General features: G+C 72.0%; 52 protein-coding genes and 1 other RNA gene (1 of these 53 running past the window's edge). 16 read left to right on the top strand and 37 right to left on the bottom strand.

All coding sequences use genetic code 11. The features are described from left to right. Positions 1–90, bottom strand: the start of a protein-coding gene (locus AC07FN_RS31575) for a helix-turn-helix transcriptional regulator (RefSeq protein WP_478398895.1). 864 nt of this gene lie to the left of the window's left edge; the window shows 90 of its 954 coding nt (coding positions 1–90); its start codon is at positions 88–90; its stop codon lies beyond the left edge, outside the window. 64 nt (positions 91–154) lie between these two features. Here AC07FN_RS31575 and AC07FN_RS31570 point away from each other — a divergent pair, with 64 nt between their 5' ends. After that, positions 155–1,039: an NmrA family NAD(P)-binding protein gene (locus tag AC07FN_RS31570; RefSeq protein WP_478398894.1), complete on the top strand. Its 885-nt coding sequence runs from the start codon at positions 155–157 to the stop codon at positions 1,037–1,039. A 49-nt stretch (positions 1,040–1,088) separates the two neighbouring features. Here the strand turns inward: AC07FN_RS31570 and AC07FN_RS31565 are convergent, their stop codons facing one another. Beyond that, positions 1,089–2,066: a glutathione S-transferase family protein gene (locus AC07FN_RS31565; protein ID WP_478398893.1), complete on the bottom strand. Its 978-nt coding sequence runs from the start codon at positions 2,064–2,066 to the stop codon at positions 1,089–1,091. A gap of 174 nt (positions 2,067–2,240) precedes the next feature. On the opposite strand from AC07FN_RS31565, the gene AC07FN_RS31560 reads away from it, so the two are divergent. Next, on the top strand, positions 2,241–2,987 hold the full coding sequence (locus tag AC07FN_RS31560; RefSeq protein WP_478398892.1) for an SDR family NAD(P)-dependent oxidoreductase: 747 nt from the start codon (positions 2,241–2,243) through the stop codon (positions 2,985–2,987). A gap of 111 nt (positions 2,988–3,098) precedes the next feature. On the opposite strand, the gene AC07FN_RS31555 is transcribed toward AC07FN_RS31560, so the two are convergent. From AC07FN_RS31555 to AC07FN_RS31500, 12 genes are all read right to left on the bottom strand, one after another. Further along, a complete protein-coding gene (locus tag AC07FN_RS31555) occupies positions 3,099–3,485 on the bottom strand; it encodes a DUF4326 domain-containing protein (RefSeq protein WP_452612220.1) in 387 nt (128 codons plus the stop codon). 163 nt (positions 3,486–3,648) lie between these two features. Continuing rightward, positions 3,649–4,314 carry an NADPH-dependent F420 reductase gene (npdG, locus tag AC07FN_RS31550; RefSeq protein WP_478398891.1) on the bottom strand — a complete coding sequence of 222 codons (666 nt, stop codon included), beginning with the start codon at positions 4,312–4,314 and terminating at the stop codon, positions 3,649–3,651. A gap of 78 nt (positions 4,315–4,392) precedes the next feature. Continuing rightward, a complete protein-coding gene (locus tag AC07FN_RS31545) occupies positions 4,393–5,856 on the bottom strand; it encodes an RNB domain-containing ribonuclease (protein WP_478398890.1) in 1,464 nt (487 codons plus the stop codon). 4 nt (positions 5,857–5,860) lie between these two features. Continuing rightward, on the bottom strand, positions 5,861–6,046 hold the full coding sequence (locus AC07FN_RS31540; protein WP_093272913.1) for a hypothetical protein: 186 nt from the start codon (positions 6,044–6,046) through the stop codon (positions 5,861–5,863). A gap of 70 nt (positions 6,047–6,116) precedes the next feature. Then, on the bottom strand, positions 6,117–6,575 hold the full coding sequence (locus AC07FN_RS31535; RefSeq protein WP_397526294.1) for a hypothetical protein: 459 nt from the start codon (positions 6,573–6,575) through the stop codon (positions 6,117–6,119). 43 nt (positions 6,576–6,618) lie between these two features. Next, positions 6,619–7,704: a C40 family peptidase gene (locus AC07FN_RS31530; RefSeq protein ID WP_478398889.1), complete on the bottom strand. Its 1,086-nt coding sequence runs from the start codon at positions 7,702–7,704 to the stop codon at positions 6,619–6,621. A gap of 1 nt (position 7,705) precedes the next feature. Continuing rightward, the gene (locus tag AC07FN_RS31525; protein WP_478398888.1) at positions 7,706–8,284 is read right to left on the bottom strand and encodes a hypothetical protein; all 579 of its coding nucleotides are present in this window, start codon (positions 8,282–8,284) and stop codon (positions 7,706–7,708) included. A gap of 103 nt (positions 8,285–8,387) precedes the next feature. Continuing rightward, positions 8,388–10,319, bottom strand: coding sequence for a hypothetical protein (locus tag AC07FN_RS31520; protein ID WP_478398887.1), 1,932 nt, complete (start codon positions 10,317–10,319; stop codon positions 8,388–8,390). Next, on the bottom strand, positions 10,316–13,201 hold the full coding sequence (locus AC07FN_RS31515; protein ID WP_478398886.1) for an ATP-binding protein: 2,886 nt from the start codon (positions 13,199–13,201) through the stop codon (positions 10,316–10,318). Before AC07FN_RS31515 ends, AC07FN_RS31520 begins: the two co-directional genes overlap by 4 nt. Next, positions 13,176–13,685, bottom strand: a complete 510-nt coding sequence (locus AC07FN_RS31510; RefSeq protein ID WP_478398885.1) for a hypothetical protein — start codon at positions 13,683–13,685, stop codon at positions 13,176–13,178. The genes AC07FN_RS31515 and AC07FN_RS31510 overlap by 26 nt, the downstream gene beginning before the upstream one ends. A 6-nt stretch (positions 13,686–13,691) precedes the next feature. Further along, on the bottom strand, positions 13,692–13,985 hold the full coding sequence (locus AC07FN_RS31505) for a hypothetical protein (RefSeq protein WP_132488124.1): 294 nt from the start codon (positions 13,983–13,985) through the stop codon (positions 13,692–13,694). A 547-nt stretch (positions 13,986–14,532) separates the two neighbouring features. After that, the gene (locus AC07FN_RS31500; RefSeq protein WP_478398884.1) at positions 14,533–16,749 is read right to left on the bottom strand and encodes an ArnT family glycosyltransferase; all 2,217 of its coding nucleotides are present in this window, start codon (positions 16,747–16,749) and stop codon (positions 14,533–14,535) included. Between the two features lie 344 nt (positions 16,750–17,093). Here AC07FN_RS31500 and rnpB point away from each other — a divergent pair. Then, positions 17,094–17,488: RNase P RNA component class A (rnpB, locus tag AC07FN_RS31495), an RNA gene on the top strand. Positions 17,489–17,832: 344 nt separating this feature from the next. Here the strand turns inward: rnpB and AC07FN_RS31490 are convergent. The 10 genes from AC07FN_RS31490 to cobC all read right to left on the bottom strand — a co-directional run bounded on the left by AC07FN_RS31490 (position 17,833) and on the right by cobC (position 28,694). After that, entirely contained in the window at positions 17,833–18,828 is a 996-nt protein-coding gene (locus AC07FN_RS31490; protein ID WP_478398883.1) for an N-acetylglucosamine kinase, read from the bottom strand. Beyond that, positions 18,825–20,078, bottom strand: coding sequence for a 6-phospho-beta-glucosidase (locus tag AC07FN_RS31485; protein ID WP_478398882.1), 1,254 nt, complete (start codon positions 20,076–20,078; stop codon positions 18,825–18,827). Before AC07FN_RS31485 ends, AC07FN_RS31490 begins: the two co-directional genes overlap by 4 nt. Before the next feature lie 6 nt (positions 20,079–20,084). Then, entirely contained in the window at positions 20,085–20,909 is an 825-nt protein-coding gene (locus AC07FN_RS31480) for a carbohydrate ABC transporter permease (protein WP_478398881.1), read from the bottom strand. Then, positions 20,909–21,886: a carbohydrate ABC transporter permease gene (locus AC07FN_RS31475; protein ID WP_478398880.1), complete on the bottom strand. Its 978-nt coding sequence runs from the start codon at positions 21,884–21,886 to the stop codon at positions 20,909–20,911. The genes AC07FN_RS31480 and AC07FN_RS31475 overlap by 1 nt, the downstream gene beginning before the upstream one ends. Before the next feature lie 4 nt (positions 21,887–21,890). Next, on the bottom strand, positions 21,891–23,264 hold the full coding sequence (locus AC07FN_RS31470; protein ID WP_478398879.1) for an ABC transporter substrate-binding protein: 1,374 nt from the start codon (positions 23,262–23,264) through the stop codon (positions 21,891–21,893). Beyond that, the gene (locus AC07FN_RS31465; RefSeq protein WP_478398878.1) at positions 23,261–24,496 is read right to left on the bottom strand and encodes an ROK family transcriptional regulator; all 1,236 of its coding nucleotides are present in this window, start codon (positions 24,494–24,496) and stop codon (positions 23,261–23,263) included. Before AC07FN_RS31465 ends, AC07FN_RS31470 begins: the two co-directional genes overlap by 4 nt. A 428-nt stretch (positions 24,497–24,924) precedes the next feature. After that, positions 24,925–26,058 (bottom strand): bifunctional RNase H/acid phosphatase, encoded by a 1,134-nt coding sequence (locus AC07FN_RS31460; protein ID WP_478398877.1) that lies wholly within the window; start codon positions 26,056–26,058, stop codon positions 24,925–24,927. Next, complete coding sequence (locus tag AC07FN_RS31455) at positions 26,055–26,786, bottom strand: zinc ribbon domain-containing protein (protein WP_478398876.1); 732 nt, start codon at positions 26,784–26,786, stop codon at positions 26,055–26,057. The genes AC07FN_RS31460 and AC07FN_RS31455 overlap by 4 nt, the downstream gene beginning before the upstream one ends. Continuing rightward, positions 26,783–27,637: a Nif3-like dinuclear metal center hexameric protein gene (locus tag AC07FN_RS31450; protein ID WP_478398875.1), complete on the bottom strand. Its 855-nt coding sequence runs from the start codon at positions 27,635–27,637 to the stop codon at positions 26,783–26,785. The genes AC07FN_RS31455 and AC07FN_RS31450 overlap by 4 nt, the downstream gene beginning before the upstream one ends. 7 nt (positions 27,638–27,644) lie before the next feature. Continuing rightward, the gene (gene cobC, locus AC07FN_RS31445; protein ID WP_478398874.1) at positions 27,645–28,694 is read right to left on the bottom strand and encodes an Rv2231c family pyridoxal phosphate-dependent protein CobC; all 1,050 of its coding nucleotides are present in this window, start codon (positions 28,692–28,694) and stop codon (positions 27,645–27,647) included. A gap of 212 nt (positions 28,695–28,906) precedes the next feature. On the opposite strand from cobC, the gene AC07FN_RS31440 reads away from it, so the two are divergent. The 3 genes from AC07FN_RS31440 (at position 28,907) to AC07FN_RS31430 (ending at position 31,370) form a co-directional block, all read left to right on the top strand. Beyond that, a complete protein-coding gene (locus AC07FN_RS31440) occupies positions 28,907–29,365 on the top strand; it encodes a low molecular weight protein-tyrosine-phosphatase (RefSeq protein ID WP_452611768.1) in 459 nt (152 codons plus the stop codon). A gap of 5 nt (positions 29,366–29,370) precedes the next feature. Then, positions 29,371–30,240, top strand: coding sequence for a fructosamine kinase family protein (locus tag AC07FN_RS31435; protein ID WP_478398873.1), 870 nt, complete (start codon positions 29,371–29,373; stop codon positions 30,238–30,240). A gap of 200 nt (positions 30,241–30,440) precedes the next feature. Beyond that, entirely contained in the window at positions 30,441–31,370 is a 930-nt protein-coding gene (locus AC07FN_RS31430; RefSeq protein ID WP_478398872.1) for an SURF1 family cytochrome oxidase biogenesis protein, read from the top strand. A 161-nt stretch (positions 31,371–31,531) separates the two neighbouring features. On the opposite strand, the gene AC07FN_RS31425 is transcribed toward AC07FN_RS31430, so the two are convergent. After that, the gene (locus tag AC07FN_RS31425; RefSeq protein ID WP_452611771.1) at positions 31,532–32,488 is read right to left on the bottom strand and encodes a cobalamin biosynthesis protein; all 957 of its coding nucleotides are present in this window, start codon (positions 32,486–32,488) and stop codon (positions 31,532–31,534) included. Between the two features lie 277 nt (positions 32,489–32,765). Here AC07FN_RS31425 and AC07FN_RS31420 point away from each other — a divergent pair, with 277 nt between their 5' ends. The 4 genes from AC07FN_RS31420 (at position 32,766) to AC07FN_RS31405 (ending at position 41,270) form a co-directional block, all read left to right on the top strand. Continuing rightward, entirely contained in the window at positions 32,766–34,418 is a 1,653-nt protein-coding gene (locus AC07FN_RS31420; protein ID WP_478398871.1) for a DUF2397 domain-containing protein, read from the top strand. Beyond that, positions 34,415–35,632, top strand: a complete 1,218-nt coding sequence (locus AC07FN_RS31415) for a TIGR02678 family protein (RefSeq protein ID WP_478398870.1) — start codon at positions 34,415–34,417, stop codon at positions 35,630–35,632. Before AC07FN_RS31420 ends, AC07FN_RS31415 begins: the two co-directional genes overlap by 4 nt. 20 nt (positions 35,633–35,652) lie before the next feature. Further along, complete coding sequence (locus tag AC07FN_RS31410) at positions 35,653–39,732, top strand: TIGR02680 family protein (RefSeq protein ID WP_478398869.1); 4,080 nt, start codon at positions 35,653–35,655, stop codon at positions 39,730–39,732. A 269-nt stretch (positions 39,733–40,001) separates the two neighbouring features. Continuing rightward, positions 40,002–41,270: a TIGR02679 family protein gene (locus tag AC07FN_RS31405; protein WP_478398868.1), complete on the top strand. Its 1,269-nt coding sequence runs from the start codon at positions 40,002–40,004 to the stop codon at positions 41,268–41,270. A 101-nt stretch (positions 41,271–41,371) separates the two neighbouring features. Here the strand turns inward: AC07FN_RS31405 and AC07FN_RS31400 are convergent, their stop codons facing one another. Next, entirely contained in the window at positions 41,372–41,857 is a 486-nt protein-coding gene (locus AC07FN_RS31400) for an N-acetyltransferase family protein (RefSeq protein ID WP_478398867.1), read from the bottom strand. A 96-nt stretch (positions 41,858–41,953) separates the two neighbouring features. On the opposite strand from AC07FN_RS31400, the gene AC07FN_RS31395 reads away from it, so the two are divergent. Then, on the top strand, positions 41,954–42,514 hold the full coding sequence (locus AC07FN_RS31395; protein WP_478398866.1) for a VOC family protein: 561 nt from the start codon (positions 41,954–41,956) through the stop codon (positions 42,512–42,514). Positions 42,515–42,544: 30 nt separating this feature from the next. Here the strand turns inward: AC07FN_RS31395 and AC07FN_RS31390 are convergent, their stop codons facing one another. Both AC07FN_RS31390 and AC07FN_RS31385 read right to left on the bottom strand, forming a co-directional pair. Continuing rightward, the gene (locus AC07FN_RS31390) at positions 42,545–43,618 is read right to left on the bottom strand and encodes a saccharopine dehydrogenase family protein (protein ID WP_478398865.1); all 1,074 of its coding nucleotides are present in this window, start codon (positions 43,616–43,618) and stop codon (positions 42,545–42,547) included. 92 nt (positions 43,619–43,710) lie between these two features. Beyond that, entirely contained in the window at positions 43,711–44,457 is a 747-nt protein-coding gene (locus AC07FN_RS31385) for an IclR family transcriptional regulator (RefSeq protein ID WP_478398864.1), read from the bottom strand. Positions 44,458–44,787: 330 nt separating this feature from the next. Here AC07FN_RS31385 and AC07FN_RS31380 point away from each other — a divergent pair, with 330 nt between their 5' ends. Beyond that, positions 44,788–45,174 carry a hypothetical protein gene (locus AC07FN_RS31380; protein WP_478398863.1) on the top strand — a complete coding sequence of 129 codons (387 nt, stop codon included), beginning with the start codon at positions 44,788–44,790 and terminating at the stop codon, positions 45,172–45,174. Positions 45,175–45,533: 359 nt separating this feature from the next. On the opposite strand, the gene AC07FN_RS31375 is transcribed toward AC07FN_RS31380, so the two are convergent. The 8 genes from AC07FN_RS31375 to AC07FN_RS31340 form a co-directional block, all read right to left on the bottom strand. Further along, entirely contained in the window at positions 45,534–46,001 is a 468-nt protein-coding gene (locus AC07FN_RS31375; RefSeq protein WP_478398862.1) for a hypothetical protein, read from the bottom strand. A 598-nt stretch (positions 46,002–46,599) separates the two neighbouring features. Further along, a complete protein-coding gene (locus AC07FN_RS31370; protein WP_478398861.1) occupies positions 46,600–47,034 on the bottom strand; it encodes an alpha/beta hydrolase in 435 nt (144 codons plus the stop codon). After that, entirely contained in the window at positions 47,010–47,333 is a 324-nt protein-coding gene (locus AC07FN_RS31365; protein ID WP_478398860.1) for a hypothetical protein, read from the bottom strand. Before AC07FN_RS31365 ends, AC07FN_RS31370 begins: the two co-directional genes overlap by 25 nt. A 192-nt stretch (positions 47,334–47,525) precedes the next feature. After that, on the bottom strand, positions 47,526–48,308 hold the full coding sequence (locus tag AC07FN_RS31360) for a putative hydro-lyase (protein WP_478398859.1): 783 nt from the start codon (positions 48,306–48,308) through the stop codon (positions 47,526–47,528). A gap of 162 nt (positions 48,309–48,470) precedes the next feature. Then, the gene (locus AC07FN_RS31355; RefSeq protein WP_478398858.1) at positions 48,471–49,346 is read right to left on the bottom strand and encodes a 5-oxoprolinase subunit C family protein; all 876 of its coding nucleotides are present in this window, start codon (positions 49,344–49,346) and stop codon (positions 48,471–48,473) included. Next, positions 49,343–49,954 carry a 5-oxoprolinase subunit PxpB gene (gene pxpB, locus AC07FN_RS31350; RefSeq protein WP_478398857.1) on the bottom strand — a complete coding sequence of 204 codons (612 nt, stop codon included), beginning with the start codon at positions 49,952–49,954 and terminating at the stop codon, positions 49,343–49,345. The genes AC07FN_RS31355 and pxpB overlap by 4 nt, the downstream gene beginning before the upstream one ends. Beyond that, positions 49,954–50,715 (bottom strand): LamB/YcsF family protein, encoded by a 762-nt coding sequence (locus tag AC07FN_RS31345; protein ID WP_478398856.1) that lies wholly within the window; start codon positions 50,713–50,715, stop codon positions 49,954–49,956. Before AC07FN_RS31345 ends, pxpB begins: the two co-directional genes overlap by 1 nt. Before the next feature lie 7 nt (positions 50,716–50,722). Beyond that, positions 50,723–51,943 carry an NRAMP family divalent metal transporter gene (locus AC07FN_RS31340; protein WP_478398855.1) on the bottom strand — a complete coding sequence of 407 codons (1,221 nt, stop codon included), beginning with the start codon at positions 51,941–51,943 and terminating at the stop codon, positions 50,723–50,725. A 177-nt stretch (positions 51,944–52,120) separates the two neighbouring features. On the opposite strand from AC07FN_RS31340, the gene AC07FN_RS31335 reads away from it, so the two are divergent. Together AC07FN_RS31335 and AC07FN_RS31330 are read left to right on the top strand one after the other, a co-directional pair. Beyond that, positions 52,121–52,822 (top strand): GntR family transcriptional regulator, encoded by a 702-nt coding sequence (locus tag AC07FN_RS31335; protein ID WP_478398854.1) that lies wholly within the window; start codon positions 52,121–52,123, stop codon positions 52,820–52,822. A gap of 41 nt (positions 52,823–52,863) precedes the next feature. Continuing rightward, on the top strand, positions 52,864–53,580 hold the full coding sequence (locus AC07FN_RS31330; protein ID WP_478398905.1) for a maleylpyruvate isomerase family mycothiol-dependent enzyme: 717 nt from the start codon (positions 52,864–52,866) through the stop codon (positions 53,578–53,580). A gap of 240 nt (positions 53,581–53,820) precedes the next feature. Here the strand turns inward: AC07FN_RS31330 and mshB are convergent, their stop codons facing one another. Continuing rightward, on the bottom strand, positions 53,821–54,645 hold the full coding sequence (mshB, locus tag AC07FN_RS31325; RefSeq protein ID WP_478398904.1) for an N-acetyl-1-D-myo-inositol-2-amino-2-deoxy-alpha-D-glucopyranoside deacetylase: 825 nt from the start codon (positions 54,643–54,645) through the stop codon (positions 53,821–53,823). 175 nt (positions 54,646–54,820) lie between these two features. Between mshB and AC07FN_RS31320 the strand changes: the two genes are divergently transcribed. Continuing rightward, complete coding sequence (locus AC07FN_RS31320; RefSeq protein WP_478398853.1) at positions 54,821–55,738, top strand: endonuclease/exonuclease/phosphatase family protein; 918 nt, start codon at positions 54,821–54,823, stop codon at positions 55,736–55,738. A gap of 125 nt (positions 55,739–55,863) precedes the next feature. Further along, positions 55,864–56,859, top strand: a complete 996-nt coding sequence (locus tag AC07FN_RS31315) for a WD40 repeat domain-containing protein (protein ID WP_478398852.1) — start codon at positions 55,864–55,866, stop codon at positions 56,857–56,859. Positions 56,860–57,002: the final 143 nt, after the last annotated feature.

The following is a 57,002-nucleotide window of genomic DNA, read 5'->3' as shown; positions in this document are numbered from 1 at the left end:
CAGCCTCGCGGCCAGTTCAGCCCCGGCCCAGCTCCGGCCGCTCTGCAGCAGCGAGAGCAACTCCAACAGCCGTGTGCTCGGATCCGTCATCGCACTCGAACCTAACCGGAATTGTGGCCAGGATTCGACCACAACCGACCGTAGCGTCCCGGACATGGCACATGAACCCGAGAAGATCGTCGTCACCACACCCACCGGACACGTGGGATCCCGAGTCGTGCAACTGCTCGTGCAGGCGGGCGTGCGCCCGACATTGCTGATGCGCGAACCCGCCAAGCTCGACGCGGCGACGCGCGACCGGGTCGACGTCGTGCAGGGCGACCAGGGTGATGCCGATTTCGTCCTCCTCGCGACGAAGGACGCTGACCGCCTCTTCTGGGTGGACCCGCCCACGCCGGACGACGACCCGGCCGCCGGCTACGCCCGCATGGGCGCCAACGCGGCGCGCGCGGTGCGGGAGAACGGCATCGCCCGCACCGTGTTCCTCAGCAGCGTCGGCGCGGAGAAGCGCCACGGAGCCGGCGAGATCGATGGCCTGGCCCGGACCGAGGAGCAGCTGGATGCCACCGGCGCCGACGTGCTGCACCTGCGCTGCGGGTACTTCTTCACCAACCTGTTCATGGAGCTCGACGGCTTGCGAGAGGGCGTGCTCCGCACCACGTGGCCCCTCGACTTCTCGATGCCCTGGGTCGATCCCCGCGACATCGGCGAAGTGGTGGCCGCGCGGCTGCTCTCGGACGGTTGGTCGGGACGCCACGTGCAGGCCGTGCACGGGCCCGAAGACCTGACGTTCCCGCAGGTGGCCGAAATCCTGAGCCGCGCGGTGGGACGCGAGGTGCGCGCCGAGCGGATCTCCGATGACGAGTTCCGCGCTTCGCTGCGATCAGCAGGCTTGACCAACGGACAGGTCGAGGGCATCGTCGGCATGTCGATCGGGCAGCGCGAGAACTTCGTCCCCGAGGACGAGCGCAGCATCCTCACCACGACGCCGACCGCTCTCGCCGCCTGGGCCCACGCGCACCTCCGGCCCCTGCTCTGATCCGCGTGTGTGCAGGGGCTGTGCGCACTGCCCCTGCACGCCTGCGGCTCTAGGCGGGCGGAGTGCCGGTGCCGAAGGGCTTGCCGCCCAAGGCTTCCCGGCCGTGCGGCGTGCCCCAGCCGGACAGGTCCGGGCCCGCCGGGACGATGCCGGTCGGGTTGATCTGGTGGTGCGTCGCGTAGTAGTGGCGCTTGATGTGGTCGAAGTCGACCGTGTCGCCGAAGCCCGGCGTCTGGAACAGATCCCGGGCGTACGCCCACAGGACCGGCATCTCCGCGAGCTTCTGGCGGTTGCACTTGAAGTGCCCGTGGTAGACGGCGTCGAAGCGCACCAGCGTGGTGAACAGCCGGACGTCGGCCTCGGTGATCGCGTCGCCGACCAGGTAGCGGCGATCCGCCAGGCGCTCGGAAAGCCGGTCCAGGCGCGCGAAAAGCCGCTCGAAGGCCTGCTCGTAAGCCTGCTGCGAGGTGGCGAAGCCGCAGCGGTAGACGCCGTTGTTCACGTCGGCGTAGACGCCCGCGTTGACCTCGTCGATCTCCGCGCGCAGGTGCTCCGGGTACAGCTGCGGCGCGCCCTCGCGGTGGTGCGCGGCCCATTCCGTGGACAGGTCGAGCGTCAGCTGCGGGTAGTCGTTGGTGACCACCTTGCGCTCCGCGACGTCCAGGACCGCGGGAACCGTGTAGCGGCCGGCGAACTCGGGATCGGCGGTCAGGTACGCCTCGGAGAGGAAGGCGATCCCGGTCGCCGGGTCCTTCTCCCCCGGATCGAGGGTGAAGCGCCAGCCGCGCTCGTCGCGGATCGGGTCGACGATCCCCAGCGACAGCACGTCCTCCAGCCCGAGCAGGCGGCGCACGATCACCGACCGGTGCGCCCACGGGCACGCCAGGCTCACCACCAGCCGGTACCGGCCCGGCTCCACCGGCCACCGGGACGAGCCGTCCGCGGTGATCCGCTCGGTGAACCGGTTCGCCTGCCGCACCCACTCGCCCCGAGTCGAGGTCTCCGCCGCGAACTGCGCTTCAGCCATGCACCCACCCTAGGCCCGGCGCGGACCCGGTTTCGGTTGAAACAGGTGTTTCCCAGCAAGTGGACGCGCCCGTCGGGGTTCCGGCGCAGTTTCAATTGAAACCGCGGGTCACCGAGCCCGGTTCCGGATGGTGGAAGATTTCGGGTTCCGGCGGTGCGGATTAGGGTGCCGGGCATGGATCTCGATCTCTCCGGCCGCTGCTTCCTCGTCACCGGCGCCAGCAAGGGGCTCGGCTTCGCCACCGCCCGCGCGCTCGTCGACGAGGGCGCGAACGTCGTCGTGTCGTCCTCGTCCGAGGACAACACCGCTGCCGCAGTCGACGCGCTCGGCGACCGCGCTCGCGGGCTCGCCGCCGACCTCACCGACCCCGCCGCTCCGCGCCGCCTGATCGACTACGCGCGGGAGCAGTTCGGGCGGCTGGACGGCCTGTTCGTCAGCCACGGCGGCCCGCCCGCCGGGCTGCCCAGCGGGCTCGACGACGACGCGCTGCGCCGCGGCCTGGAGATCGCCACCATCGCCCCGATCCGGATCGCCCGCGAGGTCGCCGCCGAACTCGGCGACGGCGGTTCGATCGTGGTCCTGACCTCCACCTCCGGTGCGGAGCCGCTGACCGGGCTGGCCAGCTCGAACGTCGCCCGGCCCGCGACGCAGGGCTTCGTGAAGGACCTCGCCAACGAGGTGGGGCCGCGCGGGATCCGGGTCAACGCGCTGCTGCCCGGCCGCTTCGAGACCGAACGAGCCCGCGAACTGGCCACGCAGAACCCGAAAGCCCAGGAGCAGGCCGAGCAGGCGGCGGCGCTGCGCCGGTCCGGCGACCCGGCGGAACTGGCCGCGGTCGCCGCATTCCTGTTGTCCCCCAAGGCTTCCTACGTCACCGGCGCGGCCTGGACGGTGGACGGCGGGCGACGCGCCGAGATGTGATCAGACGACGCCGTGCTCGTCGAGCCCGGACTCCGGCGGGGCCGTGCGCCTTGCGGCGATTTCGCGCGAAATCGCCGCCCAGCCGAGGCGGGTATGCGCGGGACCGCCCGGTCAGCCCGCGCGTTTGGCGAGCACGTCGGCGTGGCACGGCTTGGGCGCGCACCAGCAGCCCAGCGCGCGGCCGTTCAGCACGCCCTCGCGGAGCTCCGCGAGCAGTTTCGGCTGCTCGTCCAGCCACTGCTCGTAGTGCCGGACCATCGCCTCGCGATCGATCTTCGCCTCCTTGAGGAACGGGCTGGCGAACTCCGACTCCGGCCAGTGGTGCCGCGGTCCGGCGTGCCCCACGTAGGTCAGCAGGCCCTGCTCCTCCAGCCACGGCACCAGGTGCTTGTGCGGACCGTCCTTGCGCACGTTGACCACGATGGTGTGCCCGTCGAGCAGGGCGTCCGCCCGCTCCCGCTCGTCGTCGTTCCAACTGCTCGCCTCGTCCGGCAGCACCACGAACCACCTCCGCCGCTCAGGGTGCCGTGCCCGGCAGCGGGGGACAATTTCGCGCCGCACGACGCCGATCACCCGGAGCCGGCGCGACTCCCCGGGGAATCGCGCCGGCTCCGGGTGATCGAGGCCGATAGTAGTGACGCGCGGTGGGCGCGTCGCCCGATCAGACGTCGGTGATGCGGAGGCCCGCGTGCGCCTTGTAGCGGCGGTTGATCGCGATCAGGTTCGCCGTGAGCGCCTCCACCTGGTGGGCGTTGCGCAGGCGCCCGCCGTAGATGCCGCGCACGCCCGGGATCACGTCGGCCAGCTCGCGGACCACGTCGGTGGCCTCGCGGTCGTCGCCGAGCACCAGAACGTCCAGGTCCACGTGGGTGACCGCGAGATCGGCCAGGGTCACCGCGGAAACGTGGTGGAACGCCGCCGTCACCCGGGACTCCGGCAGCAGTTGCTCGGCCTGCTCCGCCGCGCTGCCCTCCGGCACCGGCAGCGCGTACGGACCCTTCTTGTCGAAGCCGAGCGGGTTGACGCAGTCGATCACGATCTTGCCGGCGAGCTCCGCCTGCAACGACTTCAGCGTCTCCGCGTGGCCCTCCCACGGCAGCGCGGCCAGCACGATGTCCGATGCCGCCGCACAACCCGCGTTGTCCTGGCCGGAGACGTCGCCGCCCGCGATCTCGACGATCTCGGCCGCCGCCTGCTGGGCGCGCTCGGCGTTGCGCGAGCCGATCACGACCTTCAGGCCCGCCTTCGCCCACCGGATCGCCAGCCCCCGGCCCTGCGCACCGGTGCCGCCCAGCACTCCGACCGTCATCTCCCGCACCTCAGCCACCCTCGGCCCCTTTCGTCGCCATCGACCGTGCTCAATCCACGATCGACCCGAGGAGAGCAATTCGCCACGGGGTGTGGGTCAGGCCACTTCGAACGCGACGTCGCGGCGCACCGGATCGGCCTCCACGAGCCGCACCCGGACCTGCTGGCCCTCACCGAGGCCGGTGCCGCTGCACCGCGCGATGACCGGCGGATCGGCCACGAACACCTCGCCTGCCGTGCCGTTGGGCACCCGCAGCACCGTCGCGGCGAACTCCTCGCCTACCCGCGACGCCAGCGACCAGGCCTGCGCCTGCGCGATGCAGGCCCGCTCCACCTGCCCGGCCACCCGGTCGGAGCTGCCCATCGCCGAAGGCAGCCCGGCCAGCGCCTCGTGCACCCACTCCGGTACTTCCCGGTCCGATGCCACCGCCAGGCAGACCTCGGCGCTGTAGCGATCGACCAGTCGCCGCAGCGGGGCCGTGACGTGCGCGTACGAGGCTCCGATGCCCGCGTGGTTGGCCTTCGCCGGCGCCCCGTCGCCGAAGGCGGTGTAGCCGGCGCCGCGAAGCAGGCGGGTCGCCGCCACGTGCACGGCCAGCGCCTCCGGGCGGATCGGGTCGAGCCCGGCGAGCGCGGCCGCGGGCGGCGTGTCCACCGGCCAGTGCACGCCGAGCCTGGTCGCCGACCGGCGCAGCCCGGCCACCGTCTCCGGCTCCGGATCGGGCACCGTGCGCAGCACGCCGATCCCGGCCGACAGCATCATCTCCGCCGCGCACATGCCGGTGAGCAGCGAGATCTCGGCGTTCCACGCCTCGACCACCAGCCGCGGCCGCAGCACCAGCCGCCACCCACCGCCCCCGTCGGATTCCACCTGCTGCTCGGGCAGGCCGAGTTCGATCGCGCCGCGCAGCACCGCCTGCTCCCGGCGCAGCCGCCCGACCTCCGGCAGCAGCTCGATGGACGGATGCGGGACGCCGAGCCGCAGCGAGCGCTGCACCCCGTCGTAGTCCAGCTGCGCGACCGACCGCACCAGCGCCCGCCGGACGTCCACGCGCACCGGCAGACCGTCGGAATCCAGGTCGATCGTCCACAGCACCGCCGCTCGCACCTGATCAGGCAGCAGGCTCGCGGCGTCTTCGGACAGCCGCGTCGGGTGCAGCGGGATGTTGCCGTCCGGCAGGTAGAGCGTCTGCCCGCGCCGCCGCGCCTCCACGTCCAGCGCGCCGCCGGGCACCACGAACGCGGCCACGTCGGCGATCGCGTAGTGGATCTGGTAGCCGTCGCGCCGCCGCCGGACCAGCACCGCCTGGTCGAGGTCCTTCGCGCCGGGCGGATCGACCGTCACCAGCGGGAGGTCGGTGGCGTCCACCCGTGCGCCGGTCGGCACCTGCTGCGCGACGGTCTGCTCCACCTCGGCCAGCGCGGCGGTCGGGTAGTCGACGGGCAACCCCAGCTCGGCGCGGATCGCCGAGAAGTCCAAGCCCAGTTCCGGCCGGCTTCGGCCGGTCGGTAAGGCGGCGGCAACTCCGGTGCCACCCGGTGAGGTCCCCGCCGCCGCCACGAGCTCAGTCCTCGCTGTTCCAGCGCTGGTCGGCCTCGTCGGCCGCCTTGGTCCGCTCCTCGGCTATCTCGAGCGCGCGGGCCGCGGTCTCCCGGTCCGGGTACGGCCCCAGGCGCTCCGCAGCCCGGCAGCCCGCCTTCGGCTCGACCTGCCGATGCGTCAAACAGAAGTACCAGCTTCCGCGCCCCATGCATCGAGCCTCGCACGACGGCGCGCACCTGTCACGCGCCAGGCGGCGACACGACCGGTATGTCCCAACCTCACCAAGCCGGCGGTGGCGGCGCCGCCGGGGTCGGCTGCGAGCCGCCGGGAGTCTGGCGCGGGATCGGGTCCAGGCAGGACACCAGCACCTGGTGCGTCTCCGGGTTGTCGATGCGGCGCCCGTCCCGCATCCGGTACTCCAGCTCGCCGTTGTCGTCGACCTCGACGGTGCACCCGACCTCGGCGAGCTGGTCGTCGTCGAGGTCCACCAGCCGCTCGTAGCGGGACGGGACCACCCGGTACACAGGCCACTGCAGGTGCCCGAACGCCTGGTGGAACTCCGCCAGCAGGTTGCTCATCTGGTGCTGCCACGGCAGCGGCATCGCCTCGGCCAGCGATCGCGGCAGCACCGCGTACCCGGCGTCCACGCCGGGCAGGGGCCGGGCCAGGTAGTCCCCGAGCGGAGTGCTCGACGCAGGCGGACCGGACGGCCGCGGAATCGGGTCTGGTGTGAACATGGTCAACCCTTTCCGAAGGTCAGCAGGCCGTCGCCATTCTTACCTACCGCGCACCCCCAGCGGCTGGAGCTTGCACGCCCGTCGACGGCGTGTCGGCGGGCGCGTCGGCAGGCGGAACCGGCGCGGTCGACGGCGGCGCGGTCTCGGCCGCCGGCGGTGGATCGGTGGCCGGGCGCACCACCGTGGGCAGCAGCTGACCGCCGTCCCACAGCTTCGTCACCTCGACCGATTCGCCGGGCTGCGGCGCGTGCAGGACCTCGTTGTCGCCCAGGTAGAGCGCCACGTGGTGGATGCCCTTCGGGTCCCGGCCGTAGCCCCAGAACACCAGGTCACCGGGCTGCGCCTGGGCCAGCGGGACGTGCACGCCGCCCTGGAAGTACTGCGTCTGCGAGTACTTCGGGATCTCCACCCCGGCCGCCTTCCACGCCTGCTGCGTCAGGCCCGAGCAGTCGAAGGAGTCCGGCCCCGCCGCGCCCCACACGTACGGCTTGCCGAGCTGGGTCTGGGCGTACTTGATGGCCTGATCGGCGAGCACGCCCGCGCTGGGCAGGTCCTCGCAGCCGCTGATGCCCTCGACGTCGCCCTCCACGCTCACCAGGTGCGCCGCCATCGGCTCCCACTTGTGGTAGCGCAGCGGAAACGCCGAGCGCTCCACCCGCTGGGCGGCCTCGCCGGGCCGCATCTCCTCCCAGCCGGGCACCTTGAGCAGCACGTCGTAGAACTTGTTGATCTGGTAGTCCACGTCGGTGACCTGCTGGACCGTGCCCCAGCCCATGGACGGCCGCATCTGGAAGATGCCCAGCGAGTCCCGGTCGCCGTGGAACAGGTTCGCCAGGTTCGACTCGGTCTTGCCCGCCTGGATGGCGATCTGCCAGGCCCGCGGCGGCAGGCCGCGCTGCTTGCCGATCTCGATGATGCGCTGGGCGATGCCGACCGACTCGTCGGTGAGCGTCGAGGCGTCCCGCTCCCCGCGCCCCTCGCCGTCGCCCCACGGCCCCAGGTCGGCGCTGCAATTCGACCAGCCGGCGCCGCGACCACCGCTGCCGACCAGCAGCGCGGTCACCGCGCCGACGCCGATCAGACCTGCGAAACCCGCGAGCACGACGACCGCAACCACGAGCTTCCGCATGTCAGCCTTCCTTGTCGTACTGGGCGACTCGCCAACCGGCCGGCGTCTTGTTCACGGTCACCGCCAGCGCGCCGATGTCGGTCGGCAGCCGCACCACCATCGAGCCCGAGGTGGAGCTGACCGCGCTGGCCGCGCCGGTGATCACGTTGCCCGCGTTGCTCGGGTCCACCGACGACATCTCGGTGAGGAACTCGTCGGTGGTGTACGGGCGGAGCTTGGCCAGCCACTGCTGGCGGTCGGCGCCGACGGGGTGGTCCACCCACGCCTTGCCCCACTGCTCGACGACGACCAGCCCGGCCGGGTCCGGGGCGACGGGCGTCGGGGCGGCCTGCGGCACCGAGATCGTCGGCGGCGCCTTCGCCCGGGTCGGCGGCGGCACGACCGCCGAGTGCTGGGCGGCCCTGGTGCGGGAGGCGGCCATGTTCGTGCTCGGCGCCGGCTCGGGCAGCAGGTAGCCGACGACCGTGGCCACCGCGGCGAGCGCGACCACCGCGCCCACCAGGTGCTTCGGGGAGCGCAGCGGCCAGCCCCACAACCTGCGGTACACCGCGGCCCGCCCGCGGTGCGTGCGGATCGGCATCAGCTCCCCCTCCTGCGCCAGGTGCCACCTTCGAAGCGGCGCAGCCGCTTGGCCCGCCTACGCAACTCGCACCGCCACGCAAGACGAGCCCGTCGACAATTCCTCAGCCATCTGCGACCTCCAGGCCTCGGGACGGCCGGTAGACCACGTAGACCGGACGTCCGGCCACGACCTCCATCTCCGCTCGGCGCGGTCCCGGCGGCTCCGCCGCTGGGCCGGGCACCGGGGAGCCCGCCGTGCGCGACGGGATCAGCACCGGATCTTCGTCGATCCCATCCCATTTGGCATCCGCCACCGGGTTGGTGTCGACGACTCGGCTCGTGCTCCGCGCCTCCGGCAGCGCCGCCGCACCACCCGGTCGGCGCACCGCGCCTCCGATGGGCAGAGCGGCGCTCGCGCCCGACGCGACCGCCGACGGCGCGTCGCGGTCCAACCGCTGCGCGGTCGCGACCGACATGTGCTGCGCCTCCGGCCGGCTCCGCCAGCGGCCGCGCTGCGGCGTCCCGGACTCCTCGTCGGGGTCCATGCCGCGGACCTGCTCCCAGAAGTTGCCGTCCTCTTCGTCCTGCTTGGGGCGCCCGCGGAACCGCGAGAACAACCCCTGCGGGGCGCGCGGCACGGCGCGGCTGACGGTGCCCACCGACAGCTGGACCATCTGGCCGATCCGCCGCACGGGCTTGGCGACCAGCAGGAACACGATCGTCACCAGCGCGGCGAGCAGGATCTGGGTCAGCACGGAGAAGTTGCGCAGCGGATCGAAGACCCAGGTCAGGATGAGGGTATGCAACCCGGCCAGCGCCGAGATCATGACCACGTTGAGCACCGCCGCGCCGGCCACCCGGCCGATCGTGCGCAGCACTTGGTGGTAGATCAGCGCCACCAGGCCGATCAGCGGCCCCGCCAGGATCAGCACCCGCAGCAGCACTTGGGCGAGCAGGATCGTCGCCTTGGCCAGCAGCTGGAACGCCGCGTAGGAGAAACCCTGCACCAGCGCCAGAACACCGGCGCCGACCCGGCTGCCGTCGACGCCCTGGAAGTAACCGTAGGAGCTGCCCATCTTCCCGGCGACGTCCTCGAACGCCTGCTTCTTCGGCTCCGGCGAACCGGCGTCGGCCCCGGCGTTGACCTCCTGCTTGGTCCACGCCTGGGCGCGCAGCAGTTCTCGGCCGAGTTCCTGGGCCTGCGGCGAATCGGGAGAGCCGAACTCCCCGCGCAACCAGTTGCGGTAGATGACCTGGTCGTGCAGGAGCGTGGGCAGGGCGTTGCTCTCGTCGACGCCGACCTCCCGCAGGAACCCGGCCTGCACCGCCGATGTCCCGGTGATCACCACGTCGTCCAGCGCGTGCGTGTAGACCAGCGGCGTCAGGTAGGTCGCGGAGGCGAACCACAGCCCGGCCAGCGCCCACATGCCGCGCTTGCCGATGGAGGCCAGGTCGCCCGACCAGATGTAGCGGAACAGCACTATCGCCAGTACCAGCGCGACCAGCCCGAACCACGGGGTGAACACGCTGTCGTAGAGCGCGACGGTGCCGGTGGCGATGACGTCGTCCAGCGGGTCCATCAGGTCGCCGTTGAGCAGCGCGTAGTGCAGGCCGTTGGTCGCGCCGACGAGGTTCTTGGCGATGTTGAACATCTCGTTGCCGAGCCACGTGTCGACCAGCGCGTTCGGGTTGGTCACGCCCTGCGGGCCGCAGCCCAGGTCGTAGGTGTGCCAGACCAGCCCCGCATAGCCGACCTCGTCGTAGGCGCTGCCCGGGTTCCCGACGCCCATCGGCGCGGGGTCCAGCGCGCCGACCATGCCCGAGCCGGGGCGCTCCGGGTTCGGTGCTTCCTTGCAGTCCAGGCCCTGCCCCCAGGCCGGGGCCCCGACCAGCGCCTGGATGGCGATCAGCCCGGCGACGAGCGCGAACGCGCGGCGCTTCGGAGCTCCCGCGGCGAGCCGCTCACGCCGCTTCCGGTGGCGGCGGAAGAGCATCGCGACCACCAGCGCGAACAGCGCGGTCGCGAGCGCAGCGCCGCTGATCTGGCCGTTCACCGCGCGTCTTCCCCACCCCGCTCGCCCGGCCGGCCGGTCGAGCGCTCGCTGCCGTCCTCGGCGTAGCCGATGCCGACCGTTTCGAGCTCGAACTCGTCGAACGATTCGTAGTCGTCCGGGTATTCGTCGCCCGACCCCAGCGCTGGGACGCCGGAGTCGGAGTTCGCCCCGTCGGCGGCGGGCGCCAGGGACCGGTGCTCGGCGTAGTCCTCGGCGGCCGGCGTGGTGTCCAGCGCGTCGCGCAGGTGCTCCAGGTGGGGGCCGGAGAAGTCGATGCGGATCTTCTCCACGCCGCCGGCTCCGTCACCGAAGATGAACTGGCGCGGCGAGCGGTCGCGTTCGGTGGCGTTGCGGGCCGGGCCCGGCCGGCGGCCGAGCGCCGCCACCACCTGCTCGTACCCGGCGCCGACCGGCACCTTGAGCAGCCGCAGCGCGTCGGCTTGCGCCTGCTCGTCGTCCAGCCGGCCGATGAACACCGAGTCCAGCAGGGACACGAAGCCCTGGATGCGCAGGAAGTCGGCCGGGATCTGGCTGGACAGCAGGACCCGGACGTTCCACTTCCGGGAGTCGCGGGCGAACCGGTTCATCAGCACGCGGCCGGTCGGCACCTCGGAGAGGAAGAACGCCTCGTCGATCCACACGCCCTTGCGCTCGTTCTTGGGCCGCTCGTAGATCGACCGCTGCGTCAGCCAGGCTGCCAGGTTGAGCATCTCGACGCCGAGCGCCTCCGCGTCGGTCCAGTGCTCCCGGCCGACGCCGTCCTTCGGCAGCGTCAGGCCGGCCATGGTCAGCACCGTGAGCCGGTCCTCGCGCCGCTCCGAGTACGGGTCGGCGTTGACCTCGGGGATCAGCAGCGACATCCGTTCCCGGATCTCGTCGAGGAAGTCGGCCACCACCACCGCGTGCTCGTGGTGCTCGCTCGCGTCGCGGCGAAGCGCCTCGAAGACCATGCCCGGGTGGGCGTCCGGCCGCCCGCCGACGGCGCGGACCGCGCGCAGCAGCACGATCCGGGTCTGCGGCAGCCTCGCCACCTCGTACGGCAGCAGGCCGGTCAGCACGTCGAGCACCAGGCGGCGCCGGGTGGCCGCGGCCAGCGCGCGTTCGCGGCGCCAGCTGCGCTCCGGATCCTCCTCGTCGACGAAGTGCTCCAGGTCCGGTTCGGCCACCACCCGGTACGGGTTGAGGATGCCGGGCTGGGCGTTGAGCAGGTTGATCGGCCGGGCATAGGGCCTCAGCTCGGGCAGCGTGCACAGCTCCGCGAGCGGGCCGGACGGGTCCAGCAGCGTCCAGTGCGCGCCGGAGCGCAGCGTCTTGTAGACGATTCCGCCGCCCAGGAAGGACTTCCCGCCGCCGAGCCCGGCGACCATCGCGGTCAGGCCGGAGGCATCGCGGATCTCCTGCGCCATCCACGGATCCCAGGCCACCGGACGCCGGGTCGCGGTGCAGGTCTCGCCGAGCAGCGCGCCGCGCCGGTCGCCGACCTCCGCGGTCGCCTGCGGCACCGCGGACGCCGCCCAGACCACCGAGCCGCGGCGCAGGTAGGCGCTGTTGGCCAGCGGCTCGCCCGGGATGAATTCGCGCGCCATCGCGTACTGCGCTTCGGGGTGCTCTATGCCGATCTTGGGCTTGTAGAGATCGAGTATCTGCTGCGCCAGCCGCAGCGCGTCCCGCTCGGTGGGGCCGGACACCGCCAGCCGCCACCAGGACTTGACGCGGGTGGCCAGCGCGGTGAAGCCGGAGGTCATCTCGTCGTCGACTTCGAGCACCCGGCCCGCCTGCCGGGCCAGCGAGGTCGGCGGCTCCAGGCCGTGCTCCTCGGTGTAGTGCCGGACCTGGGAGCGCACCTTGTTCATCTGCCGCTGCAACTCGCCGCCGACGTCCTCGGGGCGGCGCACGTAGATGCGCGCGGACCACTCGACCGGCGCGGGCAGCCGGTCGGAGTGCTGCACCCACGGGTCGTCGATCTCCGGGATCTGCAGGCCGTGCGTCTGCCCGACGGTGAGCACCGCTAGGTGGCGGGTGACGCCCGCGTTCGAGCCGGTGCGGCCGCGCACAGTCACCGTCGGCGCGTACGGGTCCTGGTGCATGTCGGAGGCGTCGGTGAAGGACGCGAGGTCTTCGGGTTCCCACGGCGCGCCGGGCACCGCGGGCAGGTTGCGGGGCGCGGGCAGTCCCAGCGAGCACGAGCGGTGCATCAGCCAGGAGATCTCCTCGGCGGTCACCGGGCGCCCGTCCAGCCCGGCCGAGCCGATCACCTGGTCCAGGTGCTCGACCTCGCTGTCCAGCGCGACGAGTTCGGCGTCCACCGCCTCCGGGAACAACCGGCGCAGCAGCGGCGCGGCGCGCTCCACCGCGCGGTCCACCACGTTGCGGGTCTGCACCTGGACGCCCAGGTAGACCTCTTTCTCCGCCATCGAGCGGCCCATCAGCTGCTGCTGCTCGCCGACCATGTAGTCGTCGAAGGACAGCGCGCCGGGCGTGTCCGGCAGCGGGTAGCGCGAGTTGTGCACGTGCGCCTCGGCCCACATCCGGATCGGGTACGGCCGGTTGGTCACGCGCAGGTGCATCCAGCGGCCCTGCAGCTCGGCGTACTGGCCGGCGATCGCCGCGATCAGGTCCTGGCGCTGCGAGTCGGAGCGGAAGGACCAGCGCTGCGGGGAGAGCCGGTACCAGGCGAACACGTCCTGACCGGTGCGCAGCAGGTGGCCGTCGATGGACCGCGCGGCGATCGACGGCGTGTAGTTCGGGATCGACTGCTCGTCGCCGGGCCCGCGGCCGCGTTTGCCCGGCTTGGCCTTCGCGCTGCGGACCTTGCCGTTCGAGCCGCGGGGACCCGGAACCTGGTGCGTGTTGCGCTCACGGCCTGGCCGGCGACCGAACACCGCGAACCTCCTTGCTACGCGTGCGCCTGCTGGGAACCGTGCTGCGGGCGGCCGGCTGCTGCCTGGGCCGGGCGGGCCGCTGCTGCGGCGGCACCGGGCGTCCCCGCTTGGACTTCTTGGGCCGAGGCCGTTGCGCCCGCACCTTGATCCGGGCGGCGCTGGCGGCGCCGCCGGTGCCGGACGTCTTCTCCCGGGGTGCGGTGAGTTCGCGCAGCCACATCACCAGCACCGCGCCCAGCGGTCGTTCGTGCCCGATCCGGGAGCAGATGATCCGGGTCACGACGATCGTGATGATCACGGCCCACGCGGTGGAGAAGAAGTCGAAGCCGATGTTCATCCGGCGTTCCACGGCGAGCACGAGCAGGAACACCACGAGGCCCACGCCCCAGGCGACGTAGCGGGCGCGCCACGGGAAGGTCGCCTTGGGCGGGCCGAGCCAGACCGCGTCGACCCGGTAGATCTCGTCGTCGGTCCGTATTCGCACGCCGGATCACCCGCCGGTGGTGCTGAACAGGCCCGCGATGAACGTGCCGATGTTCACGCCCGCCCCGTTCACCGCCAGGCCGATGATCGCGAGCGCGACGATCACCCCGCCGACGCGGCGCATGACGCCCGCGTTGTCGCCCTTGCCGCCGCCCAGCCAAAGCAGCAGGACCGCGACGGTGAGCAGCAGGAGCGGCAGCAGGTTCTCGAGGATCCAGCTCTGAATGCCTCCGGTGCCCACCTGCGTCTGCTGTGCCAGTACGTCCAGTTGCGCCAGTGTTTCCAGCGGCATGGCGGTCATCTCTTTACCCCTGATTGCGCGGAGTGTCGTCGGGTCGGTACCTCAGCCCGCCGGGCCCGGCCCGGCACGCAGGTACGAGTAGAACATGACATGGTCACCAGAAGTAGTGGTTGCGAGTTCCGGTGTGGCGGAAACGGTGTCGCGGAGTCCTCGCCGTCACGCCGCGAATAGGCCGTTCGGGCAGGCCGCTTTCGGCAGATCACCGGGAAAAGGACGCCCACCAGGCCGGTTCTGGTCTGGATTCGTGTGGCTGTTCACCCGCTTGCGAGCCCCTTCGTAACACACCGTGCATGACTTCGGTGAGCCAGTGGATTTCCGCACATCGCGTCATGATGCACCCGACCGGATCACGCGAATGTGAAGCCGCGGAGCCGGATCGAAGCAAGGTGATCTTGACGCGCCAACTCAGGGTAGCGGTTCGGGTACAGCGCCCGACGGGCAGGGCGGCCGCTGCGACCGGCAGGATTGTACACAGTGGACGCTCCACTGGCCGGAATGCCGAAACGCCCCAGCCACGACGGCCGGGGCGTTGGCATCCGCGAGTCCGCTACTGGGTCACCCAGTAGGCGTAGGACTGGTAATCCGGGTAGGGGCCGAGGAAATCCTGCAACGGGCCCAGTTCGACGGTCAGCGTCGAGTCGGTGACCAGCTCGGCCGGGATCTCGAAGGTGCTCTCGACCCAGCCGCGCGGGTCGGCGTCGAAGTTCCAGACGCCCGCGACCTCCCCGTGCACCGAGACCTGGACGGCGCGGGAGCCGGTCGGTTCGGCCCCGAGCGGCTCGGTCGCGTCGACGCGGCCGATGATCGTCACCGCGCGGCCGGGGATCAGGTCGTGGAAGGCGAAGGTCTCGCCGCCGACGACGTGCCGCCCGCTGTCGACGACGTCGCTGCCGTCGGGCCCGGTGACCGTCTTGACGTGGGTGCGCGGCTGGAAGCCCTGGTGCGCCGGGACGACCTGATAGTCGTGCCGCTCCTCGTCGCGCAGGTCGGCGACGTTGAGCCGGTCGCGGATCTGCCCGTCAGCGGCCAGCAGCGGCTGGTCGCCGGAGCCCAGCGCGTTCCAGTCGGCCTGGTAGATGGTCACCTTGGTGCAGGTCCGCGCGGCCTGGCAGGCCGACATCCCGCCGAGCGTGGTGTGCGAGAACGTCGGCGACTTCAGCTCGAAGGTGATCAGCTCGCGGCCGAACAGGCCGGCCTCGCCGAGGCCGTGCACGCTCCACGAGTCGAAGATGGCGAAGTAGTCCGGTCGCCGGTCCTCCGGCAGGTACCGCAGTTCCTCGTAGAGGCTGCCGGCGCCGTGCAGGTTCGGGGTGGCGAACCCGGTGGTGGCCAGCCCGATCAGGTCGACCACGTAGCGGTCCGACAAGTAGGTGATGGCACCGACGTCGTTGACCGCGACGTTCGCCCCGCGCGGCAGGTGTCCCTTGATCCAGTGGGCGATGCTCACCTGCTGGTCCCGGATGCCGGCCGCCTGCTGGGCCTGCCGCAGGCTCCACGCGGGCAGCTGGGAGACCGTGAACAGCAGCGCCAGCACGACACCGCCGGCGAGCACGGAACGCAGGGCGCCGCCGGTGAACAGCTGGGCCGCGGTGTGGATGCCGACGACGGCGAACAGCAGCAGGATCGGCATCAGCGGCTGCACGTAGCGCATGTGGTGGACGTCGGCGAACTCCAGCGTCGACACCGAGGCCAACACCAGCACGACGCCGATCCCGGCGGCCAGCGCCAGGCCGCGCCACTGCGGGGACCGCCGGAAAAGGCCGATCACGCCGATCACCGCGAGCAGCAGCGCACCGGGGAAGACGTAGTCCTGAGTGGACAGTCCGGAGAAGGCGGTCAGGAAGGTGCGGAAGTTGCTGAGCACCTTGTCCGCGACTTCCAGCGGGTACACCGCGGGCATGTGCAGCAGCGACTTGGCGAGCACGCCGTTCTGCTCCGCCGAACCCGTCACCGCCCAGTAGAACGCGTAGAGCCCGGCGGCGGCGTAGACCGGCAGGCCGATCCAGGCGATCCGCCCGATCACGCGCGGCCAGGCGGCGCGGGTGCCGCGGGCGTGCGCGATCACGTGCCAGATCATCGCCAGGCTGAGCACGCCGGCGAACAGCAGCGCCTCGGTCCGGGTCAGCGCGGCCACCACCGCGACCAGCGGCGTCCACCGGAACCGGTTCGTCGCGCGCTCGGCGGTGAACACCAGCAGCAGCGCGACGAGCAGGAGGGCGACGAACGCGATCTCCATGCCGCTGGTGGCGCCCCAGGCGAGCGGGCCGCTCAGCGCGACGAGCAGCCCGGCCCAGATGCCGACCTGGCAGCCGGCCAGCCGGGTGCCGAGCCGGTAGGTGAGCGCGGCGGTCAGCGCCATGCACAGCGCGCCGAACAGCATCGCGAACGGCAGGAAGGCCCCGCCCGGCAAGCCCAGCGCGTAGGCACCGCCGAGGATCAGCACGTAGAGCAGGCTGCTCGCGCCGGTGCTGATCGGATCTCCGGTGTTGTACTGCAGGAAGTGCCCGGTGCCGATCTGCCGCGCGTACTGCAGGTGGATGTACGCGTCGTCGACGGGCGGGATGAAGTGCCACTGGTTGTAGGCCAGGTTGACCACCAGGAACAGCGCGGTGACGAGTAACGACAGCCCGCCGATGAGCCACACGGCGGCGTCCCGCAAGGGCCGGCCGGCCGGTCGAGTGGTCGTCCCGGCCGCGGCTTCGGCGGGTGACCCGGCCGGTATCTCGTCGTGTTCGTCGGCGCTGGGCGCCACGAATCTCGTCATGCTCGCTCCGAACGGTGGATCAGCGCGTTCCGATTTCGACGCGCGAGAAGAAAGGAGGACGCCGGCTGGCGGCGCGAAGCGCGGCGCGGCGACTGCGGACTCCCGAGGAACCGACGCCGGACCGGCACCGATTCGCCCCGACCTCAAGAACCCAACGCCGTCACCCTCCGCAACTGAACGCACACGCTGGGGAACTTCGCAAAACGCCCATCCGCGTGCACGCAGAGATTAGCCCTCCCGGGGGTTCCGCCGATTGCCGGGTCGATCTTGTGCGGCGGCGCCCGGCCCCGCGTCGACCACCTGCGCGGAAAGCCCTCCGGACCCTCTAGACTCGAACGCGCGGATGAGTCGGCCGGGTGACCGCGGCGGGAGCGATCTCGTCGAGGAAAGTCCGGACTCCACAGAGCAGGGTGGTTGCTAACGGCAACCCGGGGCGACCCGCGGGACAGTGCCACAGAGAACAGACCGCCCGGCGTTTTCGCCGGGTAAGGGTGAAACGGTGGTGTAAGAGACCACCAGCACCCCGGGTGACCGGGGTGGCTCGGTAAACCCCACCCGGAGCAAGGTCAAGAGGACGCCTTCGCGGCGTCTGCGCGGACGTTCGAGGGCTGCTCGCCCGATGTTCGCGGGTAGGCCGCACCGAGCCTGCCGGCGACGGCAGGCCCAGATGGATGGTCACCGACCGGGCCGGCCGCAAGGCTCCCGGGAACAGAATCCGGCTTACAGGCCGGCTCATCCGCCACAACCCGTCCGAGGGCCGTCTTCCGCGGCATCCGATGGTCCGCAGTTTCAATTGAGGTTTTTCCAACCTCGTTTTGCGTGGCGGTGCGGGTAGCGGAACCTCAGAGGCTCCCTGGACTGTGGGGCCCCTCCTGATGTATGCCCAATACACGACGGAGGGGCCGTCCTCGCCGAGGGAACCCCGGAGGGGTGGGCACCGTGAACCCGCGGCGGTGCAGGTGTCGTAGGTGGGCTATGCGCCTGCGGCGCATGCGACAGCCCATCGACGTGCAGCTTCGCGACCCGCGGCTGCGGGCCGACCAGGATGAAAAACGCTCATTGAAACTGCGGACCCACCGGTGCTCAGGTGCCTTGGTCGACGGGCCGGGGTTCTGCCCGGGCCAGCCTGTGCAGGGCGGCCGGGTCGGCGCCGATCCGGTCGAGGCCGAGCAATCCCGCGCCGATCACCGGCGGCACCTCGACGACGCGGACCTCCACCTCCGGCGAGACCTTCGCACAGCGCCGCGTGATGTCCGGCAGCAGCCGCCGCCCGGCCCCGGCGAGCACCCCGCCGCCGAGGACCACCACCGCGGGCCCGTCGAGCAGTCCGAGGCGACGCAGCGTCACGGTGGCGAGCAGCCCGATCTCCTCGGCGAGCCGGTCGACCAGCTCGCAGGCGATCGCGTCGCCGCCCTCGGCGACCTCGAACAGCACCGGGCACAGCCCGTGCAGCGCGGTCGCGGGCAGTTCGTCGAAGTGCAGCGCCTCGACGACCTCCGCCGCGGTGCGCGCCCCGAAGTGGGCCAGCACCGCGGGCAGCAGCTCGGTCGGTGCGCCGCGACCGTCTTCGGCGCGCACCGCCCACCACAGCGCCTCCTGCCCGAGGAACGCACCGCCGCCCCAGTCGCCGGAGATCCGGCCGATCGCCGGGAACCGGGAGGTCCGGCCGTCGGGCGCGACCCCGACGGCGTTGATCCCGGCGCCGCAGACCACCGCGACGCCGACGCCGTCGTCGGTACCCGCGCGCAGCAGCGCGAAGGTGTCGTTGTCCACCGTCGCCGAGTCGGACCAGCCGCGTTCTTCGATCGCCCGGCGGAGCTCGGCCTCCTCCCGGGGCAGATCGGCCCCGGCCAGGCATGCCGCGGTGTGCACCGCGAACGGCTCCGCGGCCGGCACCCCGGCCAGGGCGACGGCCTGTCGCGCCAGGTCCGCGAGGCTGTCCAGGCACCGCCGCACGCCGACGTGCTGGGGCGATGCGCCGGGCCCGCGCACGGCGGCCAGCACCGAACCGTCGGCGGCGACGAGCAGCACGTCTGTCTTGCTGTTGCCGCCGTCGATGGCCAGCACTGCGGGCTTCATCGGGCCCACGGCAGGAACAGTGCGTTGCGCCGGACGAGTTCGTCCGCCAGCTGGTCGGCGACGGCGTGCTGGCCGATCAGCGGATGTGCGAGCAGCGCGTCGGCGACCCGGTCGCGGCCGCCGCGCAACGCGGCGTCCAGGGCGAGCTGCTCGTACCCGGCGACGTGGCCGATCAGGCCCGCCAGCGCGGGCTCCACCGGCCGCACCGGCATTGGTCCGGCCCCAGTGGAGTCCACAGTGGAGTTCGTTTCGACGACCATGTCGTCCGGCAGGAACGGCAGCGCGCCGTCGTTGCGCACGTTCACCACGTGTTCCGCCGGGCCGCCCGCGGTCAGGGCGTGCACCAGCTGCACCGCGGCCTCCGAGTAGTAGGCCCCGCCGCGCTTCGTCAGCTCCTCCGGCTTCCGCGTCACCGACGGGTCCGTGTACCGCTTGAGGAGGTCGCGTTCGACGTCGGCGACCACCGCCGCGCGGGGCGGGGATTTGCGTTGCTGCGCCAGCACTTCGTCGTGGGCGTAGAAGTACTTCAGGTAGTAGGACGGCACCATGCCGAGCCGCCGCATCAGGCCGGGCGGCAGGCCGATGTGCCCGGCCAGCGCGTCGGCGTGCTCGGCCAGCAGCTCCGGTAGGACGTCGCGGCCGTCGACGCGGACCCCGCGCACCCAGGTGAGGTGGTTCAGGCCGGTGTGCTCCAGCCGGACGGCGTCGGGCGTGACGTCGAGCAGCTGCGCGATCCAGCGGCTGAAGGTGATCGCGACGTTGCACAGCCCGACCGCGCGATGCCCCTCCGCCAGCAGGGCGCGGGTGACGATGCCGACCGGGTTGGTGAAGTTGACGATCCAGGCGTCCGGCGCGACGGCCCGCACGTGCTCGGCGATGTCCAGCACCACCGGGACGGTCCGCAGCGCTTTCGCGAGGCCGCCCGCCCCGGTGGTCTCCTGCCCGATGCAGCCGCAGTCCAGCGGGAACGTCTCGTCCCCGAAGCGCGCTTCCTGGCCGCCGACGCGCAGCTGCAACAGCACGGCCGACGCCCCGCTGGCAGCTTCCACCACGTCCGGCGTGGTGCGCAGCCGCGCCGGGTGGCCCGCCTCCTGCAGCAGCCGGCGGCAGAACGCGGCGACGACCTCCAGCCGCTCCGCGTCCGGATCGACCAGCACGATCTCGTCGACGGCCGGCTCCCGCCGGACCGCGAGACCGTCGATGAGTTCGGGCGTGTAGGTGGAACCGCCGCCCACCACAGTTAGTTTCATCGCTGGCTACCCCTTGACTCCGGTGAAGGTGATACCGCGGACGAAGGCTCGTTGCGCGACCAGGAAGAGCACGATGACCGGCAGCATCACCAGCACGGTCGCGGCCATCGTCAGGTTCCACTCCACCCGGTGCATGCCGCGGAACGACGCCAGCCCCACCGACAGCGTCCAGGACTGCTGGCTCTCGCCGGCGTAGAGCAGCGGGCCGAAGAAGTCGTTCCAGGTGTAGAGGAAGCAGAACAGCGCCGCCGCGGCGATGCCGGGCCGCGCCATCGGCAGCACGACCCGCAGCATCGCGGTGAACTCGGAACAGCCGTCCACCTTCGCGGCATCCACATAGGACTGCGGGATGGTCAGGAAGAACTGGCGCAGCAGGAAGATGCTGAACGCGTCGCCGAACAGGTACGGGATGATCAGCGGCCAGATCGTGCCGGTGAGCTCGAAGCGGGTCCACACGATGTACAGCGGCACCGCGGTGACCTGCGGCGGCAGCATCATGGCCGCGATCACCAGCACGAACGCGGCACTGCGGCCCCGCCAGCGCAGCTTCGCCAGCGCGTAGGCCACCGGGATGCTGGAGATCAGCATGAAGGCCGTGGCCAGCACCGAGTAGAGCAGGCTGTTGGCCAGGTACTGCAGCATCGGCGCCTTGGTGAAGACCTCGCCGAAGTTCTCCCAGTACCACTCCCGCGGCCACAGGTCGGCGGTGAGCGCTTGCTGGTCGGACATCGCCGCGGTGAGGAACACGAAGACCAGCGGCAGCAAGAACATCAGCCCGAGCGCGATCCCGATGCTGTGCACCGCGACCCAGTACAACCGCCCGTGCGACATCAGCTCACCTCCTCGGCGTTGGTGCCGCCGCGCATCCGGCGGATGAGCAACGCGGTGAACCCGAGGGAGAACACGAACAGCACGACCGCCATCGCCGCCGCGTAACCCATGTTGTAGTAGTGGAATCCCTGCTGGTAGAGCCAGGCCGGGAAGGTCAGCGTCGCGTTGTCCGGGTAGCCCAGGACCTTGCTGCTGCCCACCACCTCCGCCTGCCCGGAGGCCACCGAACCGGCGACCACGGCCTGGGTGAAGTACTGCAGCGCGAAGATGATCGAGTTGACCACGCCGAACAGCAGCACCGGCGCGATCGACGGCAGCGTGATGTGCCAGAACCGGCGTGCCGGGCCCGCGCCGTCCAGCGCCGCCGCCTCGTGCAGCTCCTGCGGCACGTCCAGCAGCGCGGCCAGCATGATGATCATCAACTCGCCGCTGCCCCACAGCGTGAGCAGCGTCAGGGCGGGCTTGGCCCACGCCGGGTCGTTGAACCACAGCGGTCCGTCGATTCCCAGCAGCCCCAGCAACCCGTTCACCGGCCCGGTGCCGGGGTTGAACAGGAAGGTGAAGGCCAGCGTGGCCGCCACCGGCGGCGCGAGCGCGGGCAGGTAGCAGAGGGTGCGCAGCAGCCCGACGCCGCTGCGCACCCGGGCGAGCACGGCGGCGACGCCGAGCGCGAACACCACGCGCAGCACCGTGAGGACCACGACCAGCCAGATCGTGTTCACCGCGGCGATGCGCACCACCGGGTCGCCGAAGAGCAGGTACGCGTAGTTGCGCAGCCCGACCCATTCCGGCGGGGTCAGCAGGTCGTAGCCGGTGAACGAGAAGAACACCGTGGCCAGCAGCGGATAAGCGAAGAAGCAGCTGAACCCGAGGATCCACGGAGCCATGAAGCCCAGCACCCGCAGGCGGTTGCGCGCCGTGCGGGCGCGGGCCGGGGCAGCCCGCCCCGGCCGCGTCCGTTCCAACGTCGCCACCATGCCGTCAGCCGCCGCCCAGCGCCTTGGCCGCGTCGATCTGGGCGTCCAGTTCCCGCAACGCCCCGCCGAGATCGGCGACCTGGCCGCTCTGCCACTTCACCGAGAAGTCCTCGGCGGACTTCATGTAGGCGCCGCCGTTCGGGCTGGGCGGGCTGGCCACCAGTTGCGGGTTGTCGAACAGGTCCAGGAAGGTCTTGTACTGCTCGCTGCTCTCCAACCGGGGATCGTGCAGCGCCGCGGTGGTGGTCGGCACGTTCTTCAGGCCGTTGGCCAGGTCCACCAGCGCCGTCGTGTCGGTGGTCAGGTAGCGGACGAGTTCCCAGGCCGCGCCGGCGTTCTCCGCGCCGCGCGGGATGCCGATGATCGTGCCGGTCACGAAGCCGGTGCCGTAGAGCTCGGGCTTGCTGTCCGAGACGGGGAACGGCGCGGTGCCGAAGCGCAGGTTCGGCGCGTCGTCCTCGATGAACCCGGTGCGGTACTCGCCGTCGATCATCATCGCGACCTTGCCCTGCTGGAAGGCGTTGTCCGCGGAGTACTGCTGGCCGAGACCGGCGGTGAACTGCACCAGCTTGTCCCAGCCGTAGAAGTCGACGAGTTCCTTCTGCCAGCGGTACATCTCCTGCCAGGCCGGGTCCTGGCCGAGCACCGACTTGCCCTGCGCGTCCATCCACGTCGCGCCGAAGTGCGGCGCCCAGTTCCACGGGTGGTTGGCCTGCGAGGTCAGCACCGGCAGGAATCCGGCGACCTTGATCGAGCCGTCCGGGTTGAACTCGGTGAGCCGCTTGGCGAGATCGGTCAGCTCGGACGTGGTCTTCGGCGGCGCGGTGATGCCCGCCTTGGCGAACAGGTCGGCGTTGTAGTACATGCCGTAGACGTCGGCCAGCAGCGGCATCGCGCAGCGCTTGCCCTGGAACTGCGTGTACTCCTGGACGACCTTCGGGATCTGGTTCAGGTCGACCTGGTCGCGCTGCAGGTAGGGGCCGAGGTCCTGCCAGGCGCCGCTGGAGCAGAACTGGCCGAGGTTGATCGTCTCCGCCGAGAGCGCCACGTCCGGCGGGTTGCCGCCGCGGATGGCCTGGGTGATCTTGTCGTCGTCCTGGTTGCCCTGGCTGTTGATGGTGATGTTCGGGTGCTTGGCGTGGAACCCGTCGAGCACCCGGTTGAGCACGTCGAGCTCGCGATCGGTGAACTGGCTGGACACCGTGACGGTGACCTGCTGGTCCGGTCCCGGCGCGGGCTGCGGACCGTCCGATGTGGAGCCCGCCGTGCAGGACGCGGCGACCAGCGCCGCCACCGCCGTTCCCGCCGCCGCTAATGCTCGTGAGCGATAATTCCGGTTCTCACCGGAACGGCCGCTCACGACCGTTGACCGTCTCATCGCGCCTCCTCCAACTGGACTTCCGGGTCGGATCGGATTCCCACCGCCGTGGCGGGCAGGCCGAAGACCTGCTCCCGGGCGAGGCCGAGGGCTACTTGCAGGGCGCCCGCACGCACCGCGCGCTCGGTGCACTCCGCCGGTTCCACGGGGGTGCGCGGCACGACGAGGCGGTGCAGCTCGGCGGCGACCAGGTCGGCGAACTGCCGGCCGCCGACCTGCGCGATCTCGGCGGTCAGCAGCACGAGTTCGGGATCGAGGACGCTGACGACACCGGCGACGCCGGTGGCGACGCGGCGCGCCAGGTCGGCGAGGAACGCCTGCCCGGCGGCACCCGCGGCGTGCGCCGCCTGCACGGCCGCCGCGCCGTTGCGGGCCTTCAGGCCGTGCGCGCGGGCGAGCTTGTTGATCGACCGGTAGCTCAGCAGGCTGCCCAGCCGCGAGCCGGTGCGGTCCACGCCGGTGTCCAGCCGGGCCCGGTCGGGTGCGCGCATCCAGTCGATCTCGCCCGCGCCGCCGGTGACCCCGCGGTGCAGCACGCGGTCGATCACCACGGCGGCGCCGAGCCCGTCGCTGAGCCAGACCAGCACGAAGTCCCGGACCTGCTGGGCCCGCCCGGCGGTCATCTCCACGAGCGCGACCAGGTTGACGTCGTTGTCGACGATCACGTCGGTGCCCAGTTCGGCGCGCAGCCGCCCGGGCAGGTCGAAGCCCTCCCAGCCGGGCAGGTGCGGGGCGAAGCCGAGATGCCCGGTGGCCGGGTCGACCGCGCCCGGCGAGCCGATCACGACCTTGGCGAGCTGGTCGGGGCGCAGCTCGGCGCGGGCGGCGGCCTCGGTCATCGCGGTGGCGAACGCCAGCGGCGCGTCGTTGCCGGACGGCAGCGCGCTGCGGTGCTCCACGCGGATCTCGCCGGTGATGTCGGCGATCACGATGTCGACCTCGTCGGGGGTCAGGCTCACGCCCGCGACGTGCGCGAGGGCGCCGTTCACCGACCACATCTGGGCGGCGGGCCCGCGATTCCCGCCGCGCAGCTTGCCGCGGCGCACCATGCCGGCCTTCTCCAGCCGGGCGAGCAGCGCGACGGTCGCGGGCTTGGACAGGCCGATGACGGCTTCGAGCTCGGCCCGGGTCAGCGCGCCCCGCCGCAGCATCGCCTCGATCGCGGCCCGATCGTTGATCGCCCGCAACAGCCGCGGGCTCCCGTCCCGCGCCGCCCCTGCTTCCCGCGCCACCGAAACCCCTATCCGTTAACTTCCTATACGGTTTCAGGGCACGCTAGTAACCCACCTCACACATGTCAATGGTCTGAACCAGGGACCCCGCAGGACGGCTCAGCTGCGCCGGGTGATCACCGGGAGCGAGTTTTAGGCGCAACAGCACCAAGGCTCGGCGTTTGAAATGGCAATGAGGTTCTTCAGAGGGTTTCGACCGTGGTTTGGCCTTTGTCCTTGAAGCGGCGCAGCCGCTTAGCCCACCCTCGCCGCTTGCACCGCCGCGGGTTCACGGTGCCCACCCCTCCGGGGTTCTCCCAGCGAGGACAGCCCCGACGTGGTGAATTGGCATTCATGATGTCGGGGATCCCACAGCGAGAAGACCGCAGCAACTCCCGCAGGGGGGCCGCTACCTGCACCGCCACGCAAAACGAGCCTGGAAACAGGTTCTACGACCAGTGGGAGATGTCGTTGACCAGGCGGACCGATGCGTTGCCGTCCGGGTAGAACTCCACGATCGACAGCGACGCCAGGTCGAGGTGCAGCCGGTAGAACATCGACGGGCCGACGTCCAGGGCGAGGCGCAGCAGCGCCTTGATCGGCGTCACGTGGCTGACCACGATGATCGTCTGCCCCGCGTACCGGGCCACGAGGTCGTCGCGGGCCGCCGTGACCCGCTCGAAGACCGCGTCGAGGCTTTCGCCGCCCGGCGGCACGATGCTCGGGTCGCCGAGCCACTTCCGGTGCAGCTGCGGGAACTGCTCGGAGGCCTCCCCGAAGGTGAGGCCCTCCCAGTCGCCGAAGTCGGTTTCCAGCAGGCCGTCGTGGAAGTGCAGTTCGCCGCCGGTCGCGTCGACCACGGCCTGCGCGGATTGCCGGGTCCTGGTCAGCGGCGAGGCGATCACCGGTGCGATGCCGTCCGGCGTGATCACGCCGTCCATCGCGGCCAGGCGCTTGCCCGCCGCGCGCACCTGCCGCTCCCCCAGCGGGGTCAGCGCGACGTCGCCCCGGCCGGAGTAGCGCCGGTCCACCGACATCGGCGTCTGCCCGTGGCGCAGCAGCAGCATCTTCGTCGGCGTGCCGTCGGCGCCGAGCCATCCGGACGGCCGGATGCGCGCGGAGCTCGTGCTCGCCTCACCCGGCGTCGACGTGCCGCTCGACCGCTCGGCACCGCCGGCCTGCCGGTCCATCGCCTCGTTGGCCAGCCGGTCGGCGTGCGCGTTCTGGGCGCGCGGCACCCACTGCAGGTCCACGCGGCCGAACCCGGCGATCAGCTGCCGCGCCTCGGCGGCCAGCGGCTGCAGGTTGACGTGCTTGACCTTCCAGCGCCCCGCCAGCTGCTCGATGACCAGCTTGGAGTCCATCCGCACCTCGAGCTCGGCGGCACCGAGCTCGGCGGCGGCCCGCAGGCCCGCGATCACGCCCTGGTACTCGGCGACGTTGTTGGTCGCCACGCCCAGCCCGATGGAACGCTCGGCGAGCACCTCGCCGGACTCGGCGTCGCGAACCACCGCGCCGCATCCGGCCGGGCCCGGATTGCCGCGCGATCCGCCGTCGGCCTCGACGACGACTCGCGAGCTCACCGGTTCTCCCCGGTCCGCACCAGGATCGCGCCGCACTCCTCGCAGCGGACCACGTCGTCGGCCGCGGCCTCGCGCACCTCGGTCAGCGCGGAGCGGTCGAGCTCGATCCGGCAGGCGCCGCACCGGGCGCCCTGCAGCAGCCCGGCCGCGACGCCGCGCTGCGCGCGGATGCGCTCGTAGAGCGCGAGGAGGTCCGCCGGCATCACCTTGATGATCAGGTCCCGCTCGCCCTTACGGCGCGTCTCCGCCACCTCCAGGTCGGCGAGCGCCTCGTCGCGGCGCGACTGGATGTCCGCGAGCCGCTCCTCGGCGACGGCGACGGCCTCGCGCGACTTCGTCACGTTCGTTTCGAGGGCCTCGCGCTGCTCCATGACCTCGAGCTGCTCGTCCTCCAGGATGCCCTGGCGGCGGGCGAGCGTCTGCAGCTCGTGCTCCAGGTCTTCGAGCTGCTTGGCGGACGCCCCGGCCGCCATCAGGTCGCGGTCCCGCCGCTCCCGGGCGCGCACCTGGTCGACCTCGTTCTCCAGCCGCTTGACCTCGCGGTCCAGGTCGCTGAACGCGGTCTGGGCGACCACCAGCTCATCGCGCTTGGCGCGCACCTCGCCCTCGGCCTGGCCGATCTGCTCCAGCTCCGGCAGCGTGCGCCTGCGGTGCTCGACGCGGTTGAGTTCCGCGTCCGCCTCCGCGAGATCGAGCAGCCGTCGCTGAACGGCGGGGTCGGCTTTCACGCGAGCGCCCTCCCTGGGTCGGATGCCGCGCCGGCGTGAACGGTCCACGGATCGGTGCGGCGGGTGGAAACGAGGACTTCGACTGTATCCGGCAGCGCGGCGGCGACGATGTCCGCGGCCTGTTGGCACCACGGCCACTCGCTCGCCCAGTGCGCCACGTCCACCAGGGCGGGCACCTCCGCACCGGGCACGTCGGCCCGGGCCAGGTGCTCGCCGGCCGGGTGGTGCCGCAGGTCGGCGGTCACGTAGGCGTCGACGCCCGCCGCGGCCGCGGCCGCCAGGTAGGAATCGCCCGCGCCGCCGCACACCGCGACGGTGCGGATCGGCCGCTCCGGGTCGCCCGCACCGCGCACGCCCCAGGCCGTGGTGGGCAGGTTCTGCGCGACGCGGTTCACGAAGTCGCGGAACGGCTCGGCCTCGGGCAGCTCGCCGATGCGCCCGAGCCCGGTCTCGGCGCCCTCCGCGTGCGGCACCAGCGGCCGGCGCACGGTCAGGCCGATCGCCGCGGCCAGCGCATCCGACACTCCCTGCACCGCGCTGTCGGCGTTGGTGTGCGCGCAGTACAGGCCGATGCCGGAGCGGATCAGCCGGTGCACGATCCGCCCCTTGGGGTCGTCCGCGGGCACCCCGTGCACGCCGCGCAGCAGCAGCGGGTGGTGCGAAACCACCAGCTGCGCGCCGAAATCCACCGCTTCGTCCACAGTGGCCTCGACCGGGTCCACGCAGAACAGCACCCGCTGCACGACCGCGTCCGGGTCGCCGCACGCCAAGCCGACCGCGTCCCAGCTCTCCGCCAGCTCGGTCGGATACGCCTCCTCCAGCGCGCCGATCACCTCTCGAAGCCGCACCACCACCGGCTCACCCCCGTCCCAAGATGTCGCGTAATGCCTTCACCAGCAAAGCGTTCTGCGCCGGGTCGCGAACCGCGACCCGGAGGTGATCGGGTCCGAGACCGGGGAACGTGTCACCCCGGCGGACCGCGATTCCGTGCTGCCGCAACGCCTCCCGCACCTCCGCCCCGCCGGCCACCTGCAGCAGCAAGAACGGGGCGCGGGCGGGCAGCGCGATCCGCAGCCCCGGGATGCCGTCGAGCTCGGCGACCAGGCCGACCCGGTGCTCCTCGAACTCGGCCGCCGCCTGCTCCGATTCGGCCAGCGCCGCCGGCTCGCAGCAGGCGATCATCGCCTCCAGCACCAGCGCGTTGACCGGCCAATGTGGACGATAGCGGGACAGCCGCCGCAGCAGCTCCGGATCCCCCAAGGCATACCCCGCGCGCAGCCCCGGCAGCCCCCACATCTTCGTCAGGCTGCGGAACACCAGCAGCCCCGGCTCCCGGCAGCCCGCGAGCGACTCCGGCTCGCCCGGCACGGTGTCGGCGAACGCCTCGTCGACGAGCACCACCCGGCCCGGCCGCAGCAGCCGCCGGATCTCCGCCGCCGGATGCAGCACGGACGTCGGGTTGGTCGGGTTGCCCAGCACCACGAGATCCGCCTGCTCCGGCACCGCGGTCGCGTCCAGGCGGTAGCCGTCCGAGGGATCCAGCTGCACCCGCGCCACCTCGACACCGGCGTTGCGCAGCGCCAGCTCGGGTTCGGTGAACGAAGGGTGCACCAGCGCGGCGAGGCGGGGGCGCAGCGACGGCAGGAGCGCGAAGCCCTCCGCGGCCCCGGCCAGCGGCAGGACCTCGTCGGTGGTGCGGCCGTGGCGGGCGGCGGCAGCCGACCGAGCGGCCAGGTCGTCGGCGGCCGACGGGTAGCGGCCGAGGCGGTCCAGCGCCGCCGCGAGGCGGTGGCGGAGCCACGCCGGGGGGCGGTCGAGGCGGACGTTCACCGCGAAGTCGAGCAGGCCGTGCTCGGCGTCGACGTCGCCGTGGTGGCGCAACGAATCCCGGTCGTCCCCGCTGTTCATCCCGGGCAGTCTAACCAGGACCGAATCGGGGCCGTGCGCCCTGAAGGCAGCGGTGATCCGACCGTCCCCCCGGCGGGTGCGCCGCGCCGGGCGGAGCGAGGCCCGCGAGGTGAACGGACCGTTCGTCCCGATAGGCGGAGCGAACGGTCCGTTCACTCCTCCGGTCCCTGCGGCCCCCGGCCGGGCGCGGGCGATCCGTACCCTCGGGAAACGTGCACATCTCCTTCATCTGTACCGGCAACATCTGCCGTTCCCCGATGGCCGCCCTGGTGTTCCGCGAGCAGCTGCGGCGGGCCGGGCTGGACGGGCAGGTCGAGGTCACCAGTGCCGGGACCGGGCCGTGGCACGTCGGCGAGCCGGCCGATCCGCGCACCGCGAAGGTGCTCGCCGACCACGGTTACCCCACCGAGCACGTCGCGGCCCAGGTCGACGACCACCACCTGGACGCCGACCTGCTCGTCGCGATGGACGCCGGACACCTGCGCGCGGTGCGCCGCCTCGTCGACGGCTCGACCGAGGTGCGGCTGCTGCGCTCCTTCGACCCGGACTCGTCCGACGACGCCGAGGTCCCGGACCCGTACTACGGCGGGCCGAACGGGTTCGACGACGTGCTGGCGATGATCGAGGCCGCGGCGCCGGGCCTGCTGGCCTGGGTCCGCGAACGGCTGTGACGGCGATGCGCGACCAAGCCCGGGCGGTGGCGGCGAAGATCACCGGGCGGACACCGGCCGACGTGCGCCGGCTCAGCGGCGGCGACACCTCGGCCGCGTTCGCGGTCCGCCTCGACGACGGCACGACGGTCTTCGCCAAGAACGCACCGATGCCCGGCGCCATCGCGGCCGAAGCGGCATCGCTGGCCTGGCTCGCCGAGCCCGACGCCATCGCCGTCCCCGAGGTGCACGGCCACGACGAGAACTGGCTGGTCACCGAGCACATCCCGGCGGCGGCGCCGAACGCGCTCGCCGCCGAGCGCCTCGGCCGCGAGCTCGCCGCGCTGCACGCGGCCGGTGCGCCCGCCTTCGGCGCAGCGCCGCCCGGTGGTCCTGCGGACGCGTGGATCGGCCTCGCCCGGATGCGCAACGAACCGGACGAGCAGTGGCCCGCGTTCTACGCCCGGCACCGGGTCGAGCCGTACCTGCGCCGCGCCGTCGACGCGGGGACGCTCAGCGCCGAGGGCAGCGCGGTGATCTCGCTGGTGTGCGCGCAGGTCGACGAGCTCGCCGGGCCAGCCGAGCCGCCGGCGCGGCTGCACGGCGACCTGTGGAGCGGCAACGTGCACTGGGGTGCGCAGCGGGCGTGGCTGATCGATCCGGCCGCGCACGGCGGGCACCGCGAGACCGACCTCGCCATGCTGCGCCTGTTCGGCTGCCCCCACCTGGACCGCGTCGTGGCGGCGTACCAGGAGGTCAGCCCGCTGGCCGAGGGCTGGGAGCACCGGATCGGACTGCACCAGCTGTTCCCGCTGCTGGTGCACGCGGTGCTCTTCGGCGGCAGCTACGCGGGCCAGGCCGTCGCCGCCGCCCGCTCCGCCCTCCGCGCCAGGTAGGCGGTACCTGAAGACGGCCACCGCGTCCCGCTGATACCCCGTCGCGCGCTTCGGCCGACGACTACGTCACACCGGCAGAACCGGCCGCCGGGCGGCGCCCGGTCGTGCGCGCGTCCCGGGCAAAACGGGCGCTGACCTGCCACGATCCGGCTCCCACAACCGAAAACCGCAGGTCAGATTGCTTCGGCTACCGTGTAGGAGTGCGCCTGAAGTTCTTGCTACGACCCGGTTGGCTCGGCCTGATCGCACTGGTCGTGGTGTTCGCGTCGCTGTGCTTCACGCTCCTCGCCCCTTGGCAGTTCAGCCGCAGCGACGAAGCGCAGACGCGCAACAACGCCATCGCCGAGTCGTTCCACGCGCCGCCGAAGCCGCTCGCGGAGGTGCTGCCCGCAGGGCAGGCGCCGGACCAGCGGACCGAGTGGTCGCAGGTCGTGCTGCGCGGCCAGTACGTGCCGGAGGGCGAAACGCTGGCCTGGCAGCGCACGGTGCTCGGCGAGCCCGCGTTCGAGGTGCTGACCCCGTTCCGGCTCGACGACGGCACGACGGTGCTGGTCGACCGGGGCTTCATCCGCCCCGTCGACGGCACCCGGGCACCGGACTACGCGGCCGCGCCGACCGGCGACGTCTCGGTGACCGCCCGCGTCCGGACCGACGAGCAGGACAGCAAGCGGCGCCCGCTGTTCGAGCACGACGGGCACCGCTGGGCCTACGCGGTGAACGCGGAGACCATTTCGAACGGCACCGGCCTCGCCCTGCGGCCGGGTTACGTGGTGCTCAACGAGGGCCAGCCGGGCGTGCTGGGCGCCATGCCGCTGCCGCGCCTGGAATCGGGGCCGTACTTCTCCTACGCCCTGCAGTGGATCGCCTTCGGCATCATGGCGATCATCGCCATCGGCTACCTGGTGTACTCGGAGCTGCGCCCCGACGCCCGCCCTGCCTGGCAGAACGCACCGGCCGGGGAGAAGTCCGCCGGCGGGCCGGAGCCCGGCGCGAAGGGCGGCCGCCGCCGGAAGATCTCGGTGGCCGAGGCGATCGCCGAGGAAGAGCGCCGGGAACGCGAAGAAGAGGCCCGCCGCAAGGCCGGATCCCAGGCCCCGGCCGACGACGCGGCCCCCCAGACCAACGCCTGACGACGCCACGAGGCCTGCCGATTTCGCCGGGAATCGGGATCCGGCCCGCACCCATCGAGGGCATGCGCTGGGATCTACGCGTTTCCGCAGGTCAGGTTCCGTGAGCACGTTGGATCGCTATAACAGCACAAAGCACTCACGACGCCTGACCAGGCGGAACGTCAGCGGTTGCGACGGTCCTTACGGATGCCGCGGGTCAGGGCGAACGCCGCCGTCAAGACTCCTGTGACCGTGCCGATCACCCGCGAGAGCTCGACGCTGCGGGTCACGTCGCCCGCGTCCGCCGTCCGGCCCTCCCCCAGCACCGGGCGCTGCTCCACCACGTGGCCGTAAATCGTCCGGCCGCCGAGCCGGATCTGGAGGGCACCGGCGAACGCCGCCTCCACCTGCCCCGCGTTCGGGCTCGGGTGCGCCGAGGCGTCCTGCCGCCAGGTCCGCCACGCGCCGCCCGCCGAGCCACCGACCACCGGCGCGCACGCCGAGGTCAGTACGGCCGCCAGGCGCGACGGCACCAGGTTCAGCACGTCGTCCAGGCGCGCCGACGCCCAGCCGAAGTTGCGGTAGCGCGGTGAGCGGTGGCCGACCATGGCGTCGAGCGTGTTGGCCGCGCGGTAGCCGATCAGCCCCGGCACCCCGGCGATCGCTCCCCACACCAGCGGCGCCACCACCGCGTCGGAGGTGTTCTCGGCGACCGACTCGACCGTGGCCCTGGCCAGGCCCTGGCCGTCCAGCACCGCCGAGTCCCGGCCGCACAGGTTGCGCAGCCGCACCCGTGCCGCGTCGATCTCGCCCGCGTCGAGCATCCGGGCCATCGCGGTGCCCTCGTCGGCCAGCGACGAGCCGCCGAGCACCACCCAGGTGGCCAGCCCGGTGACGGCGGCCTCCAGCACCGGGCTGCGCCGGGACAGCCGCTGCGCCAGGACCCCGACGCCGACCGTGCCGCCGACCAGCAGGCCGGTGTAGGCGATGCCGGCCAGCCGCTGGTCGCGGTGCAGCGCCCGCTCGGCGGCCTGGGCGGCCTTGCCGAAGAGCGCGACCGGATGCCCGTCCTTCGGGTCGCCGATCGCCGCGTCCGCGGCCACTCCGAGTAGCAGTCCGACCGCACGTCCCGCGCTCACCGGTGCCGTTCCTCCAAATCGATCCGATGCCCACCAACAAGCCCGGGAACCCGGCGTTCGCGCTGGTGATCGGCCGTGAGCGCGGCTGGTCGCCAGGACGGCCAAAGGCGCTCACGAGCCCCCGCGCACCGCGGGTTCCCGGCATTGCGAGTGGCCCGGTCACGGGCACCCCCGACCTCGCAAAGCTCCCCGGAACGCTACCGCTGGGGCTGGTGGGACCGGTCACCGCATGCCAGGTGACCAGCCGTGTCGGCCGGACCGGATATCGTGGCGGACCGTGACGGCCCCGGACCACGAAGCCGATGTGCTGCGCGCGGGCGTCGCGGGAACCACCGCGACGGACGCGCCGGCCACGCAGGCTCCCGAGCAGACCCGCGACGGCGGGCAGCGCCTGCAGCTCTTCGCCTACCTGCAGGCGCCTGAGCACCGCACCTACCTGGCGATCATGCGGCTGTTCACCTCGACGCTGCTGGCCGACCTGTCCGCCGGCGAGGTGGGCGCGGCACTGGCCGCCGCCGAGCGGGAGGGCCGGGTGGCCGCCGGAGAGTCCGATGTGGACACCGTGATCGACCGGCTCAAGCAGCTGGTCAAGTGGGGCAACCTGGTGGTGGGCCGCCGCGAGACGATCGCGTCGAGCATCGCCGAGTTCCAGCACGGCAGCGTGCGCTACCAGGTCAGCAAGCTCGCGGTCCGGGTGCAGCGGGACGTCGACGCGCTGCTGCGGGTTCCCGAGGGCGCCCGCGAGGTGTCGCGGGAGCTGCTGCCTGCCATCGACCGCGGCCTGTCCGGGATCGGCGAGGCGCTTTCCGCGGCCCTGACCGCCGAGAGCCGCGATCCGCGGGCGAAACCCGCGCGGCAGGCGCGGGAACGGCTCGCCGAGCAGGTCACCACGGTGTTCCTGCAGCACGCCGAGCTCGCCGCCACGGTGCGCGACTTCTACGCCTACCTCGGCCAGGTCGTCACCCGCCACCAGCTGGCGCCCGACGAGATCTCCGGGTTCCGGAACCTGCTGGTCGAGTACATCCAGATGGTCGTCGAGGACGTGCTGCGGCACACCGGGACGATCGCGGGTTCGCTGGCCGGGCTGGCCGGCGCCCGCGGCGAGCTGCTCCGGCTGCTGGGCCCGGCCGACCAGCTGGGCATCGACGTGGAGCGGGCGCGGGGCCGCACCGCCGCGGACTGGCAGGAGCTGACCGACTGGTTCGTCGACTCGCCGGGACGGCCGAGCCAGGTCGCGGCGCTGCGCGAGGCCACCGCCCGCGCGATCGGCTCGCTGCTGGCCAGCGTCAAGCGCGCCACCTCCGGCGGCGGGCTGGTGCCGGGGCGGCGCGGCGAGCTGCTGAAGCTGGCGAAGTGGTTCGACGGCGCCGACGAAACCACCGCCCACCAGGTGTATTCGGCCGCGTTCGGCCTGCACTCGGCGCGGCACCTGCTGCCCGCGCCGGACTACGACAGCGACAACGACAAGGTGTCGTGGCGCGACGGCCCGGTGCTCGACGTGACGGTGAGCGTGCGCAGCCGCGGAGATCGTGGGGCGCGCGGCCGGACCTCGCGGGTGCTCGACGACCCGATGACCGAGGAATCCCTGCTGGCACAAGCCCGGCAGGCCGACGAGCGGCGCTCCACCGCGGTCGCCGAGCTCGCCGCGGCGAGCTCTCGGCTGGACGAACAGCGGCTGTCGGCCGATGCTCTCGGCGTGCTGTGCGAACTGCTGACGCTGGCGATGGCGCAGCGCGATGGCTCCGACGACGCGGGCACGGCGCTCGACCCGGTGCACCGGCTGCGCGTCACGGTCCGCCCCGAAGCGGGCCAGGAGACCCGGATCTCCAGCGCCGCAGGCACTTTGACGCTCCGGGACACGGTGCTCGAAGTCTCCGGCGACGGCGCCATCCCGGACACCTCGGAGCCACTGCCCGGAGCCGCCCGATGATCAAGTCCTTCGACGACCTCCCGGACATCGACGCGGCGAACGCGGTCCGCTGCGCGCGCGTGCTGCTGCGCCGACCGCTGCTGCGCCCCGGTGGCCCGGACGGCGACCTGCTGCCGATGATCTACCGGCAGCGCGTGGTGCTCCAAGAGATCTTCTCGTCGATGCTGGGCTACCGCCTGGTGGTGGAGCGCCGCTTCGCGCGGCTGTACAAGTCCGGGCCGGGCGTGGACGCCACCCGCGGCGAGGCGTCGTTGTCGCCGCGCGGCTACGCGTACCTGGCGCTGACGCTGGCGGCGCTGACCGGAATCGGCCGCCAGGTGCTGCTGTCGCGCCTGGTCAGCGATGTCCGCGCGGCTGCGGCCGAGGCCGGGATCCAGGTGGTCGACGACCCGGCGGACCGGCGCGCCCTCACCGCGGCGCTGCGGCACCTGGTGGCGCTCGGCGTGATCACCGAAACCGAGGGCTCGGTGGCCGCGGAGGCCACCGCCGAGGCGCTGATCACCATCGACACCGACCTGCTCGGCCAGCTCATCTCCGGGCCGCTCGCCGAGGCGGAAAGCCCCGAGCAGCTGGTCGAGCTGGCTTCCGCCGCCGGGCCCCGGAACCTGGAGCACGCGGTGCGGCGCCGGCTGGTCGAGGACCCGGTCGTGCTCTACTCCGACCTGCCGGCCGAGCACTCTTCGTGGCTGCGCGAGCACGTGACCGGCGAATCCCGCCTGCTGGAGCGGTTCTTCGGCCTGGTCAGCGAGTGCCGCGCGGAGGGCGTGGTGGTCTGCGACCCGGAGGACTACCTCACCGACCTGGTCTTCCCCGGCCCCGGCACGGTCGCGCGCATCGCGCTGCTGGCGCTGCCGGAGCTGCTGGGCCGCGCGGAGCCGGACGCGGCGGGCAAGCATCCGGTGACCTGGCAGGACTTCGTCGACGTCTGCCAGGAACTGGTCGACTCCTATCCGGCCGCCTGGTCCCGGCAGGCCACCGAGGACCACCAGGCGCTGGCGCACTCGGTGGTCGCGCTGCTGCGCCGGCTCGGCCTGCTGCAGGAGCTCGACGGCCGATGGCTGCTCAGCCCGGCGGCGCACCGCTGGCTGCCGCAGCCGGACGCCACCCCGGCCCCGGGCCGGGAGCCGGAACCGGCGGCCCCGGAGCCACCGGGCTGGTCGCTGTTCGACGAGATGACGGTGTTCGACGAGATGCAAGGGGACGGTCAACGGTGAGCGCGGACAGCACGGAATCGGTGCCCACTGCCAACCGCTGGCGGCTGCACCGCGGCGGGATCGTCAACATCTGGCAGTACGCCGAGACGACCTTCGACCTGGGCGGCGGCCGGGCGATCTTCCAGGGCACCAACGGCTCCGGCAAGTCCCGCACCCTGGAGCTGCTGCTGCCGCTGTGCCTGGACGGCGACCTCCGCCAGCTGGGTTCGAAGGGCTTCGACACGGTCAGCATCCGGCGCCTGATGCTCGACGAGTACCCGGGCGGGCCGAACCGGATCGGCTACGCCTGGATCGAGCTGCACCGCGAAACCCCGGGCGGGACTGAGGAATTTCTCACCTGCGGCATCGGCGTGAAGGCGTCGAAGACCTCGCAGTCGATCAGCGACTCGTGGCGGTTCATCACCAGCCGCCGGGTCGGCATCAACCTCTACCTGGTCGGCGCGGACCGGGTGCCGCTGGGTTCGGCGCAACTGCGCGAGCTGCTCGGCGCCGACTGCGTCCTCGACGACCAGGCGTTCCGCGCGAAGGTCGCCGCCTCGGTCTACGGCGTGCCCGCCGCGCGCTACGGCGACCTGCTGCACCTGCAGCGCACGCTGCGCAACCCCGACGTCGGCCTGAAGGTCCTGGAGGGGCAGCTGGAGCAGATCCTGTCGGACGCGCTGCCGCCGCTGGACCCGGGCCTGATCGAGCGGCTGGCGACGTCGTTCGACGACCTGGAGTCGATCCGGGAGAACATCGTCCGGCTGACCGGCGCGGACAAGGCGCTGACCGCGTTCTTGTCCACCTATTCCGGCTACGCCTTCGGCGCCCTGCGCGACCGCGCCGATGCGATGCGCACCGCGCAGGACAGGCTGCGTGCGCTGCGCAAGGAGCTGACCGGCCTGGAGAAGCAGGGGTCGGGCAAGCAGCGGGACCGGGAGACCGCGCAGGAGACGATCGCCGAACTCGAACGGCGCGAAGCGGAGCTGGAATCCAGCATCGACGCGTTGCGCTCCCACCCGGCGTATTCCGAGCTGCAGAACCTGCGCGACCGCGAGCGGCTGGTGGAAAGCGCCCGCGCCGCAGCGGTTTCCGCGCTCGACACGGCGAGCAAGCACCGCGCGCAGGAGCACCGCTCGGCGGAGTCGGTGGTCGGCATGCTGCGCCGGTTGACCGGCGATTCGGAGGCCGCCGAGCAGGCCGCGGCCCGCGCCGCGCAGCAGCTTTCGACGGCGGGGCTGGACGGGGCGCTGGTGCCGCGGCCACCGGCCATTCCGGCCGCCGAGGTTCGGTCCGAGCAGGCGCGGGTGCGCACCTCTCCGGAGCCGGACGCCGAGCCGCTGCCCGTCGACCGCTACGCCGCGCCGCAGCTGGACACCGATGCGCTGGCCGCGGAATTCCGCGCCGCCATGGGAACTTCCGAGGAGGTCTCGGCGGTCGCCCGGCAGCGTTCGGCGCTGACGCTCGCGCTGCACCAGCAGGCCCAGGAGCTGGACGGGGAGCAGGACAAGGTCGTCGAGCTCCAGCGGCAGGCCCGGCAGGCGCAGCTGACCTCGACCGAGGCGGCCGGCCGGCGCAACCAGGCGCAGCAGGAACTCGCCGACGCCGCGGCGGTGTGGGTGGAGCGCGCGCAGAAGTGGGCCGTCGCCTGGCCATCCACTGTGGACGATCAGCTGCCGGAGCCGCCGTCGGCGGAGGACCTCGTCGCGGACCGGTCGACGACGCGGCAAGCCCGCGAGCAGGCACGCCGCTGGGCCAAGCCGCAGCTGCATGAGGCCCGCCGCCAGGTTGCCGAGGTGGAGCAGGAGATCACCGAGCTCCACGCGGAATCCCGGTCCCGCGAACAGGAACTCGCCGAGCTCCGCGCCGGGCACGAGCAGACGCCGAACCGCCCCGCCTGGGCCGACGCCGATCGCGACACCGCCCGGGGCCGGGCCTTCTACGAACTCGTGGACTTCCAGCCGTCGCTGGACGAATCCGACCGGGCCGGGCTGGAGGCGGCGCTGCAGTCCAGCGGGCTGCTCAACGCCTGGGTCACCGCCGAAGGCGAGGTCCCCGGCCTCGCCGACCTGCTCGCCGCGCCGGCCGAGCCCGGCTCTGGCGGCACGCTGGCCGAGCTGTTGTCGCCCGCCGCCGAGGCCGACTGCTCGGTGCTGCCGGAGCGGGTCGCGGCCCTGCTGGCCTCGGTGTCGATCGACGGCGGCGCCGGGCTTTCGGTGTCGGTCACCGGCGCCTGGCGCGCGGGGGTGCTGTCCGGCTCCTGGCGCAAGGAAGCCGCGGAGTACGTCGGCGCGGGCGCCCGCGAAGCGGCCCGGGCCCGGCGCATCGCGGAGCTGGAGGAAGATCTCGCGCGGCTGCGCGCGGAGACCGGCGAAGCCGAGCGGCGGCACCGCGAGGCGAGCGAGGACACCGCAGCGCTGGAGCAGCACCTTGAGTCCTACCCGGACGACAGCGACCTGCTGACCGCGCACGCCAAGCTGACCACGGCGATCGAGTCCGCAGAGGACGCCGACCAGAAGGCCGTGCAGCTGCGTGAGCAGCACGAGAGCGCCGATCAGCGCTGGCAGGCGGCGCAAGCCGAGCTGGTGCGGTCGGCAGGCGAAGCCGACCTGCCCGCAGACACGCAGGCGCTCGACGCCGCCCACCGCGCCGCCCTCGACGCCCGCGCGGGCATCGACGCGCTCCGCGAGGCGATCGAGTCGCGCTGCCTGCCGACGCTCACCGACCTGCGGGACCTCTCGCTGCACCACGACGCGGCGGTGGCCGACCGGATGGAGGCCGAGTCGCAGGCCGAGCAGCGCTGCGCCGAGTACGCGGAGCAGGCCACCGGCCTCGCGGAGCTCACCTCCGCCGTCGGCGGCGAGGCGCAGCAGATCGCCGACAAGGTCGGCGCGTTCGAGCGGGAGCGGGCCGAGCTGCGCACGCAACTGCCGCAGGCGCGGGAGAAGATCAGCTCGCTGCGGGAGTCCTCGGCGCGGTTGGAAACCCAGCTGGAGCACAAGCAGTCCCAGCTCGCGGGCCGCGAGCAGGATTCGTCGGCGGCGACCGAAGCCTTCCAGCAGGCGCTGCGGATCCCGGGCCTGTGGTCGGCCGCGGACGTCGGCGAGACCGCGCCGGACGACCCGGCCGATGCGGCGCGGGTGCTCGCCGAGGCGGACCGCCGGGGCTCGTCGGAGGCCACGGTGCTCAACCGGCTGCAAACCCTGCAGCACTCGCTGAGCGGCAACTACGACATCACGGCCGCCGACCAGCACGGCCTGCTCACCGTGACCGTCACCGGCGAGGAGGGCCCGCAGCCGGTGGCCGACGCCGCGCGGCGGGTCGGCGAACGGCTCGCCGAACAGCGCGGCTACCTCAACGAGCGCTACCAGTCGATCTTCGCCGACTACCTGATCCGCGACCTCGCGGAGCGGCTGCGCGGCCAGGTCGGCATCGCCGAAGACCTGTGCAAGCGGATGAACGAGGTGCTCGACGGCGCCCGCTCCAGCCAGGGCGTGCACGTCCAGCTGGAATGGCAGCCGTCGGCGGCGCTCGGCGACGACATCAAGCAGGCCATCGACCTGGTCCGCACCCCGTTCGCCAGCCGCAGCGACGACCAGGACGCGCTGCTGCGCCGGGTGTTCACCGACCTCATCGAGTCCGAGCGGGACAGCACTTCGGGCGGCTACGCGGAAATCCTGGCGCGGGCGCTGGACTACCGGTCGTGGTTCGCGTTCACGGTGCGGGTCCGCGACATCGGCCCGGACGGCAAGCCGCGCGTCCGACGGCTGCGGCAGCTGTCCTCCGGCGAGACGCGGCTGATCTCCTACGTGACGCTGTTCGCCGCGGCGGCGGCGTTCTACGACGCGGTCAGCGTGTCCTCGGACGGGCGCGGGCCGCTTCGGCTGGTGCTGCTGGACGAGGCGTTTGAGCGGCTGGACGACCCGACGATCGCGCGGATGCTCGGCCTGCTGGTGGACCTGGACATGGACTGGCTGATCACCTGGCCGAGCGGCTGGGGCGTGTCCCCGAAGATCCCGAAGATGCACATCTACGACGTGCTGCGCCCGCGCAGCGGCCACGGCATCGCCTGCACCCACACCACCTGGGACGGCGCCGCCCTCGACCGCACCGACGGATGATCTCGGCGCGGCGGGGCGTGGCTCCGGGCCGTTGATGCGGCAGCGGTTCCGGCAAGGCCGACGGGCGCGAAATTGGCACCACCTGCGCAAACGGAGCAGGATGATCACGGACGTCGTCGCCCGGCATGGGCGCATGTTCTCGCGAAATCGCGCCCATGCCGGGTGACGGTGGGCCTCGCCGGAGCCCTGCCTCGGGGTCCGGCGGAGGTGGGGTTGTCAGCGGGTGTCCTTGACGCCGCATAATTCCGAACGAATGGGGGCGAACTGACGTGAGTGCCGAGGACGACGTCCGCGCGGCGTGGGGCGTCGAGCCGCTGCGCGGACTGTGGGAGAAGGCCCGGGAAACGCTGGAGGCGGCGAGCCCGCCGGCGACTTTCCGGCTGGAGCTGCCCGACGCCGAAGCCCAGCGAGCCGTCGGCGAGCTGTACGGCCGCCCGATGTGGGGCCAGGGCACCCGGATCAGCCTGTCCAAATTGGATGAAGCGACCCGGCGGAGCCGGTTCGCGTTGGGGCTGGCGGAAGTCCTGGAGATCCTGCACGAGCGGCCGCTGGGGCGACGTGAGGCCGCGGAGCGGGACGAACGGCGCGAGCGGACCGCGGAGACCGTGCGAGCGGCACTCGCGGAGCGAGGGCTCGCGACGGCCGCATGGGCGGAGCCGTGGACGCAGTGGCTCCAGCAGTACGGGCGAGTCGGTGACGACGAGCTACCCGCCGTCGCGCGGAGCGCGGCCAAGGCGCTGGGCGCGTTAGCGCTGGCGGAGCCGCCGGAGGCGTGGACGTCGCGCAGCGAGCTCGCGGCGAGCGTTGGCGGAGCGCACGCGCTCGACAACGGCACGGCGTTGAGCCGGGTCGTGCTCAAGGCGGCTGCGCTGGCGCATGGCGTGGAGACGCCGGGCAACGAGCGCGAGCGCCGGGCTTTGTGGGAGCGCTGCGGGGTCACGCTCGATGCCGTGTCCGCGACCGTGCTGTGCTGGGCCTTGCCGCTGGCCGGCTCCGACGACTGGTCTCAGGGCGTCCGGCAGCGGACCGCGCTGGGCCTGCCGACCCACCTGACCCACCTCGACCTGCGCGCCGCCCCGGCCCGCCTCTCCGAACCCGGCACTGCGATCGCGGTGTGCGAGAACCCGCGAGTCCTCGAATCGGCCGTGGAAGAGGGCATCTCGCATCCCGTGGTCTGCGTGTCGGGCCGCCCCTCGACCGTCACCAGGGCGCTGTTGCAGCGCCTCGCGGACTGCGGTGCCGTTCTGCACTACCACGGCGACTTCGACTGGCCGGGCGTCAGCATCACCAGCTCGCTCCTGGCGCACCACGGCGCGCGCCCCTGGCGGATGTCCGCGGCCGACTACCGCGAAGCCCTCGACCATGCCGCCGCGACCCGCACCGACCTGCCCAACCTGGTCGGCGCCCCGCTCGAAACCCCCTGGGATCCGCAGCTGTCCGAGCTGATGAGCACAGCGGCCCGGGCGATCGAAGAGGAAGCGGTGCTGCCCACCCTCCTCGCCGACCTCCGGCGCGGGCTGAGCACGTCGCGCACCTGACCCCGCCCACCGGCCAGGATCGACGGTTCCCTCTGGTCAGGGAACCGTGAGCGGTGGGGAGTGCGATGGTGCCCCGAACCGCTCACGGGCACTTCCGCGCCTCAGAACAGCTGGTACATGACGTGCAGGCCGACGTAGCCGTGGGCCGGGTGCTGGAACGCCTCCGGCAGGGTCGCCACGATCCGCATGCCGAGCGACCGCCAAAGGGCGACGGCCCGGTCGTTGGTCTCGACGACCGCGTTGAACTGCATCGCGCGGAAGCCGTCCGCTCGCGCCTGGTCCAGGACGTGGCGGCCCAGCGCCCGGCCCGCGCCGCGCCCGGCGTGTTCGGGGTCGACCATGAAGCTGGCCGTCGCGACGTGCGCGGCCGGCCCCTCGTGGTTCGGGCCGGACACCGCGGTGCCCACCACTCGGCCGTCGTCGACGGCGACGACCGTCCGGCCCGGCGGCTGCGGGAACCAGCGCTGCCTGGCGCGCTGCTCGTCGATGTCGCGGTCCCAGGAGAACGTCTCCCCCGCCGCCGCGATCTCCCGCATGAACGACCAGATCGCCGACCAGTCATCCGGGTGCGCTTCGCGAATCCGCATGGCCCGCAAGCTAAGGCCCCGGGCCGTGAGGTCGCCACCCGTTTTCGGTCCCGGATGAAGTTGTGCGAAGCCCGGGAGTGCCCTTACTTTCGCCGCATGGCGTCGGTCGTCGTGGAATTCTCGGCGCGGGAGCCGGAGCGGCTCGCGCGGTGGTGGGCAGACGTGCTCGGCTGGCGGCTCGACACGGCGTGCGGGATCGTCGTCCAGCCGACCGGCCCCGGGGTGCCGTTGCGGTTCGTCGCCAGCGCGCGCGTCAAGAGCCGCAAGAACGGCGTGCACCTGGACCTGCGCAGCGAGACGCACGACGACCAGAACCGGATCGTGGAGCGGTTGTTCAACGCCGGCGCCCGGTTCGCCGACATCGACCAGAGCAGCGAAGTGCCGTGGGTGGTGATGGCCGACCTCGAAGGCAACGAGCTGTGCGTGCTCGAACCGCGCAAGGTCTACGCCAACACCGGCCCGGTCGCCGCGGTCGTGGTCGACACCCAGGACCCGCGCTCGGACGCCCGGACCATGACGGCGGCGACCGGCATGGAACTGGCGGGCGAGCGCACCGAGTTCGCGTCCCTGCACCCGGTCTCGGGCGAAGGGCCGTTCCTGGAGTTCCTGGAGAACGACGACGGCCCGGCGGGCATGCTCCGCGTCCTCGTCGAGTGACCCGCGCGCCGCTGGCCGGGCGCGACCGGCTCAGCGGTGGGCAGGTTCGATGATCTTGACGCCGTGCAGGCGCCGGATGAAGTCCGCGCCGAACGCCGTGGCCGGGGTGTGGGCGCCGGGCGCCGGCGGTTCGGAGCGCAGGGCGCCGACCGCCCGGAGCACCGCGTCCGCCGTGAGGTCGTAGGTGTCCGGGCCGATCAGGGCCGCCGACACGCTCGTGCCGTCCGGCGCCGTCGCCTCCGCGTACACCTCGACCCAGCTGCGCGAACGGGTCGCCCGCCCCGGGCCGCGCACGGCCGCGCCGATCGCCGCCCGGCCCAGCCGCTGCACGATGTGCGACCCCATCACGACCTGCGACAGCCTGGCCGAGCGCGGGCCGGTCCGGGTGAGCCCGGGCAGGTGCGCGAACGTGGTGATGTTGCCGATCCCGGTGCTGCGGTAGGCCGTGCTGACGTCGCCCCAGGGCAGCGAGGCGACCCGGCGCGGCCCGGACGGGAACGGGATCTCGCGCCGCCGCCACGCCATCGGCACGGAGCGCACCTCGCCGTCGATGCGCGCCCGACCGCCCAGCGCGGCTCCCTCCAGCGCGCTCTTCAGCGTCCCGCCGCTGATCCCGCCGCTGGAGTGGAAGGCGAGGTCGAGGTGCGTCGCCGTCGGCAGCTCGGCGGCGACCATCGCGGCCAGGCAGTCGGTGGGCACCACGTCGAAGCCCGAGCCCGGCAGCAGCACCACCCCGGCGCGCCGGGCGTCCTCGTGGCGCTCGAAAACTGCCTCGAACACGTCGATCTCGCCGGTGATGTCGAGGTAGTGCGCGCCGGCGCGCAAGCAGCCCTCGACCATCGGCGCCGACGTCGCGGAGAACGGCCCGGCGCAGTGCGCCACGACGTCGACATCGCGCAGCGCCTCGGCGACCGCGTTCGGGTCTGCGAGGTCGAAGACCCGGTAGGGCAGGCCGCGAGGCGTGGCGAAGGCCGCGACCTTGCCCGGATCGCGTCCGGCCAGCACCGGCCGCTCGCCGCGGTCGAGCGCCAGGTCAGCGACCAGCTGACCGGTGTAGCCGCTCGCTCCGTAGATCATCCAGGTCATCGCAATCCTCCCGGTCACGCCGAACACCCTGGTAACGAACACCCCTGGGAACGGTCACGGGTTGCCCCGAGTTGTTCCGATCACCCCAGATCGCCGCGCGCCCCGCGCGATCAGTTCGCCGAGCGGCCGAGGGCGGCGGCGATCGCGCTCGCCGTGTCCCGGACCTGACCGAGGAGGCGTTCCAGCTCGGGCAGGTCGGCGTCCGCTCGCACCGTCGTCAGCGAGACGGCCGCCGCGAGCTGCCCGGTGGCGTCCGGGATCCCCACGCCGATGCAGTGCACCAGCGGCTCGAACTCCGCCTGGTCGGTGGCGTAGCCGAGCCGCTCGACCTCGGCGAGGTGATCGCGGAACTCAGTCTCGTCGGTGATGGTGCGCTCGGTGTAGCGGGTGAAGGCGTGCGCGGCCAGCAGGCGGTCCCGGCGTTCGGTGGGCAGCGCCGCCAGGATCACCTTGCTGGCGGCGGCGGTGTGCAGCGGCACCGCCCGGCCGATCCGCGACCAGGTGCGGATCGACGCCGCGCCGTCGATCTTGTCGACGTAGACGATCTGACCGTCCACCAGCTGCGCCAGGTGCACCGTCGAGCGCGTGGCGTCCGCGAGCGCGATCAGGTGCGGCCGGGCGACGGCCCGCAGGTCCATCTCCTCCAGCACCTGCTGGCCGAGCTCGACCAGCCGGAACCCGAGGCGGTACCGGCCGTCCGGGCCGCGGGCGATCAGGCCGCCGTCGGCCAGCGGCTGCAGCATGCGCAGCGCGGTCGAGCTGTGCACGCCGAGCTCGCGCGCCAGCTCCGCGATGGTCTTGGGCGCCGCGGCGAGGGTTTCAAGCACGTGGACCGCCTTGGCGACCGTCTTCGACATCGATACCCCCTCGATCGCGCTGCAACATTAACAGAGGAATTGCAAATATTGCAGCGCGAGCCCGGGGCGACGCTCGCCGGCGCCCGGCCGAAACCCACTCCGGTAGCCCCAAACCGACAAGAATTCACTTTTCATAGAACCATTCCAATCCGATCTCATCCCTTCCGCCCGGACGCACGGGCACGACAAGAGCACGCCACCACAACTAATTGCGAAACTCGCTCGGGTGAAAGATCCCTCCCGGACCATCCCCAAATTGACAGCAAACCTGGCGGGTGATCGACTTCTCGTTGCCCTGTCAGCAATTCGGTACATGAAAGAAGGCCCCGAATGCGACACTCGCCCGTCCTGCTCAGCGCCGTGTTGACGGCCGCCGCGTTCGCGATCGTGCCGACCGCCCCGGCGCTCGCGGCAGTCCAGCAAGCCCCGGCTTGCGCGCTGTTCGCCTACCAGCCGACGCGTGACGGCAACACCCTGACCGCCATCGGCGGGCGAACCGGCTGCCTGAACAGCGCGACGGTCACCGTGCGGATCGTCGTCGAGCAGAAGGACGCGACACCGAAGGCGATCGGCGAGTTGGCGCAGAGCGGTACCGAGATCAACCTGACCACGAAGGCGCCGTGCAACTCCGGCGCCACCGTCAAGGTGCACACCGAGACGATCAGCTCGACGGGAGCCATCGCGCACTCCCCGACGACCACCTTCGAGAAGTGCTGATCCGGCTCTGAGCGGCTGCCGGGGTGCGGGCACCTCGGCAACCGGGCCGGCGGCGTCAGCCGCGGCCTCCCAAGGCACCGCCTCGCGTGGGCATCCCGACAGCGTGCATCGGGCCCCACCGAGGCGGTGTCTTCGTCATGCCGCCCGAAAATGTTCCTCCCGCGACACGGCGAATCTGCTGAACCACCAACGCGTCGGCCCCGAAATTGCAGACCACTTCCGCCGCACTCCTCGAATCCCTCCTCCTTTCTCGCCGAAATCGCGATGTCATATCCGGTCGAATATTCCTCCGCTGCACCGGAGGAATTCCCCGCCACTCGGCAAACCCGCATTCCGCGCCGGATTCCGCCGCGGCGGGCTCAAGCCGCGGCGAGCACCCGGCCCGGCACGTCCGGGTCGCAGCCCAGCCGGGGCAGCTGCGCGCGAACGGCACCGCGGGTCCGGCCGAACTCCTCGCCGAGCTCCCCGATCAACCGGCTCGCGGTTTCGCCGACCGAGCTCAGCCACCGCTCCCGGAGCCGCTCGCCGTCGGCTTCGGTCCACGGCCGGCCGGCGTTGGGCGGCCGTGGTCGGCTCCGCCCGCGCCTTGTGGCCCACGGCGAGTGCAGCGCGGCCAGACCGTCCAAGGTCTGGGCCAGGAACGCGTTCGCGTCGCCGAGGCCGTCGACGGCGATCAGCAGGTTGCCCTCGGCCACGACGCGGCCGTCGGCGTCCGCCCCGGTGAACTCCACCGCGACGGTGGCCGGCTGGTCTTCGCCGGCGGGCTCGCCCTTGGCGGTGACTCCGTAGATGTGCTGTCCGACTCGTACTTCGTTGCGGAAATCCATGCCTCGAAGCTAAGGGCCCCGGCGGGCGGACTCCGGGAGTCAAGCATCGAACCGGCGCGTGTCGGGACGAGATCTCGATCGAGTGAGGGGTGACTCACACCCGGGACCGGAACACCGCCGCGGGTCCGGCCGTTGAACAGTTCGGTCGATGCGCCCGTGTCCCCCGGGCCTCAATGACCGCCTTCGCGGAATACCGTTCGGCTGGAGCCGCGTCGCGCCAATCGCCGCAGAGGCGACCGGCGCATCGGCCACCAAACGAAGAAGACCCCCGCCCAAGTCCTCGGGCGGGGGTCTTTTCGCTTGACCGGTCGAACACCACGGCGTCTCCACAGGTGCTTGGGCAACCTGCGACACACAACGCTGGCACAGTTCAAGCTGCCGCAAGCGGCGCGCCGCTTAGCCCGCCCTCGCAACTCGCACCGCCGCGGGTTCACGGCGCCCACTCCTCTGGGGTTCTCCCAGCGAGGACAGCCCCGATGCCGCGTATTGGTCATGCATAAGTCGGGGATCCCACAGCCGAGAAGGCCGCAGCAACTCCCGCAGGGGGGGCCGCTAGCCGCACCGCCACGCAAAACGAGCCTGGAACACTATTTCCACGTCAGGCGAACGGCGGCTTGTCCGGCTGGCAGACCTGGCCCGGCTCCGGGACCTTCAGGTCCGTCAGGAAGTCCGCCGCGATCCGGTCCGTGCACGAGCTGTTCCCCAGGATGCAGTGGCCGAACGAGTCGACGCTCACCAAGCGCGCGTTGCCCAGTTCCCGCTCCATGCGGCGGGAGAACTCGTACTGGGTCGCCGGGTCGTAGAAGTTCCCGAACAGCAGCACCGGGTTCGCCGCCTGGTGCTGCCACGGACCGCGGTGCACGTCCGGGTCGATCTCCGGCCAGTTCGAGCACGCGGCCAGGTCGCTGAACGCCTGCGACCGGCCGAAGGTCGTCGATTCCGCCTCCCACTGGGCGGCGATGCCCGGAACCTGCTCGGGCTTCTTGGGAATCGGCTTGTCCGCGCAGTTCACCCCGTAGTAGGTGTCGTCCACGTAGAGCCGATCTTCGCGTCCGGGTCGGCCGCCGCGCGGCGCATCATCGCCAGTTCGACGGTGCCCTTGCGCGGGTCGTCGTGGTCGACCGGCACCGGGTAGCTCGCGCAGCGGTAGAGGTAGCGCTCGGTGATCGGCATCCCGCCCAGCGCATCGCTGTCGCACTCTCCCCAGGCAACCGGTGCGGCACCAGGAGGTTGTGCCATCGCCGGTGATCCCGCCACCACCACTGTGCCCGTGACCAGCACGCACGTCGCGATGGCCAACGCTCGGCCTAATCGGCCGGAAGGCGCCCCCACCCGAACCTCCTTGTGTCGTCTGAGAACTCCGGCTTGGAGTCAACAGTCCGAAAAGGAGGGCGGACACCGCAGAATGCACGAACCTCCAGCGCAGGAGGCGTGCTCTTCGGACTAAGGGTCCGCACGTACGGGTCGTCCCGGATGATGGCGGTTTCGCGCGAAAGCGGCTGTTTCACCCGATCCTGGAGGCGGTCACGGGACCAGGAAGCGGCTGTCCCGGGCGTCGGTGATCGCCATGTAGCCGGGCGCGTGGCCGATGGCGAACGGCGGCCTGGACCGCATCACGGCCGCCTGCGGCGTCACCCCGCAGGCCCAGAACACCGGGATCTCGCCGGGCCGGATCTCCACCGCGCCGCCGAAGTCGGGCCGGTCGATGTCCTTGATCCCCAACGCTTCCGGCGCGCCGATGTGCACCGGGGCGCCGTGCACCGCCGGGTAGCGGGCGGTCACGCGGACCGCGGTGGACACCAGTTCCGCGGGCACCGGCCGCATCGACACCACCAGCGGCCCGGCCAACCGGCCCGCCGGGCGGCATTCCCGGTTCGTCCGGTACATCGGGACGTTGCTGCCCGCCTCGATGTGGCGCACCGGGACCTCGGCCTCCAGCAACGCCGCCTCGAAGGTGAAGCTGCAGCCGATCAGGAACGACACGAGGTCGTCCCGCCACAGGTCGGTGACCTCGGCGCGCTCCTCCGCCAGCTCGCCGTCCCGGTAGACGGTGTACGCGGGCAGGTCGGTGCGCAGGTCCCCGGCGAAGATCGACATGCCGGTCTCGCCCGGCTCGGTCACGTCGAGCACCGGGCACGAGCGCGGATTCCGCTGCGCGAACAGCAGGAAGTCGTAGGCGTACTCGCGCGGCAGCGAGATGAGGTTCGCTTGCGTCCAGCCCGCGCTGTAACCCGAGGTGGGCACGCGCAGGCCGGCGCGGAACTCCGCGCGGGCCTGGTCCGGCGACATCGCCTGCGGCTGCGTCATCGAATTCTCCCTACTTGAGCAGTGAAACTCCGCCCGTTCTTCAGTTGTGAAGCGCCGAAGGCGCTTTGCAAATCCTCGAGGCCGGCGTCCCGGCCCGCGCCCACCCGTCGAGGGCCGCGTACCGGACGGAGATCCCGCGGTCCGAGCTGAGGTTCCGCCCCGCTACGAAAGACGGGAACCCTTTTTCAAGCGGAAGCGGATCCGCTGCCCGGGACGCGCCTGGGCGGCTGCGTCGAGGTCGGCGGCGGCAACCACGGCGATCACCGGGTAGCCGCCGGTCACCGGGTGGTCGGCGAGGAACAGAGTGGGCCGCGCCGACGGTGGCACCTGCAGCGCACCGGCGACCATGCCCTCGCTGGGCAACTCCTCGGTGCAGCTCCGGTCCAGCGCCGGGCCGTCCAGCCGCATGCCGATCCGGTTGCTCTCGGCGGTGACCTCGTACGGCTTGCTGACCAGGGTGGTCAGGGCGTCGTCGACGAACCAGTCGTGGCGCGGTCCCGGCGCCACGCTCAGCACGATCTCGTCGGCCGGGCACACCGCCACCGGTGCGACGTCCACCTGCGGGAACCGTTCGGGCGGCGGGCCGACCGGCAGCACCGCGCCACCGGCCAGCGGCTGCGGCCCGAGCCCGGCGAGGACATCGGTGGCGCGCGAGCCGAGCACCGGAGGGACGGCGACGCCGCCGCGCACCGCGAGGTAGCTGCGGAGCCCGCAACCGGGCACGCCCGTCCGCAGCTCGGCACCGGCCGGGATCCGCAGCACCGAGTTCACCGCCGCGCCGCGACCGTCCACAGTGACCGGACAGGGCGCACCGGTCACCGCGGCCGTGAGGTCGCGGGTCGCGCGGACCGCTAGCCCGCCGAACGTGACCTCGATGGCCGCGGCGCCCTCGTCGTTGCCGACCAGCCTGTTGGCCAGCCGGAAGGAGCCGGCGTCGGCCGCGCCCGAGCGGCCGACGCCGATGCCGGCCAGGCCCGGTCGCCCGAGGTCCTGGATCGTCGCGAGCGGGCCCGTGGCCAGGATTTCCAGGCAGCTCATGCGACCTCCAGGAAGCGCACCCGCACGCCGGGCCGCAGCAGTGCGGGCGGATTTCGGTCGACCCGCCAGATCTCCAGGTCGGTGCGCCCGATCAGCTGCCAGCCGCCGGGCGATTCGCGCGGGTAGATGCCGCTGAACGCGCCCGCGAGGCCGACCGAGCCCGGCGGCACCTTGGTCCGCGACTCGGTGCGGCGCGGCACCACCAGCTCCGCCGGGCCACCGGAGAGGTAGCCGAAACCGGGCGCGAACCCGCCGAAGGCGACCATCCACTCCACGCTCGTGTGCCGGTGCACCACCTCGCGTTCGGTCAGACCTGTCAGCGACGCGACTTCCGCGAGGTCGGCGCCGTCGTAGACCACCGGCACCTCCACCAGCTCACCGCTGGCGCGCGAGCCGTCGCGGGGCTCGGCCGCACGCACCGCCGCCTCGACCGCGCCGATGTCGGCGCGCTGCGGGTCCAGGTGCAGCAGCAGCGTCCGGGCCGCCGGGACCAGATCAGTGACACCCTCCGGCGGGCTCTCGGCGAGGACTGCGAACAGCGCCTGCACGGCTTCGAGATCGGCCAGCTCGATGAGCAGCCCCGAATCGGCGCACCGCAGGAACCGCATCACACACCTCGCGCGACGAACGGCGCCAACGTCACTCCCCCGGCCACCAGCCGGTCCCGCACCGCCCCGGCGATGGCCACCGCGCCCGGGCTGTCGCCGTGCACGCAGATCGAATCGGCGTCGATCTTGATGTCGGAGCCGTCGATGGCCTTGATCGGCTCGCCGGCGGCCAGCCGCACGCAGCGGTCCGCGATGACGTCCGGATCGTGCAGCACGGCGCCGGGTTCGCGGCGCGACACCAGGGTGCCCTCGGGCGTGTACGCGCGGTCGGCGAAGGCCTCGCGGAACACCTGCAGCCCGGCCCGCTCGGCCCGGACCAGCCACTCGGAGCCGGGCAGCCCGAGCACCCCCAGCGACGGGTCGTAGGCGCGCACCGCGTCGACCAGGGCGGCCGCCTGGTCGGCGTGGTGCACGATCGCGTTGTAGAGCGCGCCGTGCGGCTTGACGTAGCCGACCTCGGTGCCCGCGACGCGGGCGAATCCGGCCAGCGCGCCGATCTGGTAGATCACGTCGTTGGCCAGCTCCACCGGCGGCACGTCGATGAACCGGCGGCCGAACCCTGCCAGGTCCCGGTAGCTGACCTGGGCGCCGACCACGACGCCCAGCTTCGCGGCCTGCTCGACGGCCTGGCGGATCACCGTGGCGTCCCCGGCGTGGTAGCCGCAGGCGACGTTCGCGCTGGTGACGATCCGCAGCAGCGCTTCGTCGTCGCTGAGCTCCCAGCGACCGAAGCCCTCCGCGAGGTCCGAGTTGAGGTCCATGCCCACCTCACTTCCACAGCGCGGCGATGCCGCCGAGCGAGTTGTATCCCAGGTACAAGGTCAGCAACCAGGCGAGCACACCCACGACCAGCAGCCAACGCGGGTACCGGTATCCGCCGAGCAGGTCCCGCCGCTTGGCCGCCACGAACATCAGCACGCCGAAGCCGACCGGCAGGATCAGCCCGTTGAGCGCGCCGGCCAGCACCAGCAGCGTCGTCGGCGCCTGGTCCAGCAGCAGGAACACCACCGCCGACACCGCCACGAACGCGACGACCATCCAGTTGCGGGCGCGGGCCAGCTTCGGCGAGAAGGTCACCAGGAACGACACCGAGGTGTAGGCGGCGCCGACGACCGAGGTGATGCTGGCGGCCCAGAGGATCATCCCGAACAGCCGCAGGCCGACCTCGCCGGCCGCGTGCTGGAAAGCCTCCGCGGTCGGGTTCGACGAGGCCAGCGTGACGCCGCCGGCCACGACGCCGAGCACCGCGAGGAACAGCACCAGCCGCATCACGCCGGTCACCACCAGCGAGACGACGGAGCTGCGGCTGACGTCGACGATCCGCTCCGGACCGGTCACGCCGGCGTCGACCAGGCGGTGCGCGCCCGCGTAGGTGATGTAGCCGCCGACGGTGCCGCCGATCAGGGTGGTGATGGACAGGAAGTCGACCTCCGACGGCCACACCGCCTGGGTCAGGGCCTGGCCGACGGGCGGCTGGGAGGAGAAGGCGACGAACGCGGTCAGCAGGATCATGACCACGCCGAGGACCACGACGATGCGGTCCATCGCCACCCCGGCCTTCTTGCTCAGGAAGATCCCGATGGCGATGACGGCCGAGAGGGTGCCGCCGATCTTCGCGTCCAGCCCGAACAGCGCGTCGAGGCCGAGCGAGGTGCCGGCGATGTTGCCGACGTTGAACACCAGCCCGCCGAAGACCACCAGCGCGGCCATCACGTAGCCGAGGCCGGGCACCACGCGGTTGCCCAGGTCCTGAGCTCGCATGCCGGACACGCCGATGACCCGCCACACGTTCAGCTGCACCGCGATGTCGACCAGGATCGACACCAGGATGGCGAAGGCGAAGGCCGCACCGAGCTGGATGGTGAACTGCGTCGTCTGGGTGATGAAGCCGGGGCCGATGGCGCTGGTGGCCATCAGGAAGACCGCGCCCAGCAGGGTGCTGCGCTTCGCCGCCGACGACTTGCCGTCGGCCGTGGTCGTCTGGGCCATGGCACCTCCGATCAACTCAGAACACCGGCCGTTCGCCGGTGACAGGGGTCTCGCGTTCGGGCCGCTGAGCGGCAGTTCCGGTCAAGATAGTGAATTGTTGAACAATTCTGCAATACCTGATTTGAAGCTGCCTCGTTACACTCAGATCAACTGCCGGGCACGTCGTTGGGAGCTCGATTGACCACCGCGGACCCGTGGGCGGAACTGCTCACGGCCGACCGATCGCTGCTGGACCGCACCAGCACGGCCGAACGGGTCGCCGACGTGCTGCGGCAGCGCATCATCGACGGCGCGCTCGCCCCGGGCACCCGGCTTTCCGAGGAAACCGCGGGCAAGGCGCTGGCGGTCTCCCGCAACACGCTGCGCGAGGCGTTCCGGCTGCTGGTGCACGAGCGACTGCTGGTGCACGAGTTCCACCGCGGCGTGTTCGTCCGGGTGCTCAGCGCCGACGACGTGATCGACCTGTACCGGATCCGCAGGCTGCTGGAGACCAGCGCGGTGCGCCGGGCCGGCACCGCGGCGCCCGAGCTGGTGGCGGCCGTGGACCGGGCGGTGACCGATGGCGAGCGGGCGGCCGAGGACGAGCGGTGGAGCGACGTCGGCACCGCGAACATGCGCTTCCACGAGGCGCTGGCGGCGATGGCCGCCAGCCCGCGGGTGAACGAGACGATGGGACAGCTGCTGGCCGAGTTGCGCCTCGCGTTCCACGTGATGTCGCACCCGCAGGAGTTCTACGAGCCCTACCTGGCGCTCAACCGGGCGATCGCGGACCTGGTCACCGGCGGCTCGATGGAAGCGGCGGCCGACCGGCTCGACGAGTACTTCGACGAGGCCGAGACGCAGCTCGTCGAGGCGTACAAGACCTACAACTCGCACTGACGACGTCCAGCGACGGGACAGGTCTAGGATCCTGGCGCGTGATGCCTCCGTTGCACGCTGTCGCGCAGGGCCATCGTCGACTCCGCGAAGCGCTAGCCACGCTGACCGATGATCAAGTCGCCGCGCCGTCGCTGCTCCCCGGGTGGAGCCGGGGCCATGTGCTGGCCCACCTGACCGACAACGCCCGAGCGTTCGCGCGGGTCTCCGGGCTCGCGTTACGCGGCGAACTGGTCGACGCCTACGACGGCGGGCAGGCCGAACGCGACGCGATCATCGAGGGCCTCGCCGCGAGCAGCGCCGACGAACACCGGTCCGCCATCGCCCGGCACTCCGCCGCGCTGGAAGTGGTGTGGTCGCAGGCCACTGCCGACGACTGGGCGCGCCCGGTGCGGTTCCGCAACGGCGACCTGGGCGGGCTCGTGCACATGCGCTGGCGGGAGGTGTGGATCCACCTGGTGGATCTCGACCTGGGCATCGGCCCGCGGGAGTGGAGCGACGAATTCTCCTGCCACGCGGTCGATTTCCTGATTCCGAGGTTGCCGGAGGGCGTCGTCCTGCGGCAGACCGACGGCCCGCGCCGGTGGACGACCGGCGACGCCGACGGGCGTCCCGAGATCAGCGGCCGGGCCCGCGACCTCGCGGCCTGGCTCGCGGGCCGGACGCCGGAGCACTCGCCGCTCGGCCCGCTGCCGGACCTCGGCCCCTGGCCCGCGCACCCGGACCCGATCCCGGACCAGCAGCGCCGAACGCACCGGTGACGCCCGATTTTGCCTAAAGTTGGGGACTTCCAAGCATCTCGTCGAACCTCGCCAGGTCGGGAGTCCCCCGATTTTGCCTAAAATTGGAAGCCCCAGCCGCAACTGCACCGGATCGGGAACCTTCCGATTTCGCCTGAAATTGGGGAGTTCGCGACACCTGCGGGGCTGGGCTTCCCGAAGGGCGCCTGATTCCGCCTGGAATCGGGCGCCTTCGGGGTTGCCGGTGCTGGAGGTTCCTCGTCAGGTGAGGCCTGCGAAGAGGTCGGATTCCCAGTCGTAGGTGCCGGATCCGGGGCCTCGTTCGCCGCGGACCAGCAGGTAGTGCTCCATCGCGAACTCCGGGCGCGCCACCATCTGGGCGAAGAACCCGCCGTCGTCCAGGTTGACCTGGCTGCGGTAGTGCCGCAGGGCGGCGGTCTTGATCGCGTGGAAGTCGCGACCGTCGACCATCGCAGTGAGCTCCTCGTCGGGCACCGTGTACGGCTCGAAGCCCTCGACGCCGGCCTCCTCGACCTGCTTCAGGATCGAACGCGGCAGCGTCGTCCAGTACACCTTCGACACCTGCCACGGCTCGCCGAGCTCCGGCGCGTAGTCCGGGTCTGCCGCCGGGTCGATGGAGGTCATCACCGCGCGGTGCGCGCCGATGTGGTCGGGGTGGCCGTAGCCGCCGAACTCGTCGTAGGTGATCACCACCTGGGGCCGCTCCGCGCGCAGGATCTCGACCATCGCGCGGGTGATGTCCGCGGGATCGGCCTTGGCGAAGGAGCCGTCCGCGTCGTTGCCCGCCTCGCCCGCCATGCCGCTGTCCCGCCAGCGCCCCGGGCCGCCGAGCCAGTGGTGCCGGACGTCGCCGTACTCCGCCAGCGCCGCGCGGATTTCCCCGCGCCGGTGCTCGCCCAGCGCATCGGGTTCGCCGCGCAGGTGAGCGAGATCGTCGACGATCACCTCGCCGAGCTCCCCGCTGGTGCAGGTCACCAGCGAAACCGATGCGCCTTCCGCGAGGTACCGGGCCATCGTGGCGCCGGTGGCGGTGGATTCGTCATCGGGGTGCGCGTGAACCAGCAGCAGGCGGCGATCGCTCATGAGCACGAGCCTAGCCACGGTCACCGACAGCAGGCGGCGATCGCCGACCTGGTCACACTCGCAACCTGCCGCGGAATTCGGGCAATGTTCGCCTTCCGGTCAACCAGTCCCGGCCGCCTGCGGCGAGGATCTCGGTCAGACGATCTAGGAGGCAGCAGTGTCTGGTGTTACCCGACGGGGAGTTCTCGGCATGGCCGGAGTCGCGGCGGTAGCCGGCGTGCTCGGCACCGGCGGTCAGGCGGTCGCGCGGCCGGACGGCGAGGCGCTGATCGGGCCCGCGCGCGGCGATCGGCTGCACGTGATGACGTTCAACATCCGCCTCGACACCAAGGCCGCGCCGCCGAACCCCGACGCCTGGACCACCCGCCGCCCGATCCTCGCGCAGCTGCTCAACACCGAGCAGCCCACCCTGCTCGGCGTGCAGGAAGCCTTGTACAGCCAGGTGAAGGAGGTCCGGGCGGACCTCCCGCGGCACTACGACTGGATCGGGCTGGGCCGCGAAGGCGGCGGCCGCGGCGAGTACATGTCGATCTACTTCGACACCCGCCGGGTCGAGCCGCTGGACTACGACCACTTCTGGCTCTCCGACACGCCGAACGTGATCGGCTCGAAGAGCTGGGGCAACAACGTGATCCGGATGGTCACCTGGGTGCGCTTCCTGGACCGCCGGACCGGCCGCGAGTTCGTCCACGTCAACACGCACTTCGACCACCAGTCGGAGGAATCGCGCCGCCGCAGCGCGCAGCTGGTGCGCGACCGGATCGCCGGTTTCGACGCCGCGCTGCCGGTCGTGCTCACCGGCGACTTCAACACGCCCGCCGAGACGTCGGAGTCCTTCAAGATCCTTACCGGCGGCGGGCTGGCCGACAGCTGGGCGACGGCCGCCGAGCGGCTCACCCCGGCGTGGGGCACCTTCGGCGGCTACAAGGAGCCGGTCGAGGGCAAGGAGCGGATCGACTGGCTGCTGCACAACGGGCGCTTCCGGGTGCTGCAGGCCGCGATCAACACCTACCGCAGCGACGGCTACTTCCCGTCCGACCACCTGCCGGTCCACGCGCTGCTCGAATTCGCCTGATCCGCAGGGGCATCCGTGCGGACCGCGAGCACCCCGGTGGTGCTCGCGGTCCCTTCCAGCCCAGCAGGGCGGGACGATCTCCGGAGTGATCCTCTTCGCGGTGCCTCGGCGGTAGCGTTCGCCACGTGTCTGAAGCTCCGCTGCTGATCAGCGAAATTCCTTCTTCGTGCCCAATCCTGGACCTCGCGGTGGTCGAGGTGGCCGGCGGCCCGCTGGTGATCTGCGCCGATTTCAACGGCGCCGTGTGGACCTGGGAACCGGCGCGGGACCGGTGGCGCGAGCGGCCGTTGGCGTACGCCTTCTCCGGGGATCCGCTGGCCGCCGACCATCCCGACGCCGAGAACGAGATCGGCTCGGTGGCCGCGGCCGTGTCCGGCGGGCGCGTGCTGTTGATGGCGGGCGGCAGCGAACAGGCCCCCGCCCTCTGGGATCTGGAAAGCGGTGAGCTGCTCAGGGGAACGTCCTATGGCGAGCTGTACCTCGAGGCCGTGGCCGCGGTGCGCGACGACGGCCCGGCGCGGTTCGTCACGTCCGAGTTCGATTCGGCCGAGGTCCTGCTGTGGGGACCGGCCGCGGATGAGCCTCCGGTGCCGCTGCCCATGGACGACATCGACAGCGCGAAGCTCGCGACGGCGCGGATCAACGGACGTTCCCTCGTCGCGGCGGGCGGTTCCGGGGTGTGGGTGTGGGATCTGACGCGGGACGAGCAGTTCGGGGCGTTCGAGCTGGACGACGAGGTCGCGGCCGTCGCACTGGGCAGTCTGAACGGCAACCCCGTCGCGGTGGCCGCCGCCGAGTCCTGCGAGCTGCACGCATGGACCCTGCCGGGCGACGACGTACCGATCCACGATCCGATCACCGGCCATGAGGACCGAATCCTCGCGCTGGACACCGCCACGGTCGGCGATCGGAGCATCGCGGTCACCGGGGCTGAGGACGAGACGGTGCGAATCTGGGACCTGGCCGGGGGTTCCGGAATCGGCGATCCCCTGGTCGGCCACCAGGGCAGCGTCGAGGCGGTGCGGACCACTTCGCTGAACGGCCGGCAGGTCGCCTACAGCGCAGGGCGGGACGGCATGCTCCGGATCTGGGATCTCACCGCGCTGCTCGAATTCGCCTGATCCGTTCCGCGCGCGAGGAGCACGGGCCCGTGAGTGGTTTGGGGCGCCATAGCACAATGCCGCTTAGCTTGAGTTGATCTTGGTGGTTTAGGGCCGGGATGATCTTGGTGTGGTGGATGATGGCGTGGTGGCTGGTGCCCGGT

Source organism: Saccharopolyspora sp. NPDC045941 (assembly GCF_056431445.1).
This window is presented reverse-complemented; position numbering and strand designations above follow the sequence as displayed.

Bases quoted from the DNA above. Each gene is read 5' to 3' on its own strand.
- AC07FN_RS31530 (WP_478398889.1), bottom strand. From the start codon at position 7,704: ATGCGGAAGCTCGTGGTTGCGGTCGTCGTGCTCGCGGGTTTCGCAGGT.
- AC07FN_RS31435 (WP_478398873.1), top strand. From the start codon at position 29,371: ATGCGCGACCAAGCCCGGGCGGTGGCGGCGAAGATCACCGGGCGGACA.
- AC07FN_RS31330 (WP_478398905.1), top strand. From the start codon at position 52,864: ATGCCTCCGTTGCACGCTGTCGCGCAGGGCCATCGTCGACTCCGCGAA.
- AC07FN_RS31565 (WP_478398893.1), bottom strand. From the start codon at position 2,066: ATGGCTGAAGCGCAGTTCGCGGCGGAGACCTCGACTCGGGGCGAGTGG.
- AC07FN_RS31345 (WP_478398856.1), bottom strand. From the start codon at position 50,715: ATGGACCTCAACTCGGACCTCGCGGAGGGCTTCGGTCGCTGGGAGCTC.
- pxpB (WP_478398857.1), bottom strand. From the start codon at position 49,954: ATGCGGTTCCTGCGGTGCGCCGATTCGGGGCTGCTCATCGAGCTGGCC.
- AC07FN_RS31475 (WP_478398880.1), bottom strand. From the start codon at position 21,886: ATGGTGGCGACGTTGGAACGGACGCGGCCGGGGCGGGCTGCCCCGGCC.
- AC07FN_RS31490 (WP_478398883.1), bottom strand. From the start codon at position 18,828: ATGAAGCCCGCAGTGCTGGCCATCGACGGCGGCAACAGCAAGACAGAC.
- AC07FN_RS31470 (WP_478398879.1), bottom strand. From the start codon at position 23,264: ATGAGACGGTCAACGGTCGTGAGCGGCCGTTCCGGTGAGAACCGGAAT.
- AC07FN_RS31385 (WP_478398864.1), bottom strand. From the start codon at position 44,457: ATGTCGAAGACGGTCGCCAAGGCGGTCCACGTGCTTGAAACCCTCGCC.
- AC07FN_RS31355 (WP_478398858.1), bottom strand. From the start codon at position 49,346: ATGAGCTGCCTGGAAATCCTGGCCACGGGCCCGCTCGCGACGATCCAG.
- AC07FN_RS31570 (WP_478398894.1), top strand. From the start codon at position 155: ATGGCACATGAACCCGAGAAGATCGTCGTCACCACACCCACCGGACAC.
- AC07FN_RS31485 (WP_478398882.1), bottom strand. From the start codon at position 20,078: ATGAAACTAACTGTGGTGGGCGGCGGTTCCACCTACACGCCCGAACTC.
- AC07FN_RS31560 (WP_478398892.1), top strand. From the start codon at position 2,241: ATGGATCTCGATCTCTCCGGCCGCTGCTTCCTCGTCACCGGCGCCAGC.
- AC07FN_RS31540 (WP_093272913.1), bottom strand. From the start codon at position 6,046: ATGGGGCGCGGAAGCTGGTACTTCTGTTTGACGCATCGGCAGGTCGAG.
- AC07FN_RS31525 (WP_478398888.1), bottom strand. From the start codon at position 8,284: ATGCCGATCCGCACGCACCGCGGGCGGGCCGCGGTGTACCGCAGGTTG.
- AC07FN_RS31535 (WP_397526294.1), bottom strand. From the start codon at position 6,575: ATGTTCACACCAGACCCGATTCCGCGGCCGTCCGGTCCGCCTGCGTCG.
- AC07FN_RS31360 (WP_478398859.1), bottom strand. From the start codon at position 48,308: ATGACGCAGCCGCAGGCGATGTCGCCGGACCAGGCCCGCGCGGAGTTC.
- AC07FN_RS31340 (WP_478398855.1), bottom strand. From the start codon at position 51,943: ATGGCCCAGACGACCACGGCCGACGGCAAGTCGTCGGCGGCGAAGCGC.
- AC07FN_RS31400 (WP_478398867.1), bottom strand. From the start codon at position 41,857: ATGCGGATTCGCGAAGCGCACCCGGATGACTGGTCGGCGATCTGGTCG.
- AC07FN_RS31505 (WP_132488124.1), bottom strand. From the start codon at position 13,985: ATGACCGCCATGCCGCTGGAAACACTGGCGCAACTGGACGTACTGGCA.
- AC07FN_RS31395 (WP_478398866.1), top strand. From the start codon at position 41,954: ATGGCGTCGGTCGTCGTGGAATTCTCGGCGCGGGAGCCGGAGCGGCTC.
- AC07FN_RS31380 (WP_478398863.1), top strand. From the start codon at position 44,788: ATGCGACACTCGCCCGTCCTGCTCAGCGCCGTGTTGACGGCCGCCGCG.
- AC07FN_RS31500 (WP_478398884.1), bottom strand. From the start codon at position 16,749: ATGACGAGATTCGTGGCGCCCAGCGCCGACGAACACGACGAGATACCG.
- AC07FN_RS31375 (WP_478398862.1), bottom strand. From the start codon at position 46,001: ATGGATTTCCGCAACGAAGTACGAGTCGGACAGCACATCTACGGAGTC.
- AC07FN_RS31480 (WP_478398881.1), bottom strand. From the start codon at position 20,909: ATGTCGCACGGGCGGTTGTACTGGGTCGCGGTGCACAGCATCGGGATC.
- cobC (WP_478398874.1), bottom strand. From the start codon at position 28,694: ATGAACAGCGGGGACGACCGGGATTCGTTGCGCCACCACGGCGACGTC.
- AC07FN_RS31415 (WP_478398870.1), top strand. From the start codon at position 34,415: ATGATCAAGTCCTTCGACGACCTCCCGGACATCGACGCGGCGAACGCG.